The organism is Streptomyces sp. NPDC091282 (assembly GCF_044757385.1).
Taxonomy (GTDB): domain Bacteria; phylum Actinomycetota; class Actinomycetes; order Streptomycetales; family Streptomycetaceae; genus Streptomyces; species Streptomyces gramineus.
The window spans coordinates 1,377,852-1,431,797 of sequence record NZ_JBIVUX010000001.1 but is presented as its reverse complement, the minus strand read 5'-3'; the positions used below and the strand labels follow the sequence as shown (position 1 = coordinate 1,431,797).

At 70.7% G+C, this 53,946-nt stretch carries 56 protein-coding genes, 1 tRNA gene, 1 pseudogene and 1 riboswitch (2 of these 59 running past the window's edge); of the genes and pseudogenes, 31 read left to right on the top strand and 27 right to left on the bottom strand.

Annotated features, from left to right (window positions below; all coding sequences use genetic code 11):
• From ACIQOE_RS06585 to ACIQOE_RS06565, 5 genes are all read right to left on the bottom strand, one after another.
• Positions 1-581, bottom strand: the 5' portion of a protein-coding gene (locus ACIQOE_RS06585) for a glycine betaine ABC transporter substrate-binding protein (protein WP_401410127.1). Its footprint begins 301 nt before the window's first position; only the first 581 of its 882 coding nucleotides appear in the window; its start codon is at positions 579-581; its stop codon lies off the left edge, out of view.
• Between the two features lie 89 nt (positions 582-670).
• Entirely contained in the window at positions 671-1,525 is an 855-nt protein-coding gene (locus ACIQOE_RS06580) for an ABC transporter permease (protein ID WP_401409961.1), read from the bottom strand.
• Positions 1,522-2,754, bottom strand: a complete 1,233-nt coding sequence (locus tag ACIQOE_RS06575; protein WP_351322941.1) for a betaine/proline/choline family ABC transporter ATP-binding protein — start codon at positions 2,752-2,754, stop codon at positions 1,522-1,524. Before ACIQOE_RS06575 ends, ACIQOE_RS06580 begins: the two co-directional genes overlap by 4 nt.
• Complete coding sequence (locus tag ACIQOE_RS06570; protein WP_351322942.1) at positions 2,747-3,394, bottom strand: ABC transporter permease; 648 nt, start codon at positions 3,392-3,394, stop codon at positions 2,747-2,749. The genes ACIQOE_RS06575 and ACIQOE_RS06570 overlap by 8 nt, the downstream gene beginning before the upstream one ends.
• A 27-nt stretch (positions 3,395-3,421) precedes the next feature.
• Positions 3,422-3,904 (bottom strand): Lrp/AsnC family transcriptional regulator, encoded by a 483-nt coding sequence (locus ACIQOE_RS06565; RefSeq protein WP_351322943.1) that lies wholly within the window; start codon positions 3,902-3,904, stop codon positions 3,422-3,424.
• 125 nt (positions 3,905-4,029) lie between these two features.
• On the opposite strand from ACIQOE_RS06565, the gene hppD reads away from it, so the two are divergent.
• Positions 4,030-5,178: a 4-hydroxyphenylpyruvate dioxygenase gene (gene hppD / locus ACIQOE_RS06560; RefSeq protein ID WP_351322944.1), complete on the top strand. Its 1,149-nt coding sequence runs from the start codon at positions 4,030-4,032 to the stop codon at positions 5,176-5,178.
• A 37-nt stretch (positions 5,179-5,215) separates the two neighbouring features.
• Here the strand turns inward: hppD and ACIQOE_RS06555 are convergent, their stop codons facing one another.
• Positions 5,216-6,718 carry a tetratricopeptide repeat protein gene (locus ACIQOE_RS06555; RefSeq protein ID WP_401409958.1) on the bottom strand — a complete coding sequence of 501 codons (1,503 nt, stop codon included), beginning with the start codon at positions 6,716-6,718 and terminating at the stop codon, positions 5,216-5,218.
• Between the two features lie 92 nt (positions 6,719-6,810).
• On the opposite strand from ACIQOE_RS06555, the gene ACIQOE_RS06550 reads away from it, so the two are divergent.
• Positions 6,811-8,217 carry an FAD-binding oxidoreductase gene (locus ACIQOE_RS06550; protein ID WP_401409956.1) on the top strand — a complete coding sequence of 469 codons (1,407 nt, stop codon included), beginning with the start codon at positions 6,811-6,813 and terminating at the stop codon, positions 8,215-8,217.
• A gap of 17 nt (positions 8,218-8,234) precedes the next feature.
• Here ACIQOE_RS06550 and ACIQOE_RS06545 read toward each other — a convergent pair whose 3' ends face one another.
• The gene (locus tag ACIQOE_RS06545) at positions 8,235-8,648 is read right to left on the bottom strand and encodes an SsgA family sporulation/cell division regulator (RefSeq protein ID WP_401409954.1); all 414 of its coding nucleotides are present in this window, start codon (positions 8,646-8,648) and stop codon (positions 8,235-8,237) included.
• A gap of 235 nt (positions 8,649-8,883) precedes the next feature.
• On the opposite strand from ACIQOE_RS06545, the gene ACIQOE_RS06540 reads away from it, so the two are divergent.
• Both ACIQOE_RS06540 and ACIQOE_RS06535 read left to right on the top strand, forming a co-directional pair.
• Positions 8,884-10,197, top strand: coding sequence for an RDD family protein (locus ACIQOE_RS06540; protein ID WP_401409952.1), 1,314 nt, complete (start codon positions 8,884-8,886; stop codon positions 10,195-10,197).
• 68 nt (positions 10,198-10,265) lie between these two features.
• Positions 10,266-10,946 (top strand): RDD family protein, encoded by a 681-nt coding sequence (locus tag ACIQOE_RS06535; RefSeq protein WP_351322950.1) that lies wholly within the window; start codon positions 10,266-10,268, stop codon positions 10,944-10,946.
• A 92-nt stretch (positions 10,947-11,038) separates the two neighbouring features.
• On the opposite strand, the gene ACIQOE_RS06530 is transcribed toward ACIQOE_RS06535, so the two are convergent.
• Entirely contained in the window at positions 11,039-11,323 is a 285-nt protein-coding gene (locus ACIQOE_RS06530; RefSeq protein WP_351322951.1) for a hypothetical protein, read from the bottom strand.
• Positions 11,324-11,743: 420 nt separating this feature from the next.
• Between ACIQOE_RS06530 and ACIQOE_RS06525 the strand changes: the two genes are divergently transcribed.
• Together ACIQOE_RS06525 and ACIQOE_RS06520 are read left to right on the top strand one after the other, a co-directional pair.
• Complete coding sequence (locus ACIQOE_RS06525; protein ID WP_401409949.1) at positions 11,744-14,104, top strand: immune inhibitor A domain-containing protein; 2,361 nt, start codon at positions 11,744-11,746, stop codon at positions 14,102-14,104.
• A gap of 121 nt (positions 14,105-14,225) precedes the next feature.
• A complete protein-coding gene (locus tag ACIQOE_RS06520) occupies positions 14,226-14,555 on the top strand; it encodes a hypothetical protein (RefSeq protein WP_351322953.1) in 330 nt (109 codons plus the stop codon).
• A 254-nt stretch (positions 14,556-14,809) separates the two neighbouring features.
• Here ACIQOE_RS06520 and ACIQOE_RS06515 read toward each other — a convergent pair whose 3' ends face one another.
• Complete coding sequence (locus ACIQOE_RS06515) at positions 14,810-15,394, bottom strand: nicotinamidase (protein WP_351322954.1); 585 nt, start codon at positions 15,392-15,394, stop codon at positions 14,810-14,812.
• Positions 15,395-15,551: 157 nt separating this feature from the next.
• Positions 15,552-16,898, bottom strand: a complete 1,347-nt coding sequence (locus ACIQOE_RS06510; RefSeq protein ID WP_362644161.1) for a nicotinate phosphoribosyltransferase — start codon at positions 16,896-16,898, stop codon at positions 15,552-15,554.
• A gap of 7 nt (positions 16,899-16,905) precedes the next feature.
• Between ACIQOE_RS06510 and clpS the strand changes: the two genes are divergently transcribed.
• The 9 genes from clpS (at position 16,906) to ACIQOE_RS06465 (ending at position 24,716) form a co-directional block, all read left to right on the top strand.
• Entirely contained in the window at positions 16,906-17,271 is a 366-nt protein-coding gene (gene clpS / locus ACIQOE_RS06505; protein WP_351323134.1) for an ATP-dependent Clp protease adapter ClpS, read from the top strand.
• A gap of 57 nt (positions 17,272-17,328) precedes the next feature.
• A complete protein-coding gene (locus tag ACIQOE_RS06500; protein WP_399008004.1) occupies positions 17,329-17,934 on the top strand; it encodes a DUF2017 domain-containing protein in 606 nt (201 codons plus the stop codon).
• Positions 17,935-18,265: 331 nt separating this feature from the next.
• The gene (locus ACIQOE_RS06495; protein WP_351322957.1) at positions 18,266-19,705 is read left to right on the top strand and encodes an amino acid permease; all 1,440 of its coding nucleotides are present in this window, start codon (positions 18,266-18,268) and stop codon (positions 19,703-19,705) included.
• Between the two features lie 141 nt (positions 19,706-19,846).
• Positions 19,847-20,269: a M67 family metallopeptidase gene (locus ACIQOE_RS06490; RefSeq protein ID WP_351322958.1), complete on the top strand. Its 423-nt coding sequence runs from the start codon at positions 19,847-19,849 to the stop codon at positions 20,267-20,269.
• Between the two features lie 105 nt (positions 20,270-20,374).
• Entirely contained in the window at positions 20,375-20,470 is a 96-nt protein-coding gene (locus tag ACIQOE_RS06485) for a putative leader peptide (RefSeq protein ID WP_351322959.1), read from the top strand.
• An 84-nt stretch (positions 20,471-20,554) separates the two neighbouring features.
• Complete coding sequence (locus tag ACIQOE_RS06480; RefSeq protein ID WP_351322960.1) at positions 20,555-20,833, top strand: MoaD/ThiS family protein; 279 nt, start codon at positions 20,555-20,557, stop codon at positions 20,831-20,833.
• A 7-nt stretch (positions 20,834-20,840) separates the two neighbouring features.
• Positions 20,841-21,791: a cysteine synthase gene (locus ACIQOE_RS06475; RefSeq protein WP_351322961.1), complete on the top strand. Its 951-nt coding sequence runs from the start codon at positions 20,841-20,843 to the stop codon at positions 21,789-21,791.
• Positions 21,792-22,038: 247 nt separating this feature from the next.
• Positions 22,039-24,102, top strand: coding sequence for a putative Ig domain-containing protein (locus tag ACIQOE_RS06470; RefSeq protein WP_365571929.1), 2,064 nt, complete (start codon positions 22,039-22,041; stop codon positions 24,100-24,102).
• A gap of 122 nt (positions 24,103-24,224) precedes the next feature.
• Positions 24,225-24,716 carry a hypothetical protein gene (locus ACIQOE_RS06465; protein WP_362644158.1) on the top strand — a complete coding sequence of 164 codons (492 nt, stop codon included), beginning with the start codon at positions 24,225-24,227 and terminating at the stop codon, positions 24,714-24,716.
• A 20-nt stretch (positions 24,717-24,736) separates the two neighbouring features.
• On the opposite strand, the gene ACIQOE_RS06460 is transcribed toward ACIQOE_RS06465, so the two are convergent.
• The gene (locus ACIQOE_RS06460) at positions 24,737-25,195 is read right to left on the bottom strand and encodes a type II toxin-antitoxin system PemK/MazF family toxin (RefSeq protein ID WP_351322964.1); all 459 of its coding nucleotides are present in this window, start codon (positions 25,193-25,195) and stop codon (positions 24,737-24,739) included.
• 249 nt (positions 25,196-25,444) lie between these two features.
• Between ACIQOE_RS06460 and ACIQOE_RS06455 the strand changes: the two genes are divergently transcribed.
• Positions 25,445-26,197: an MBL fold metallo-hydrolase gene (locus ACIQOE_RS06455; RefSeq protein WP_351322965.1), complete on the top strand. Its 753-nt coding sequence runs from the start codon at positions 25,445-25,447 to the stop codon at positions 26,195-26,197.
• Between the two features lie 90 nt (positions 26,198-26,287).
• Here the strand turns inward: ACIQOE_RS06455 and ACIQOE_RS06450 are convergent, their stop codons facing one another.
• Together ACIQOE_RS06450 and ACIQOE_RS06445 are read right to left on the bottom strand one after the other, a co-directional pair.
• Positions 26,288-27,535: a PTS transporter subunit EIIC gene (locus tag ACIQOE_RS06450; RefSeq protein WP_351936343.1), complete on the bottom strand. Its 1,248-nt coding sequence runs from the start codon at positions 27,533-27,535 to the stop codon at positions 26,288-26,290.
• 132 nt (positions 27,536-27,667) lie between these two features.
• Positions 27,668-28,966 (bottom strand): PTS transporter subunit EIIC, encoded by a 1,299-nt coding sequence (locus tag ACIQOE_RS06445; RefSeq protein WP_351936344.1) that lies wholly within the window; start codon positions 28,964-28,966, stop codon positions 27,668-27,670.
• A gap of 189 nt (positions 28,967-29,155) precedes the next feature.
• Between ACIQOE_RS06445 and ACIQOE_RS06440 the strand changes: the two genes are divergently transcribed.
• From ACIQOE_RS06440 to rdgB, 4 genes are all read left to right on the top strand, one after another.
• Positions 29,156-29,389, top strand: coding sequence for a glucose PTS transporter subunit EIIB (locus ACIQOE_RS06440; RefSeq protein WP_234544142.1), 234 nt, complete (start codon positions 29,156-29,158; stop codon positions 29,387-29,389).
• A 77-nt stretch (positions 29,390-29,466) separates the two neighbouring features.
• Entirely contained in the window at positions 29,467-30,204 is a 738-nt protein-coding gene (rph, locus tag ACIQOE_RS06435; protein ID WP_362644157.1) for a ribonuclease PH, read from the top strand.
• A 147-nt stretch (positions 30,205-30,351) separates the two neighbouring features.
• Entirely contained in the window at positions 30,352-30,753 is a 402-nt protein-coding gene (locus tag ACIQOE_RS06430; RefSeq protein WP_399008006.1) for a hypothetical protein, read from the top strand.
• 33 nt (positions 30,754-30,786) lie between these two features.
• Positions 30,787-31,392, top strand: coding sequence for an RdgB/HAM1 family non-canonical purine NTP pyrophosphatase (gene rdgB / locus ACIQOE_RS06425; protein WP_362644155.1), 606 nt, complete (start codon positions 30,787-30,789; stop codon positions 31,390-31,392).
• Positions 31,393-31,434: 42 nt separating this feature from the next.
• Here rdgB and ACIQOE_RS06420 read toward each other — a convergent pair.
• The 3 genes from ACIQOE_RS06420 to bcp form a co-directional block, all read right to left on the bottom strand.
• Positions 31,435-31,519: transfer RNA gene (locus ACIQOE_RS06420), tRNA-Leu, on the bottom strand.
• A gap of 33 nt (positions 31,520-31,552) precedes the next feature.
• Complete coding sequence (locus ACIQOE_RS06415; RefSeq protein ID WP_401409942.1) at positions 31,553-32,575, bottom strand: HNH endonuclease; 1,023 nt, start codon at positions 32,573-32,575, stop codon at positions 31,553-31,555.
• Between the two features lie 148 nt (positions 32,576-32,723).
• Positions 32,724-33,191 carry a thioredoxin-dependent thiol peroxidase gene (bcp, locus tag ACIQOE_RS06410; RefSeq protein WP_351322972.1) on the bottom strand — a complete coding sequence of 156 codons (468 nt, stop codon included), beginning with the start codon at positions 33,189-33,191 and terminating at the stop codon, positions 32,724-32,726.
• 95 nt (positions 33,192-33,286) lie between these two features.
• Between bcp and ACIQOE_RS06405 the strand changes: the two genes are divergently transcribed.
• The 3 genes from ACIQOE_RS06405 (at position 33,287) to ACIQOE_RS06395 (ending at position 34,472) form a co-directional block, all read left to right on the top strand.
• A complete protein-coding gene (locus ACIQOE_RS06405) occupies positions 33,287-33,616 on the top strand; it encodes a DUF3618 domain-containing protein (protein ID WP_351322973.1) in 330 nt (109 codons plus the stop codon).
• Between the two features lie 72 nt (positions 33,617-33,688).
• On the top strand, positions 33,689-33,991 hold the full coding sequence (locus ACIQOE_RS06400) for a co-chaperone GroES (RefSeq protein WP_076089203.1): 303 nt from the start codon (positions 33,689-33,691) through the stop codon (positions 33,989-33,991).
• 53 nt (positions 33,992-34,044) lie between these two features.
• A riboswitch (guanidine-III (ykkC-III) riboswitch) is annotated at positions 34,045-34,118 on the top strand.
• 33 nt (positions 34,119-34,151) lie between these two features.
• Complete coding sequence (locus ACIQOE_RS06395) at positions 34,152-34,472, top strand: SMR family transporter (RefSeq protein WP_351322975.1); 321 nt, start codon at positions 34,152-34,154, stop codon at positions 34,470-34,472.
• A 31-nt stretch (positions 34,473-34,503) separates the two neighbouring features.
• Here the strand turns inward: ACIQOE_RS06395 and ACIQOE_RS06390 are convergent, their stop codons facing one another.
• Positions 34,504-36,933, bottom strand: coding sequence for a transglycosylase domain-containing protein (locus ACIQOE_RS06390; protein WP_401409939.1), 2,430 nt, complete (start codon positions 36,931-36,933; stop codon positions 34,504-34,506).
• A 254-nt stretch (positions 36,934-37,187) separates the two neighbouring features.
• On the opposite strand from ACIQOE_RS06390, the gene ACIQOE_RS06385 reads away from it, so the two are divergent.
• From ACIQOE_RS06385 to ACIQOE_RS06370, 4 genes are all read left to right on the top strand, one after another.
• A complete protein-coding gene (locus tag ACIQOE_RS06385) occupies positions 37,188-37,988 on the top strand; it encodes an ABC transporter permease (protein ID WP_401409937.1) in 801 nt (266 codons plus the stop codon).
• A 79-nt stretch (positions 37,989-38,067) separates the two neighbouring features.
• Positions 38,068-38,832 carry an ABC transporter permease gene (locus ACIQOE_RS06380; protein ID WP_365561220.1) on the top strand — a complete coding sequence of 255 codons (765 nt, stop codon included), beginning with the start codon at positions 38,068-38,070 and terminating at the stop codon, positions 38,830-38,832.
• 15 nt (positions 38,833-38,847) lie between these two features.
• The gene (locus ACIQOE_RS06375; protein WP_351322978.1) at positions 38,848-39,846 is read left to right on the top strand and encodes an ATP-binding cassette domain-containing protein; all 999 of its coding nucleotides are present in this window, start codon (positions 38,848-38,850) and stop codon (positions 39,844-39,846) included.
• A 9-nt stretch (positions 39,847-39,855) separates the two neighbouring features.
• Positions 39,856-40,569 (top strand): DUF1707 domain-containing protein, encoded by a 714-nt coding sequence (locus ACIQOE_RS06370; RefSeq protein WP_401409935.1) that lies wholly within the window; start codon positions 39,856-39,858, stop codon positions 40,567-40,569.
• Positions 40,570-40,752: 183 nt separating this feature from the next.
• On the opposite strand, the gene ACIQOE_RS06365 is transcribed toward ACIQOE_RS06370, so the two are convergent.
• Entirely contained in the window at positions 40,753-42,090 is a 1,338-nt protein-coding gene (locus ACIQOE_RS06365; RefSeq protein WP_401409933.1) for an SGNH/GDSL hydrolase family protein, read from the bottom strand.
• A 231-nt stretch (positions 42,091-42,321) separates the two neighbouring features.
• On the opposite strand from ACIQOE_RS06365, the gene ACIQOE_RS06360 reads away from it, so the two are divergent.
• Together ACIQOE_RS06360 and ACIQOE_RS06355 are read left to right on the top strand one after the other, a co-directional pair.
• Entirely contained in the window at positions 42,322-43,584 is a 1,263-nt protein-coding gene (locus ACIQOE_RS06360) for a DUF445 domain-containing protein (RefSeq protein ID WP_399008596.1), read from the top strand.
• 70 nt (positions 43,585-43,654) lie between these two features.
• Positions 43,655-45,163, top strand: a complete 1,509-nt coding sequence (locus ACIQOE_RS06355; protein WP_401409931.1) for an MFS transporter — start codon at positions 43,655-43,657, stop codon at positions 45,161-45,163.
• Here the strand turns inward: ACIQOE_RS06355 and ACIQOE_RS06350 are convergent.
• The 3 genes from ACIQOE_RS06350 to ACIQOE_RS06340 all read right to left on the bottom strand — a co-directional run bounded on the left by ACIQOE_RS06350 (position 45,149) and on the right by ACIQOE_RS06340 (position 47,861).
• Entirely contained in the window at positions 45,149-45,517 is a 369-nt protein-coding gene (locus ACIQOE_RS06350) for a cytochrome C oxidase subunit I (RefSeq protein WP_351322983.1), read from the bottom strand. The genes ACIQOE_RS06355 and ACIQOE_RS06350 overlap by 15 nt on opposite strands.
• Positions 45,514-47,208, bottom strand: a complete 1,695-nt coding sequence (gene ctaD / locus ACIQOE_RS06345; protein ID WP_351322984.1) for a cytochrome c oxidase subunit I — start codon at positions 47,206-47,208, stop codon at positions 45,514-45,516. Before ctaD ends, ACIQOE_RS06350 begins: the two co-directional genes overlap by 4 nt.
• Positions 47,209-47,408: 200 nt before the next feature.
• Positions 47,409-47,861 (bottom strand): hypothetical protein, encoded by a 453-nt coding sequence (locus ACIQOE_RS06340; RefSeq protein ID WP_401409928.1) that lies wholly within the window; start codon positions 47,859-47,861, stop codon positions 47,409-47,411.
• A gap of 144 nt (positions 47,862-48,005) precedes the next feature.
• Here ACIQOE_RS06340 and ACIQOE_RS06335 point away from each other — a divergent pair, with 144 nt between their 5' ends.
• The gene (locus ACIQOE_RS06335; RefSeq protein ID WP_351322986.1) at positions 48,006-48,965 is read left to right on the top strand and encodes a helix-turn-helix domain-containing protein; all 960 of its coding nucleotides are present in this window, start codon (positions 48,006-48,008) and stop codon (positions 48,963-48,965) included.
• A 45-nt stretch (positions 48,966-49,010) separates the two neighbouring features.
• Positions 49,011-49,754: pseudogene (locus ACIQOE_RS06330) on the top strand (IS5 family transposase).
• Here the strand turns inward: ACIQOE_RS06330 and ACIQOE_RS06325 are convergent.
• The 6 genes from ACIQOE_RS06325 to ACIQOE_RS06300 all read right to left on the bottom strand — a co-directional run.
• Positions 49,738-50,073, bottom strand: a complete 336-nt coding sequence (locus tag ACIQOE_RS06325) for an ankyrin repeat domain-containing protein (protein WP_401409926.1) — start codon at positions 50,071-50,073, stop codon at positions 49,738-49,740. The pseudogene ACIQOE_RS06330 and the gene ACIQOE_RS06325 overlap by 17 nt on opposite strands.
• A gap of 135 nt (positions 50,074-50,208) precedes the next feature.
• Positions 50,209-50,511: a hypothetical protein gene (locus ACIQOE_RS06320; RefSeq protein ID WP_351322987.1), complete on the bottom strand. Its 303-nt coding sequence runs from the start codon at positions 50,509-50,511 to the stop codon at positions 50,209-50,211.
• Positions 50,512-50,576: 65 nt separating this feature from the next.
• Positions 50,577-51,836, bottom strand: coding sequence for a hypothetical protein (locus ACIQOE_RS06315; protein ID WP_401409924.1), 1,260 nt, complete (start codon positions 51,834-51,836; stop codon positions 50,577-50,579).
• Positions 51,837-51,874: 38 nt separating this feature from the next.
• Complete coding sequence (locus ACIQOE_RS06310; RefSeq protein ID WP_401409922.1) at positions 51,875-52,381, bottom strand: SigE family RNA polymerase sigma factor; 507 nt, start codon at positions 52,379-52,381, stop codon at positions 51,875-51,877.
• Positions 52,382-52,487: 106 nt separating this feature from the next.
• Complete coding sequence (locus ACIQOE_RS06305; protein ID WP_401409920.1) at positions 52,488-53,663, bottom strand: serine hydrolase domain-containing protein; 1,176 nt, start codon at positions 53,661-53,663, stop codon at positions 52,488-52,490.
• Positions 53,664-53,785: 122 nt separating this feature from the next.
• Positions 53,786-53,946: the 3' portion of an N-acetylmuramoyl-L-alanine amidase gene (locus tag ACIQOE_RS06300; protein ID WP_401409918.1), read on the bottom strand. The gene runs 1,759 nt beyond the window's last position; only the last 161 of its 1,920 coding nucleotides appear in the window; its start codon lies beyond the right edge, outside the window; the stop codon is at positions 53,786-53,788.

Here is a 53,946-nt window from a genome sequence, read left to right as displayed (position 1 = left end):
GTGTAGATGATCCCGGTGTCCATCTGCGTGATGTTCTTCGCCGGCACGCTCATGCCGTACGCCTTCTCCATGCCGGGCAGGCCGTCGGCCCGGTTGGCGAACTCGCCCTCCACGCACAGGGTCACCGCCCCGGGGTCCGACCTCGACAGCGCCGCCACGTCCGACAGCGTCCTCGTGCCGTACTTCCGGGCGTTGGCATGGTTCATGGCCAGCGCGTAGGTGTTGTCGAGCCGGGAGGGCGGCAGCCAGGTCAGGCCGTTGCCGAGATCCGCGTCGTGCACCGCCTGCCACTGCTGCTGCGGGTCGGTGATGGGGTGGCCGTGGCCCAGGTAGGTGATCCACGCCGTGCCCGTGTACTCGTACATCCCGTCGGCCTGGCCGGACTTGACCGCCTCGCGGGCGCCGACCGAGCCCTGGATCCCGGTCCGGTCGAGGACCTGGGCGCCCGCCGCCTCGAAGGCGATGCCCATGACGGCGCCGAGGATCAGCTGCTCCGTGAACTCCTTGGAGGTGACGGTGAGATGGGCGCCCTTGAGCGGCCGGCCCGCCCCGATCGAGCCCGGCGACACGTCGTCGACCATGGGCGAGCCGCTGGTCAGACCGCAGCCGGCGGCCGGCAGCAGGGCCAGCAGCAGGGCCAGCGGCAGCGCCGTGGGCGCCCGGAGCCCGCTCACCGGCCCGCCTCCAGGCCCCGCGGCCGCAGCAGGACCTCCGCCAGCGAGGCCAGCCAGTCCACCAGCAGCGCGAGCGCCACCGTGAGGACCGAGCCGAGGACCAGGACCGGCATGCGCTGGTTGGTGATGCCGGTGGTGATCAGGACGCCCAGTCCGCCGCCCCCGCCGAAGGTGGCCAGCGTCGCCGTACCCACGTTGAGGACCAGGGCCGTACGGACGCCCGCGAGGATCAGCGGCACCGCCAGCGGCAGTTCCACCTTGCGCAGCACGCCCAGCGGGGACATGCCGATACCGCGTGCCGCCTCCAGGAGCGTCGGGTCGTTCGCCTTCAGGCCCGCGATGGTGTTGGAGAGGACCGGCAGGATCGCGTACACGATGATGCCGATCAGGGCCGCCCTCTCGCCGACGCCCAGCCAGATGACCAGCAGCGCCAGCAGGCCGATCGCCGGGGTCGCCTGGCCCGTGTTGGCGACGGCCATCGCCACCGGCGTAGCCCTGCGGAAGGCCCTGCGGGTCAGCAGGACGCCCAGCGGGATCGCGATGACCAGCACGAAGAACGTCGAGATCACCGTCAGTTGCACGTGCTGCCACAGGCACGTGGAGACCTGGCCGTGCGCGAGGGCGTTCGCGGAGATCGTGTCCAGACGGGCCTGCCGGAACCACAGCCAGGTGGCCAGCAGCAGCGCCGCCAGGAACGCGGGCAGGAACGTCAGCTTCCGCCACGTGATCCGCCTCCCCGGCGGGCCCTGCGGCGGTGGCGGGGCCTCCCGCTCCGCCTCGGCCTCGTCGCGGAAGGCGAGGTCCTCGGCCTCGTGCCCGCCCTCGGGCCGGGCGTCGGGAGACGCGCTCACGCCTTCTGCTCCCCTTCCTCGCCCTCCTGCTCGGCATGGGTCCGGTCGGCCCTGGCCTCCTGGAGTTCGTGCTGGTGCTCCATCGCTTCGAGGCGGTCGGCCTCCAGCAGTTCGTGCACCGAGTTCATCAGGGTCTCCATGTCCACGACCCCGATGAACTCGCCGCGCCGCCCGGTCACCGCGACGCGGCCCGCGTTGTCCGTCAGCACCGCCTCCAGGGCGTCCCGCAGGGTCGCGTCCCGGGTCACCGTGTCGTGCACCAGCGTCCCGGCGCGGGCCAGCGAGCCCCTGGCCCGCATCAGGTCGCCGCGCCGCAGCCACTTGTAGGGACGGCCACGCTTGTCGAGCAGCAGGATCTCGTTGGTGCCGCTGCCCCGGAGCCGGTTGAAGATCTCCTGGAGCGGGGTGTCCAGGGTGACCGTCGGATAGTCGCCCATCTCCACGTCCCGGACCCGGGTGAGGTTCAGCCGCTTCAGGGCCGCGCCCGCGCCGACGAAACCGGAGACGAAGTCGTCGGCCGGGTTGGTGAGGATCGCCTCCGGGGTGTCGAACTGGGCGATGTGCGAGCGTTCGCGCAGGACCGCGATCCGGTCGCCCAGCTTGATCGCCTCGTCGAAGTCGTGGGTGACGAAGACGATGGTCTTGTGCAGCTCGCGCTGGAGCCGGATCAGCTCGTCCTGGAGATGGTCGCGGGTGATCGGGTCGACGGCGCCGAACGGCTCGTCCATCAGCAGGACCGGCGGATCGGCGGCCAGGGCCCGCGCCACGCCCACCCGCTGCTGCTGGCCGCCGGAGAGCGCGCGCGGATAGCGGCCGTGGAACTCGCCGGGGTCCAGGCCCACCAGGTCGAGCAGTTCCTCGACGCGGGCGCGGATCCGGGCCTTCGGCCAGCCGAGCATCTTCGGGACCAGGGCGATGTTCTGCGCGACCGTCATGTGCGGGAAGAGACCGGCGGACTGGATGGCGTACCCGACCTTGCGGCGCAGCTTCACCGCGTCGATGTCGGTGACGTCCTCGCCGCCGATCCGGATCCGGCCGCCGGTCGGCTCGATCAGCCGGTTGATCATCTTCAGCGTGGTCGACTTGCCGCAGCCGGACGGGCCGACGAAGATCACCGTCTCGCCCGCCCCGATCTCCATGTTCACGCTGTCCACGGCCGGCTGGGCGCTGCCCGGATAGCGCTTGGTCAGGTGCTCCAGCTCGATCGAGGCGCCATGGGACTCAGCCACGGATCCCCCTCGGAATGGTCAGCCGTCCGAGCAGGACGTACGCCGCGTCGAACAGCAGCGCGAGGATGATGATCCCGACGGTGCCCGCGAGCACCTGGTTCAGCGCGTTCTTGCTGCCCAGGGAGGCCAGTCCGCGGAAGATCTCGTTGCCGAGGCCGGGACCCGAGGCGTACGCGGCGATCGCGGCGATGCCCATCAGCATCTGCGTGGAGACCCGGATGCCGGTCAGGATCGGCGGCCAGGCCAGCGGCAGTTCCACCCGCAGCAGCCGGGCGGCCCGCGACATGCCGATGCCCCGGGCCGCGTCCACCAGCATCGGGTCGACCCCGCGCAGGCCCACGATGGAGTTCCGCACCACCGGCAGCAGCCCGTACAGCGTCAGGGAGATCACCGTCGGCGGGACGCCGAGGCCCACCACCGGGATCAGCAGGCCGATCATGGCGAGGGACGGCACGGTGAGGATGGTCGCGGTCGCGGTGGTGGCGAGGTTGCCGGCCCACTCGCTGCGGTAGGTGACCACCCCGATCAGCACGCCGATGAGGGTCGCGGCGACCATGCACTGGAAGACGGCGCTGGCGTGCTGGTAGGCGTCCGCGAGCAGGGTCTGGTGCCGGTTGCCGAGGTACTCCCAGAAGCTCACGCGCGCTCACCCCCGACTGTGGACGGGTCAGGTCGTCCCTTCGCTGTCCGCCGCGGCCTGCTCCACCAGCGGGATGATCCGCAGCGGAACGGGGTTCTCCATGACGATCGCCGTGGAGGCCCGGACAATGCCATCAAAACCGACGACCCGGTCGATCACCCGCTGGAGATCGGCGTTGGAGCGGGCCACCAGCCGGCACAGCATGTCCCCGGTGCCGGTGGTGGTGAGCAGTTCCAGCACCTCCGGCACGGTCGTCAAGTGCGCCCGCACGTCGGGCCCTTGGCCCTGCCGGATCTGCAGCGTGGCGAACGCGGTGACCGGGTAGCCGAGGGCCGCCGGATCCACCTGCGGACCGAATCCCTGGATCACTCCATTCGACTGAAGCCGGTCCAGCCGCGCCTGCACGGTCCCGCGCGCCACCCCGAGCCGGCGGGACATCTCCAGCACGCCGATCCGCGGTTCCCTGGCCAGCAGCACCAGGATCCGCCCGTCCAGACGATCGATCGCCATACCCGCCTCCGGATGGTTGGTCATCCTGTACAGAAAGTCCGCCGATACGGCCGTACCGCTGAACATGTTGCCCACTCGAAACGAGAACTATTGCGCACCTTGTGTGCCAGGGTCACCCTTCGACCATGACGCAGACCACAGAGCACACTCCCGACGCGACCACCCGGCAGGACGACCCCTTCCCGGTCAAGGGAATGGACGCGGTCGTCTTCGCCGTCGGCAACGCCAAGCAGGCGGCGCACTACTACTCCAGCGCCTTCGGCATGCGGCTGGTCGCCTACTCCGGACCGGAGAACGGCAGCCGGGAGACCGCGAGCTACGTCCTGGAGAACGGCTCGGCGCGGTTCGTCCTCACCTCCGTCGTCCGGCCGGAGACCGAGTGGGGCACCTTCCTGTCCCGGCACGTCGCCGAGCACGGCGACGGCGTCGTCGACCTGGCCATCGAGGTCCCGGACGCGCGGGCCGCGCACGCCTACGCCGTCGAGCACGGCGCCCGGTCGCTGGCCGAGCCCTACGAGGTCAAGGACGAGCACGGCACCGTCGTCCTCGCCGCGATCGCCACCTACGGCGAGACCCGCCACACGCTCGTCGAGCGGACCGGCTACGACGGCCCGTACCTGCCGGGATACGTCGCCGCGTCCCCGATCGTCGAGCCGCCCGCCCGCCGCACCTTCCAGGCCGTCGACCACTGCGTCGGCAACGTCGAACTCGGCCGCATGAACGAGTGGGTCGGCTTCTACAACAAGGTCATGGGCTTCACGAACATGAAGGAGTTCGTGGGCGACGACATCGCCACCGAGTACAGCGCGCTGATGTCCAAGGTCGTCGCCGACGGCACCCTGAAGGTCAAGTTCCCGATCAACGAGCCCGCCGTCGCCAAGAAGAAGTCCCAGATCGACGAGTACCTGGAGTTCTACGGCGGGGCGGGCGTCCAGCACATCGCGCTCAACACCAACGACATCGTCGAGACCGTACGGACCATGAGCGCGGCCGGCGTCGAGTTCCTCGGCACCCCCGACTCCTACTACGACACCCTCGGCGAATGGGTCGGCGACACCCGCGTGCCCCTGGACACCCTGCGCGAGCTGCGGATCCTGGCCGACCGTGACGAGGACGGCTACCTGCTGCAGATCTTCACCAAGCCGATCCAGGACCGCCCGACCGTCTTCTTCGAGATCATCGAGCGGCACGGCTCCATGGGCTTCGGCAAGGGCAACTTCAAGGCCCTCTTCGAGGCGATCGAGCGCGAGCAGGAACGCCGCGGCAACCTCTGACCGCTCGACGGCCCCGGCCGGGACCGTCACCGGCCGCTCAGCGGGGCAGGTCCTCGTTGGGCGGCTGGTCGCCCAGGGTGGCCAGGGTCGCGCGGGCCACCGGGGCCTGCAGCGGCGAGAAGTACGGGTTGATGCGCAGCGCGTCCTGGAGATGACGGCGGGACGAGGCGTCCAGCTCCAGATCGCGTTCGATCATGCCCCGGTGGAAGGCGTAGGACGCGCTGCGGACCCCGCCGCCCTTGGTCGAGTCCGTCGCGATCGAGGCATAGACCAGCGCCTCCTTGTCGTCACCGGCCCGGTGCAGCGCCCACCCGAGCGCGTCGGCGACCTCGATGCCGGGCTGCCGCTCCCACTCCGCCGACAGCCGCTGCACCGCCTCCTCGACGTCCCCGTGGTCCGCCTCGTACCGCCCGAGCAGCAGTTCGTCGTCGACCCCGGCGTCCGTCTCGTGCCGCACCTGCGTCTGCAGCAGCGCGTACCGCGCCTCCGCCTGCTGCCCCATCCCCAGCGACTCGTACAGCTCGGCCAGCTCCAGCGTGACGTCCGGAGCCTGCCGGTGCGCGAGGGCTCCCTGGTACGCGGTCAGCGCCTCCTGCGTGCGGCCCAGCGCGGCCAGCGCCCGGCCCTGGCCGGCCCGCGCCTGCGCCTGGCCGGGGTCCAGGCGCACCGCCGCCGTGAAGTGCCGCAGCGCGTCGTCGCGGTCCCCGCGCTCGAAGGCCAGGTCCCCGGCCTGGGTCAGGTACGCGGCCTGTTCGGCGGGGGCCTGGGCGGCCGCCGCCGCGTCGGTGATCTGGGCGGCCGCGTCCTCCCGCCAGCCCCGGTCCCGGTACACCGCGGCGGCCCGCGCCATCACCGCCGGTTTCGCGGCCGCCCCGGGCTTCAGCGCCGTCAGCCTGTCGAGCGCCGAGCGGGCCGCCTTGTAGTCGCCGAGCCCGTCGTAGGCGTCGATCAGCGCGGGATACGTCGACCACCGCTTCGGCGCCGCCTTCAGCGCCTCCTCGCCGAACCGCCTGGCCGCCGGGAAGTCCCGGCGGGCGTTCGCCAGCGCCGCGAGGCCGGCCAGCGCGTCGGTGTTGCCCTGGGCCGCCACCTGCAAGGAGGTCTGCAGGGCGTGCTCGGCCCGCGGATAGTCGGCGGTGTCCGCCGTCCTGCGCGCCCGCTCCACGTACGCGGCCCCCAGCACCGCCCAGGCCCGCCCGTCCTTCGGCCGCGCCCGCACCAGGCTCTCGCGCGCGCCGATCAGCGAGGCGAGGTCGGGCCCCGCGGCCGGCAGGCCGTCGAGGACGGCCGTCTGCGCCGCCGCCTGGGCCGCGGCCTGCGCCTTCGCCCTGGCCCTCGCCTGCGCCCCGGCCGCCGGGGACGGAGCACCCCGGTGGTCCGGCGCGTGCGGCCACAGCATCAGCGCCGCACCGGCCGCCGCCGAGCCCGCCAGCGCGACGACCAGCAGCCGCCGCAGCACCCGGCGCCCGGGCCGCGGCGGCTGCTGGTCCGTGAACAGCGAGGTGGTGGGCCCTGACGGTCGGTTATCGAGCGCGCACATGCCCGACACTGTGCGTCAACACGGCGACCGCGCCCCGGCGGCCCAAGGAGGGCGCCCGCGGGGTTCACACCGATGGCCCCGGGTGCGACGCTGTGATCATGAGCCGTATCGAAGCGCCTCGGGACGGGACCACCGGCAACCTCACCGACCGGCTCCTCGCGGGTCTGCCGGCCGACGCGGTTCTCGTGGACCCCGACGTGACCACCTCCTACGCCCACGACATGGCGAGCTTCTGCCCGGCGGGCGCCCCGGCCGTCGTCGTGCTGCCGCGCACGGTCGAGCAGGTCCAGCACGTCCTGCGCACCGCCACCGACCTGCGGGTGCCGGTCGTCCCGCAGGGTGCCCGCACCGGCCTGTCCGGCGGCGCCAACGCCACCGAGGGCTGCATCGTGCTGTCCCTGACCAGGATGGACCGCATCCTGGAGATCTCCCCGGTCGACCGCATCGCCGTGGTCGAACCCGGCGTCGTCAACGCCGTCCTCTCCCGCGCCGTCGAGGAGCACGGCCTCTCCTACCCGCCGGACCCCTCCAGCTGGGAGATGTGCACGATCGGCGGCAACATCGGCACGGCCTCGGGCGGGCTGTGCTGCGTGAAGTACGGGGTGACCGCCGAGTACGTGCTCGGCCTGGACGTCGTCCTCGCCGACGGCCGGCTGATGTCGACCGGCCGCCGTACCGCCAAGGGCGTCGCCGGGTACGACCTGACCCGGCTGTTCGTGGGCTCCGAGGGCTCGCTCGGTGTCGTCGTACGGGCCGTCCTCGCCCTGAAGCCCAAGCCGCCGCGGCAGCTGGTGCTGGCCGCCGAGTTCGGGTCCGCTGCCGCCGCCTGCGACGCGGTGTGCAAGATCATGACGGGCGGGCACGTGCCGTCCCTCCTCGAACTGATGGACCGTACGACCGTGAAGGCGGTCAACGACCTCACCCGCATGGGCCTGCCGGAGTCCACCGAGGCCCTGCTGCTGGCCGCCTTCGACACCGCGGACCCGGCCGCCGACCTCGCCGCGCTCGGCGCGCTGTGCGAGGAGGCGGGCGCCACCCAGGTGGTCCCGGCCGACGACGCCGCCGAGTCCGAACTCCTCCTCCAGGCCCGGCGGACCTCGCTGGTCGCCCTGGAGGCCGTCAAGGGCACCACGATGATCGATGACGTGTGCGTGCCCCGCTCCCGGCTCGGCGACCTGATCGAAGGCGTCGAGCGCATCGCGGAGAAACACCGGCTGACCATCGGCGTGGTCGCCCACGCGGGCGACGGCAACACGCATCCCACGGTCTGCTTCGACGCGCAGGACCCCGACGAGTGCCGCCGCGCCCGCGAGTCCTTCGACGAGATCATGGCCCTCGGACTGGAACTCGGCGGCACCATCACCGGCGAGCACGGCGTCGGCGTCCTGAAGAAGGAGTGGCTGGCCCGGGAGATCGGACCGGTGGGCGTGGAGATGCAGCGGGCCGTGAAGGCCGCCTTCGACCCGCTGGGCCTCCTCAACCCGGGCAAGCTGTTCTAGACCGCGACCACCGGCCCTCACCGGGCGAGCAACTGGTCGAGCGCGTCGTCGATGCCCAGCCGGCCGGCCTCGGTCCCCGGCGGCACCACCCGCAGCGTCCGCTCCAGCCAGGCGGACACCTGGGCGACCGGCGCTTCGAGCAGGGCGTCCCCGTCGGGTGAACTCAGCGCCATCAGCACGACGCTGCGGCCCTCCACCTTCGTCGGCCACACCCGCACGTCCCCGTGCCCGCACGGCCGGAACACCCCCTCCACCAGCAGGTCCCGGGCGAAGGTCCAGTGGACGGGGGCGTCGGAGGTGACGTGGAAGCCGACGTGCACCGCATACGGGTCGTCGGAGCGGTAGCAGAGCCGGGCCGGGACCGGGATGCTCCGCTCGGGGGACAGGATGAGCCGCAGCTCCAGTTCGCGCTCCACCACGGTGTGCTGCATGACGTTCGTTCCTCTCGGCCGGTCGTGCGGGCGCCTGGGACGGGCCCGTACGAGGAGAGAGGAGCCGGGGCCGCGAGCATTACGCGGGTCGCGGGAAGTTTTTCCGCCGGGCCGCGGGGGCGCACGGGAATGCCCGGAAAGGGGCGGGTCCTGCGGGACTGGCGGTGGCGGGGACGCGGGTCTGATAGATGTGGAGCCTCCCACACGACCCCCGAGCAGATACGGGATGACGGACATGACCGCCCCTACCCCGGCACCCGGTGACGAACGGCCCCGCGAGGGCTACTACCCGGACCCGTCCATCCCCGGCTACGTCCGTTACTGGAACGGCGCCGCGTGGGTGCCGGGCACCAGCCGCCCGGCCCCGTCCGGCGGCGAACAGCTCGCCCCGCCGCCCGGCTCCCGCCCCTCGACCCCGGTGGTGGAGGAGACCGGCCCGCACTTCTTCGACGAGGACCCGCAGCGGGGTGGCTCCGGCTGGGCGGCCGAGGGGACTCCGTGGGGCACCGACCCGCGGGCGGCGGCGGGTCCGCCGTCCCAGCCCGACGGCCGTTCCTCCCACACGGACGGTTCGGCGACGATCCCGCCGGCCGACCAGGGGGACGTCGACTCCGGCGGCACGTTCATCTTCCGCAGGCCGACCCTGGGCCCCGCGTCCGCTCCACAGGCCGACCGGCCGCCCCTGGACGACGGCACGCGGACCTTCCGTCCGATCCGCACCGACGGCGCCCCGGGCACGGGCGCCGCGTCCGGCGCGGGCGCATCCGGCGCGCAGGGCCCGGCGGGCGCTCCCGCGAGCGCCCGCCCCGGCTTCGGCGCCGGAAAGGCCGCCGCCGAACGGGCCGCCGCGGCCCCGTCGCCCGCCGCGCCCCAGGCCGTCGCCCCGCCCGTACCCCCGCAGTCCGCCGGCTCCCGGCCCGGGTCCGGCGCGCCCATGACCTCCGGGCCCGGCGGCGGCCAGTCCTCCTGGGCGCAGCAGGTGCACCGGCTCGCGGGCGACCAGCAGGCCGCGCCCTGGAAGCCGCCGGTGGAGGACGTCTTCCAGGCGGCCGCCCGGCGGCAGGCCGCGGCCCGTCCCGCCGGGCTCGGCAAGCGGTTCGCCGCCCGGCTCGTCGACAGCCTGATCGTCGGCGTGCTGACCGCCGTTGCCGCCGTGCCGCTGGGCAGCCGCGCGGCCGACCACGTCCAGGAGAAGATCGACGCGGCCAAGCTCTCCGGCCGCACCGAGACCGTCTGGCTGCTCGACGGCACCACCGGCCTCTACCTCGGCGTCGTCCTCGCCGTCCTGGTCGCCGCCGGCGTCCTGTACGAGGTGTGGCCCACCGCCAAATGGGGCCGCACCCTCGGCAAGAAGCTGTTCGGCCTGGAGGTGCGGGACATCGAGGGCCACGAGCCCCCGGCGTTCGGTACCGCCCTGCGCCGCTGGCTGGTGTACACGGTGCCGGGTCTGCTCGGCATCGGGATCGTCGGCGTCGCCTGGTGCCTGTTCGACCGGCCCTGGCACCAGTGCTGGCACGACAAGGCGGCGCACACCTTCGTCGCCGGCTGACGGGGCGTCGTACCCCGTACGGCCTCGCGCCGGATGCGGCCGGGGCGGCTTCGCGGTCCACTCGGGCCATGAGCACCGAACCGCCCCCGGGCTCCGGACAGCCGCCGGAGGACGACCCGTTCAGGAAACAGCCCCCGTCCGGGCCGCCGGACGAGGGCCAGGGGCCGGGCTCGCCGTACGACACCCCGTACGGCGGCGCGCAGCCCCCGCCGCCCTCCTACGGCGGCGGCCCCTACGGAGCCGGCGGCGGCCCGTACGACTCGGGGGCCGGCGGCCGTCCGGCCGATCCGCTCGCCGGGATGCCGCCGCTCGCCGACAGCGGCCGGCGCACGCTGGCCCGGATCATCGACATGATCCTGGTGCTCATCGTGGTCTGGCTGCTCACCTGGGCGTTCGGGGTGCGCGAGTACGAGGTGAACGGCGACAAGATGGAGGTCGGCAAGTCCTTCGCGCAGTCGCTGGTCGCCGCCGTCCTGTTCGTCGGCTACGACACCCTGATGACCGCCAGGTCGGGCCGCACCCTCGGCAAGAAGTGGCTCGGCATGCGGGTCGCCGACCTGTCCGACGGGTCCACGCCCTCGGCCCAGACCTCGCTGGTGCGGGCGCTCGTGCTGTGGCTGCCGTTCGCCTTCTGCTGCGCCTGCGTGTGGACGGTCATCTGCGGCGGCTGGAGCTTCTTCGACAAGCCGTACAAGCAGGGGCTGCACGACAAGGCCGCCAAGACGGTCGTGGTCAGCACCCGGAACTGACCTCGCGGCGCGCACAAGCAGCCGGCGGGTCCGTCAGTCTCACGGACCCGCCGGCTTTCTCGTGCGCGCGGTGCTTGTCGGGGGTACGGGCGTCAGGGCTCCCGGACGGAGTCGGCCGCGGCGGCGGCCACGGTCTCCCGGTGGCGGGGGACCCGCACCTCGGGGGAGGCGAGCGGAGCGGGTTCGGGCTCGGCGGCCGCGCGCGGCCGGGGGAGCGGGACCGTCATGGCGACCAGCAGTCCCAGACCGAGCGCCGCGAGCGCGATGACCGCGATCCCGATGCCCGAACTCGTCTGTGACAGCAGCAGCATGGCGAGCGTCGAGCAGATCACGGTGCACGAACCGTAGACGAGCTGTGCCGGGGTCGGACGAGGCATGGCAATCGTGTCCTCGGAAGATGTGGGGTGAGACGGGGAGCCGGCCTTGCTTTCCACCGGCTTCCGGGCGTTCCACCGTTCGACTCTATTCGCGTGCATGCCCGACTGGAACGTCCGGTAAGCGTGACCTAACCCACGGTACCGGTGCACAGGGGGCGCACGGTCGCATGGCATACGGCGCCCGGCGGCATATGCGCGCCGGGTGAGCGAGGTCCGCGGGGGCCTCCTCTATCACGGTGTCCGTAAAGCGAACTTCCTCTCCGCATAGTGCAGTTGAACTGTCCAAGTCAAGGTCTGTCTTTTCTCGTAAACCAGTAGTCAAATGACGTCACTTGAATCGACGCGTTGAACGTGCGCGCACGGATCCTTCCATGTATCCGGACCCCCCTTCCGTGCGCGCGGCGCAGGGGAGGACCTCAAGTGACCAACAGATCCTGGACGTTGAGAGCGCTCGCCATCGGGGTGACCCTCGCGACGGCGTCCGCGGGCTTCACCACCTTCGCCGTGGCCCAGGCCGCGACGAAACCGGCGACCCACACCGTCGACCGGAAGGACCCGTCGACGAAGCAGGACGAGCACGACCTGGACGGGCCCCTGAGCAAGACCCAGGAGGCCCAGCGGCAGGAAGCCCTCGACCAGGTCATATCCGGCAAGGCCCAGGTCAAGGACCGGGACGGCTCCAAGGTCGTCCAGCTCAAGGGCAAGAAGGGCGACAGCAAGTACGTCGAGCTCGGCCGGGAGAAGACCGACAAGATCTTCACGATCCTGGTGGAGTTCGGCGACCAGACCGACCCCCGCTACGGCGGCACCGTCGGCCCGCTGCACAACCAGATAGCCAAGCCGGACCGCACCAAGGACAACTCCACGGCCTGGCAGAAGGACTACAACCAGGCCCACTTCCAGGACCTGTACTTCGGCACCGGCAAGAAGACCGAGTCGCTCAAGAAGTACTACGAGAAGCAGTCCTCGGGCCGCTACTCGGTCCAGGGCGAGGTCACCGACTGGGTCAAGGTCCCCTACAACGAGGCCCGTTACGGCAACAACGCCTGCGGCTCCACCACCTGCTCCAGCGTCTGGAACCTGGTCCGCGACGGCCTGAACTCCTGGGTCGCCGGCCAGAAGGCGGCCGGTGAGTCCGACGCGGCGATCAAGGCCGACCTCGCCCAGTACGACCAGTGGGACCGCTACGACTACGACGGCGACGGCAACTTCAACGAGCCCGACGGCTACGTCGACCACTTCCAGATCGTGCACGCCGGCGAGGACGAGTCCGCGGGCGGCGGCGCCCAGGGCACGGACGCCATCTGGGCGCACCGCTGGTACGCCTTCGGCACCGACGCCGGCGCGACCGGCCCCGCGAACAACAAGCTCGGCGGCACCCAGGTCGGCGACACCGGCGTCTGGGTCGGCGACTACACCATGCAGCCGGAGAACGGCGGACTCGGCGTCTACGCGCACGAGTACGGCCACGACCTCGGCCTGCCGGACGAGTACGACACCGACGGCGGCGAGAACTCCACCGGGTTCTGGACCCTGATGTCCTCCGGTTCCTGGCTCGGCACCGGCAAGGAAGCCATCGGCGACCTGCCCGGCGACATGAACGCCTGGGACAAGCTCCAGCTCGGCTGGCTCAACTACGACGTGGCCAAGGCCGGCAAGAAGTCCAGCCACAAGCTGGGCGTGGCCGAGTACAACACCAAGGACAAGCAGGCCCTCGTGGTCTCGCTGCCCGACAAGGCGGTCACCACCACCGTCGTCGCCCCGGCCCAGGGCGCGACCCAGTGGTGGAGCGGCAGCGGCGACAACCTCAAGAACACGCTGACCCGTGACGTCGACCTGACCGGCAAGTCCTCGGCGACGCTGAGCCTGGACGGCTGGTACGACATCGAGGCGGGCTACGACTACCTCTACGCCGAGGTGTCCACCGACGGCGGCGCCAACTGGACCGCCCTGGACGGCACGGCCGACGGCCAGGCCATCCCGCGCGACGGCAGCGACAAGCCGGCGCTCACCGGTTCGGTCGACGCGTACACCAAGCTGTCGTACCCGCTGAACGCCTACGCGGGCCAGAAGATCCAGCTGCGCTTCCGCTACCAGACCGACGGCGGGGTCGCCCTCAAGGGCTTCGCGGCCGACGAGATCACGGTGACCGCGGACGGTTCGGCGCTCTTCTCCGACAACGCGGAGTCCGCGGACCCGGCGTGGACCGCGGCCGGCTTCTCCCGCATCGGCGAGTCCTTCACCAAGGACTACGCGCAGTACTACATCGCGGAGAACCGCCAGTACGTGTCGTACGACACGACCCTGAAGACCGGTCCGTACAACTTCGGCTTCTCGACGACCCGTCCGGACTGGGTGGAGCACTACCCGTACCAGAACGGCCTGTTGATCTGGAAGTGGGACACCTCCCAGGCGGACAACAACACGCACCTGGGCGACGGCGGCCACCCCGGCACCGGTCTGATCCTCCCGATCGACTCCCACCCGACGACGCTGAAGTGGTCCAACGGCACGCTGATGCGCAACCGCGTGCAGGCCTACGACTCGCCGTTCAGCCTCTACGCGAGCGACGGGATCACGCTGCACAACGCGGACGTGGCGACCAAGATCAGGCAGTCCTCCGGGGTGTCGGTCTTCAACGACCACAAGAGCGACTACTACGACGCCTCGAACCCGACCGGTGGTGTCAAGATCACTGACACCAACACGAAGATCAACATCGTCACGGAGGCCAAGGACGGCTCCACGATGTCCCTCCAGGTCGGCCCTGCGGTGAAGTAACACGCATCTTCGCAGGTCAGAGACGTATCGGCGGCGACCCCCTGGCGGGTCGCCGCCGATCGTGTTTAGGTGCGTCCTGTGGCTTTCTTATTGACACCTACTCGTACGGGGGTATGACCGCATGGCCGCAGGAGGGTTCTGCAAGCTGCCGAACGGCAGCGTGGTGGTGGCACTGAACCTGCCCAGCCCCGCCCCCGCCGGGGGCGCCTCGGGCGTCCGGGTACTGGTCCTCGCCCAGAACCGCGCCCGCGCCCTGACCAGGCTCAGGAACCTCGGCATGCGAGCGGTCTACCTGCGGGGCAACGCGGCCCCGCCGACCCCCGACGAGATCACGGCCGTCCTGCACCACCCCGACGGCCTCATATGGCGAACCGCCCCTGACAACGGTGTCACCGCCACCGAACTGTGGCACCCGATCAGAGCCCTCCTCCGAAGATCAGCAGCGGCCTGACCCCCGGAAAGCGAGCCGAACTGCCGATCGCCGGGTCCACGCCCGCCCTGAGGGGCGCGGGGAACTGCGCGATCAGCCCCCACCGGCCCGCAGCCGGGGAGCGGCCTGCTGTGGCGCCGGAAAGAGGCCGAGACCGCTGATCGCCGGGGCAGCGCCCGACCTCAGGGGCGCGGGGAACTGCGCGACCGGCCCCCACCGTCCCGCAGACGCACACCGCCCGGTCACCGCATCCCCCCGGAGGGCAGACGCGGCGGTCACACCACCGGCTTGCCCGTCAGCTCCACACCCGCCGCGCGCAGCTCCTCCAGCGCCCGCTCCGTCGTCTCCTCCGAGACCCCCGCCGTCAGATCCAGCAGCACCTGGGTGCGAAAGCCCCTGCGGACCGCGTCCAGCGCGGTGGCCCGCACGCAGTGGTCCGTGGCGATCCCGACGACGTCCACCTCGGTGATCTCCCGGGCGCTCAGCCAGTCGCCCAGCGGGACCCCGTTCTCGTCGGCGCCCTCGAAGCCGCTGTAGGCCCCGGCGTACGTGCCCTTGCTGAACACCGCGTCCACCGCGCCGGAGGCGACCGCCGGGGCGAAGTTCGGATGGAAGCCGACGCCCTCGGTGCCGGCCACGCAGTGCGCCGGCCAGCTGTGCACGTAGTCGGGGTTGTCCGCGAAGTGGCCGCCCGGCGCGATGTGGTTGTCGCGGGTCGCCACCACGTGGCGGTAGCCCGCCGGCGCCTGTCCGATCAGCTCCGTGATGGCGGCGGCCACATCGGCGCCGCCCGAGACCGCGAGGCTGCCCCCCTCGCAGAAGTCGTTCTGCACATCGACGACGATCAAGGCGCGGCGCATGGTCGGTGTCCTTCGCGTTCGGTATCGGGTCTGTCGAGGGGGGAGACGCAGAGAAACAGGGTGCGGGCCCGGCCTGAACCTCCGAGCGTAGAGACTTACGGAGGCTTAGGGGAGGGGGCTTCGCGGGGCGCGTACGGCGCGTACGCGGGCACCCGCTCTAGCTACCCGAGCGCCCCTGGACGTACTCCGTCGGAAGGACCGCTTCTCCGCGGGAGAGCTGGGTCGCGGACAGCGGCAGGCTCACCTTGGCCGCCGCGTGGCGCGCGCGGGAGGCGTCCAGCGGTTCGCGGGCGACGACCTCGCCGGACTTCACCAGCTCGACCAGCAGCTGCTGGTCGACCAGCTCGGCCGGCACCTCACCGGTGCCGACGACCTCGGCCTCCGCGACCCCCTCGGCGTCCGTCCGCCGCGCCGCCCACTTGCGGCCGCCGACGGACGTCTTGCCGCCGGTGGACTTCTTCGCGACCGGCAGCAGCGGTGCCTTCGGATCGGCGGACTCGGCGCGGGCGACCAGCTTGTAGACCATGGAGCAGGTGGGGTGCCCGGAGCCGGTGACCAGCTGGGTGCCGACGCCGTACGCGTCCACGGGGGCCGCGGCCAGCGAGGCGATGGCGTACTCGTCGAGGTCGGAGGTGACGACGATCTTCGTGTCCCGGGCGCCCAGCTCGTCCAGCTGCTGGCGGACCCGGTGGGCGACCAGCAGCAGGTCGCCGGAGTCGATGCGGACGGCGCCCAGCTCGGGTCCTGCCACCTCGACGGCCGTGCGGACCGCCTCGGCGACGTCGTAGGTGTCGACCAGCAGGGTGGTTCCCCGGCCGAGCGAGTCGACCTGGGCCCGGAAGGCGTCCCGCTCGCGGTCGTGGAGCAGGGTGAAGGCGTGGGCGGAGGTGCCGACGGTGGGGATGCCGTAGCGGAAGCCGGCGGCGAGGTCGGAGGTGGTGGCGAAACCGCCGACGTAGGCGGCGCGGGAGGCGGCGACCGCGGCCAGCTCGTGGGTGCGGCGGGCACCCATCTCGATCAGCGGCCGGTCGCCGGCGGCCGAGGCCATCCGGGAGGCGGCCGCCGCGATCGCCGAGTCGTGGTTGAGGATCGAGAGGATCACCGTCTCCAGCAGCACGCACTCGGCGAAGGAGCCCTCCACCCGCATGACCGGCGAGCCCGGGAAGTAGACCTCGCCCTCCGGGTAGCCCCAGATGTCACCGCTGAAGCGGTAGCCGGCGAGCCAGCGCAGGGTGGGCTCGTCGACGATCTCCCGGTCGGCCAGGAAGCCGAGGACGTCCGGGTCGAACCGGAAGTTCTCCACGGCGTCCAGGACGCGTCCGGTGCCCGCCACGACGCCGTACCTGCGCCCCTCCGGGAGCCGCCGGGTGAAGACCTCGAAAACGCTGCGCCGCTCGGCCGTTCCGGCCTTGAGGGCGGCCTGCAGCATCGTCAGCTCGTACTGGTCCGTGAAGAGTGCCGTCGAGGGAACATCCACCGGCAGCCCAAGGTCCGCTGTGTTCATGGCAAGCATGCTACCCCCATTTCGTCAGTGTGACGATTTGTGGGCCGCGTGGCAGCATGGGCCTGTGACGTCACCCGCTCCCGTAGAGATCGAACGCACCGAGTCGGCGGAGGAGGTCTTCGCCGTACCCGAGCCCGACGTCCCCTGGGTGACGATCGTGCACAACGACCCCGTCAACCTCATGAGCTACGTGACGTACGTCTTCCAGACGTACTTCGGCTATCCCAAGGACAAGGCCACCAAGCTCATGCTGGACGTCCACCACAAGGGCCGGGCGGTCGTGTCCAGCGGCTCCCGCGAGGAGATGGAGCGCGACGTGCAGGCGATGCACGGCTACGGCCTGTGGGCCACCCTCCAGCAGGACCGGAAGTAGTCACCCCCCTCCTCGACTCGACTCCTCGACCAGGACCGGAAGCAGCGAACCCCCTTCATGCCAGGAATCTTCGAACCGCTCCCCGGCGGCGGCGCGGCCGTCGCGCTCGACGACGTCGAGATCTCGATCATCCGGTCGCTGGCCGTCCAGCTCCTGGAGCTCATCGGCCCCGGCCCCGCCGAGGACGCGCCCGACGACCCGCTCGCCGAGCTGTTCGCCGAGGGACCGAGCGAGGCGCCCACCGACCCGGTGCTGCGCCGGCTCTTCCCGGACGCCTACTCCGACCCGGAGCGGCTGCCCGGCTCCACGCGGGAGGCCGAGGAGCGCACGGCGCACTCGGCCGAGTTCCGCCGCTACACCGAGAACGACCTGCGGGCCGGCAAGCGGGAGAGCGCGCTCGCGGTCATCCGCTCCCTGGACGCGCTGGCTCCGGTGGGGGAGGGCGGCGCGGTCCTCGAACTGGCGCCGCAGGAGTCCCGGCAGTGGCTCGGCGCCCTGAACGACCTGCGCCTGGCCATCGGCGCCCGCCTCGACATCACCGACGAGGACGACACCGATCTGCTGTACCAGCTTCCCGACGAGGACGCGCGCAAGCCGATGGTGATGGCCTACCTGTGGCTCGGCGGCCTCCAGGAGACCCTGGTCGCCACCCTTATGTCGTAATCCGTCCCGCTTTCGCGTTCGCTCAGAGGACGCTCAAATCCGGATAACGATCCAGTCACCGTTGTGGCCCGGTATGGCCGTTTCGGCCCGACTTTGTCCGGTTCTTCCTGTGGTGTGCGCCACAACGCCTGCCGGTCGCTCCCTGTGATCAGTGTGGCGGCCGTGATAAATCTTCACGACCGCCCGGCGGCACCACCCACGTGCCCGTCCGGGTGCGCCACCGAGCCGACCATCGTCGGCCAGGCACCACTCCAGCAATCCGGGGGGATCGAAACCCGATCCGCGGCCGACCAGAGGCCCGGGTCGGCATGGAGAAAGGCGCACACCACACATGACCTCCGCTCAGGTCGACACGTCGGAGCAGTCCTCCGAAGCCTCGGAAGAGGGGTACGAGCGCGGACTCGGCAGCCGCCAGGTCCAGATGATCGCCATCGGCGGCGCCATCGGCGTCGGCCTCTTCCTCGGCGCCGGGGCGAACATCGCCAAGGCCGGTCCCAGCCTCATCCTGATGTACGCCCTCGCGGGCGGCATCATCTTCTTCATCATGCGGGCGCTCGGCGAACTGCTCCTGTACCGCCCGGTCTCCGGGTCCTTCGCCGAGTACTCACGGGAGTTCCTCGGCCCGTTCTTCGGCTACTTCACCGGCTGGACGTACTGGCTGATGTGGGTCGTCACCGGCATGGCCGAACTGACGGCCGCCGCGATCTACGTCAACTACTGGTTCCCGTCCGTCCCCCAGTGGGTGACCGCGCTGGTCTTCCTGGTGATCCTCTTCGGGGTCAACCTGATCTCCGTGAAGGTCTTCGGAGAACTGGAGTTCTGGTTCTCCATGGTCAAGGTCACCGCCCTCATCGGCATGATCGTGATCGGTCTCGGCGTCCTCACCTTCGGCTTCAGCGCCGCCGGTGACACCGCGTCGGTGGCGAACCTCTACCAGTTCGACGGCTTCTTCCCCAAGGGCGTCGGCTCCTCCCTGATGACCCTCCAGGGCGTCATGTTCGCCTACCTCGCGGTCGAGCTGGTCGGCGTCACCGCCGGCGAGTCCGAGAACCCGGAGAAGACCCTCCCCAAGGCGATCAACACCCTCCCCTGGCGCATCGCCCTCTTCTACGTCGGCGCGCTCACGGTCATCCTGTGCGTCGTCAAGTGGACCGAGTTCGCACCGGGCGTCTCCCCGTTCGTCGCGGCCTTCGCGAAGATCGGCATCCCGGCCGGCGCCGGCATCGTCAACTTCGTCGTCCTGACCGCCGCGCTGTCCTCCTGCAACTCCGGCATGTACTCCACCGGCCGGATGCTGCGGAACCTCGCGGACAGCGGCGAGGCCCCGGCCGCGTTCCGGAAGCTGTCCGCGTCGAAGACCCCGGCGTTCGGCATCACCGTCTCCGTGCTCTTCATGGGCATCGGCGTGATCCTCAACTACATCGTCCCGGAGAAGGCGTTCGGATACGTCACCTCGGTGGCCACCGCGGCCGGCATCTGGACCTGGCTGATGATCCTGATCAGCCACGTCCTGTACCGCCGCGCGGTCGACGCGGGCAGGCTGCCCGCCTCCCCGTTCCCGGCGCCGGGCGGCGCGGTGTGCAGCTGGATCGCCATCGTCTTCCTGCTCTTCGTGACCGGCCTGATCGCCTACGACGGAGACTCCCGGGTCTGCCTGTACGTGATGGCCGGCTGGGCCGCCGCGCTCGGCGCCGGCTGGCTGGTCCTGAAGAACCGCCATCCGGAGGTCACCGAGCGGCGCGAGGGGACGCCGCTGGAGAAGGTGAGCTGACCCCCTCGCCACCCCCTCAGGACGTCCCGCCGCGGGGAGCTCTCGTGGCGCCCCCCGCGGCAGCCGCTCAGGACGTCCGGCATATGGGCCGCCCCGTACCAGCCTTCGGTACGGGGCGGCCCTCTGCTTATCCTGGCGGACATGCTGACCATCACCCAGGAACTCGTCGACCGGATCGTCGCCCACGCGCGCAAGGACCATCCCGACGAGGCGTGCGGCGTCGTGGCGGGAGCGGCCGGCTCGGACCGCCCCGAGCGGTTCGTCCCGATGCTGAACGCGGCGATGTCGCCGACGTTCTACGAGTTCGACTCCGGCGACCTGCTCAGGCTCTACCGCGAGATGGACGACCGCGACGAGGAGCCGGTGGTCATCTACCACTCCCACACCGCGACCGAGGCCTATCCCTCCCGCACGGACATCAGCTACGCGAACGAGCCCGGCGCGCACTACGTCCTGGTCTCGACCGCCGACACCGACGGCGGCGGCGACTTCCAGTTCCGGTCCTTCCGCATCGTCGACGGCGAGGTCACGGAGGAGGAGATCACCACGGTGGACGCCTACTGACCACGCGCTGCGCCCTCGACGGGCCATCTCATCCTGCGGTCGAAAACTGTCCGTACTCCGAGATCACACTCCAGAACCCGCACCGGGAATCGATACGATGACCCCATGGTTCTGAACGACGTGAGCGACAAGGCGCGGAGCACCCTGCTCGTGGCGCGGCTGCACGTCGACCTGTGCAGGCTGAACAGCGCCATCTGTTGACCTTCCCTGCCGCCGTACGGCCGTGAGCCGCGGCGTGCCGCCGCGCGCCCACCCACCCAGACTTTCCGACAGGAGCCCTGAGCCATGGCCATCGAGGTCCGCATCCCGACCATCCTCCGCCAGTACACCGACGGTCAGAAGGCGGTGGACGGCAGCGGTGGCACCCTCGCCGAGCTGTTCGCCGACCTCGAGAGCAGGCACCCGGGCATCCAGGCCCGCATCGTGGACGACGGCAAGCTGCGCCGCTTCGTCAACGTGTACCTCAACGACGAGGACGTGCGGTTCGTCGACGGCATCGAGACCAAGCTGACCGACGGCGACACCATCACGATCCTGCCGGCGGTCGCCGGCGGCATGGCCTGAGATCGGCATGCGCTACGACTCCCCGCTGGCCGCGGTCGGCAACACCCCCCTGGTGCGCCTGCCGCGGCTCTCGCCCTCCGCCGACGTGCGGATCTGGGCCAAGCTGGAGGACCGCAACCCGACCGGCTCGGTCAAGGACCGCCCCGCTCTGCACATGATCGAGCAGGCGGAGAAGGACGGCCGGCTCACCCCGGGCTGCACCATCCTGGAGCCGACCTCGGGCAACACCGGTATCTCGCTGGCGATGGCGGCCAAGCTCAAGGGCTACCGCATGGTGTGCGTGATGCCCGAGAACACCTCGCAGGAGCGCCGGGACCTGCTGGGCATGTGGGGCGCGGAGATCATCTCCAGCCCGGCGGCCGGCGGGTCCAACACCGCCGTGCGGGTGGCCAAGGAGATCGCCGCCGAGCACCCGGACTGGGTGATGCTCTACCAGTACGGCAACCCGGACAACGCGGGGGCGCACTACGCGACGACCGGTCCGGAGATCCTCGCCGACCTCCCCTCCGTCACGCACTTCGTCGCCGGGCTCGGCACCACCGGCACCCTCATGGGCGTCGGCCGCTACCTGCGCGAGCAGAAGCCGGACGTGCGGATCGTCGCCGCCGAACCCCGCTACGACGACCTCGTGTACGGGCTCCGCAACCTCGACGAGGGGTTCGTGCCCGAGCTGTACGACGCCTCGGTGCTCACCACCCGCTACTCGGTGGGCTCGGCCGACGCCGTGACCCGGACCCGGGAACTCCTCCAGCAGGAGGGCATCTTCGCGGGCGTCTCCACCGGCGCCGCGCTGCACGCCGCGATCGGCGTCGGGAAGAAGGCCGTGCAGGCCGGCGAGAGCGCGGACATCGTGTTCGTCGTCGCCGACGGCGGCTGGAAGTACCTGTCGACCGGCGTCTACACGGCCGCCACGACCGAGGAAGCCATCGAGACCCTTCAGGGTCAGCTCTGGGCATAGCCCTCATCATGCACGCGCCAACCCCCTCCTATGAGGGGGCTAAGCGCTGTCCATGCCGTAGCAAAGATCTTCGTCCGGGGGGACCGGCCCTCACCGAACCCGGCTAGCTTCTCCTCGTCCTGTTCATGCCATGCATGTCGGCATCCCAGGGTGTTCGAAGTGTCATGCTCATGACTGCGCGCACTCTGCCGCCGCTACGCGCGTCACGGGCCTGCCTTGTAACCCCACCGATGGAGGCAGTACCCCCATGCGTGAATCACGACGGAGCCTGCGAAGACTCCTGGCCGTCGCCTTCCCCGCCCTCGCCCTCGCCGTCTCCGGATTCGCCGCGGCACCCACCGCCGGAGCCGTCCAGCCCGCGACCGCGGCACCCCACGCCACCACCAAGGCCACCCAGAACGCCAAGGCCCTGACCGACCCCGCCCGCCAGGCCGTCCACGGCACCGGCAAGGCCGGCCAGAAGGTGCCCACCGAGCACCTGTGCGCCACCGCCACCAAGGCCGGCCAGGTCTCCTGCTTCGCACAGCGCCGGACCGACATCAAGCAGCAGCTGGCCTCCGCGCTCGCCGCCGCCCCCTCCGGCCTGAGCCCCTCGAACCTGCACAGCGCCTACAACCTGCCCTCGACGGGCGGTTCCGGCCTGACCGTCGCCGTGGTCGACGCCTACAACGACCCCAACGCCGAGTCGGACCTGGCCACTTACCGCTCGCAGTTCGGCCTGTCGGCCTGCACCAAGGCCAACGGCTGCTTCAAGCAGGTCAGTCAGACCGGTTCGACCACCTCGCTGCCCACGAACGACTCCGGCTGGGCCGGCGAGGAAGCGCTCGACATCGACATGGTCAGCGCGGTCTGCCCGAACTGCAGCATCATCCTCGTCGAGGCGACGTCGCCCACCGACGCCAACCTCGGCACCGCCGAGAACGAGGCCGTCACCCTCGGCGCCAAGTTCGTCTCCAACAGCTGGGGCGGCTCCGAGTCCTCCTCCCAGACCAGCGAGGACACCTCGTACTTCAAGCACCCGGGCGTGGCGATCACCGTCTCCGCCGGTGACGAGGACTACGGCGCCGAGTTCCCGGCGACCTCCCAGTACGTGACCGCCGTCGGCGGCACCGCGCTGTCCACCTCGTCCAACTCCCGCGGCTGGACCGAGTCGGTGTGGAAGACCAGCTCCTCCGAGGGCACCGGCTCCGGCTGCTCCGCCTACGACGCCAAGCCGAGCTGGCAGACCGACACCGGCTGCTCCAAGCGCATGGAGTCCGACGTCTCCGCGGTCGCCGACCCGGCCACCGGCGTGGCGGTCTACGACACCTACGGCGGATCCGGCTGGGCCGTCTACGGCGGCACCAGCGCCTCCTCGCCGATCATCGCCGGCGTCTACGCCCTCGCCGGCACCCCGGGCGCGAGCGACTACCCGGCGAAGTACCCCTACTCCCACACCGGCAACCTGTACGACGTCACCAGCGGCAACAACGGCTCCTGCTCGACGTCGTACTTCTGCACCGCCGGCACCGGCTACGACGGCCCGACCGGCTGGGGCACCCCGAACGGCACCACCGCCTTCACCGCCGGCACCAGCACCGGCAACACGGTGACCGTCACCAACCCGGGCAGCCAGTCGACCGTCACCGGCAGCTCGGTCAGCCTCCAGATCTCGGCGACCGACAGCGCGGGCGCCGCCCTCACCTACAGCGCGACCGGCCTGCCCACCGGCCTGTCGATCAGCAGCTCCGGCCTGATCTCCGGCACCGCGTCCACCGCGGGCACCTACCAGGTCACCGTGACGGCCAAGGACTCCACCGGCGCCACCGGTTCGACGTCGTTCGGCTGGACCGTCAGCACCAGCGGCGGCGGCGGCACCTGCACCTCGGCCCAGCTGCTCGGCAACCCGGGCTTCGAGTCGGGCAACACCACCTGGAGCGCCTCCAGCGGGGTCATCACCAACGACACCGGCGAGGCGGCGCACGCCGGCTCCTACAAGGCCTGGCTCGACGGCTACGGCTCCACCCACACCGACACGCTCTCCCAGTCGGTGACGATCCCGTCCGGCTGCAAGGCCACCTTCACCTTCTACCTGCACGTCGACACCGCCGAGACCAGCACCAGCACCCAGTACGACAAGCTGACGGTCACCGCCGGTTCGACGACCCTGGCCACCTACTCCAACCTCAACAAGGCCACCGGGTACGCCCAGAAGTCCTTCGACCTGTCGTCCTACGCGGGCTCGACCGTCACCCTGAAGTTCAGCGGTGTGGAGGACTCCTCCCTGCAGACCAGCTTCGTCGTCGACGACACCGCCGTCACGACCGGCTGATCCGTCCGTGACATGACCGGATCCCGCACCCGGAAGCCGTCCGGGTGCGGGATCCGTATGTCCGGGGCATACGTCACATCGGCATCAAGGGTTCCGTTCCCCGACGGAAAGGCGGACACCCCATGCGCCGTACGACGGTCCACCGCACCTCGCTCGCCGCGGCCACCCTCCTCCTGCTGGCGGGCTGCGGCTCGCAGAGCGGCGACACCGGCCAGGGCAGCGGCAAGGTCTCCGCCCCGCCGCCGTCCTCCGGCCCGGCCACGGGCCCCGGCGCGAGCGGCTCCCCGGGCGGCTGCGCGCCCCGCACCTCCGAACTCACCGCCGCCGACAACCGCGGCACGGTCTGCGTGACGGTCGGCGGACAGCTCCGGCTCACCCTCGACGGCACCCGGCAGCGCCCCTGGAAGGCCGTCACGGTCAGCGGCGACGGGCTGCGGGCCACCAACGGCGGGATCGTGCTCCAGCCCGGCGACGCCACCGCCGCCTACGACGCCGTGGCACCCGGCACCGTCACCCTCACCTCGTCCCGGCCGCTGTGCGCCGAGCCCGCCACGCCCGGCGGGGTCTCCTGCAAGGGCATCCAGGAGTGGCAGGTCACCGTGCGGGTGCGGTGACCCTCAGGGCGCGGTGGCGCTCAGGGCGCCAGGTGCCGGACCTGGTCCCAGAGCACCGGGTCCACCACGCCCACCCGGCGCCGGAACTCGCCCACCGACACCTCGCGCAGCTCGTCCGTCTCCAGGAAGCTCGGCCGGCCCCGGGCGTCCCCGACCGAACCCGGCGGCAGCGGGATCACACCGGCCCGCTCGTCGTGGTACTTGCTGGTGATCTTCGCGACGGTCGCCCGGCTGCCGCGCACCGCGAGCACCAGACAGGGCCGGTCCTTGGCGCCCGGACCGTCCTCGTAGGGCACGTTGGCCCACCAGATGTCCCCGGGCCGGGGCCGCCCGGTCTGCGCGCGCGGGGGACGCGGATGCCCCGGCGGCCGGGTCCGGTGCCCGCGCGGACGATGACCCCGGCCCCACCCGTCGACGAGTGTGGCGACCAGCGCCAGCAGGACGACTGCCGCGAGCGCGAGCCACCATGACGTGTCCATACGACGACGTTACCGGCGCGGGATATCCGACGCGCGCCCTTGCGCGATCCTTGTGCGCCCCTAGTCCAGCCGAACCGGTGACAGCACAGGTGAGTTCGCCCACAACGGCCCCTGGCAGAGGAGCGACCGGCCCTTTTGCGCCTTACGCTCGACAAACCGCACGACCCGCTCACCCCCCGCTCACCTCTCTGTTCTCCGACTCCAGTTCCCGGTCGTTCCGGGTGTTCCGCCAACGGAGGTTTCTGCTTCATGAAGCTCACCGTCGTCGGCTGCTCGGGGTCGTTCCCGTCCGCGGAATCGGCCTGCTCGAGCTACCTCGTAGAGGCCGACGGCTACCGGCTGCTCCTCGACATGGGCAACGGCGCCCTGGGCGAGCTGCAGCGCCACTGCGGTCTCTACGACCTCGACGCGATCTTCCTGAGCCATCTGCACGCCGACCACTGCATCGACATGTGCGCCTACTTCGTGGCGCGCTACTACCGCCACGACGGCGGCCCGTGCCCGCCGATCCCGGTCTACGGACCCGAGGGCACCGAGCACCGTCTCACCACGGCCTACGCCGACACCCCGAGCGCCTCCTCGATGAGCGAGGTCTTCGACTTCCACACGGTCAAGCCGTCCACGTTCGACCTCGGCCCCTTCACGGTCCACACCGAACGGGTCCGCCATCCCGTGGAGGCCTACGGCGTCCGCGTCGAACACGCCGGGAAGTCGCTGACGTACTCGGGCGACACGGGCGTCACGGAGGCGCTCGAGACGCTGGCCCGTGACACCGACCTGTTCCTGTGCGAGGCGGCCTTCACGCACGGCAAGGAGAACATCCCGGACCTGCACCTCAACGGCCGCGAGGCCGGCGAGACCGCGGCCCGCGCCGGCGCCAGGCGCCTGGTCCTCACCCACATCCCCCCGTGGACCGACCCGGCGGTGAACCTCGCCGACGCGCGCGAGGTCTTCGACGGTCCGGTGGACCTGGCGGCGCCCCGCGTCGTCTACGAGATCTGACCCGCCGCACCACGGGGTTCAGGCCTGTCGGTACGGCAAAGGCCCCCGCAGCCGCCGGGCTGCGGGGGCCTCGTCATGGCCGGGCCGGACTCACGCCTTCGTGAGGTCCTCGACCTCCTCCTCGGGCTCGCGGCCCGGGGTGGGAAGGTTGAACCGGATGATCGCGAACCGGAAGACGAAGTAGTAGATCGCTCCGAAGACCAGACCGATCGGGATGATCAGCCACGGCTTGGTCGCCAGGTTCCAGTTGAGCGCGTAGTCGATGACACCCGCGGAGAAGGTGAAGCCCGCGTGGACCCCGAGCGCCCAGGTGATCGCCATGGACAGGGCGGTCAGCACCGCGTGGATCGCGTACAGCAGCGGCGCGATGAACATGAAGGTGAACTCGATGGGCTCGGTCACACCGGTCACGAACGAGGTCAGCGCCATCGACAGCATCATGCCCATCACGGCGGCACGGCGCTCCGGGCGGGCGGTGTGCGCGATGGCCAGGGCGGCGGCCGGCAGGCCGAACATCATGATGGGGAAGAAGCCGGACATGAACTGACCGGCCGTCGGGTCACCGGCGAAGAAGCGGGTGAGGTCACCGTGGACGATCTGGCCCGAGGCGTTCTTGAAGTCACCGATCTGGAACCAGGAGACGGTGTTCACGAACTGGTGCATGCCGACCGGGATCAGCGCACGGTTGATCAGACCGAACAGACCGGCACCGAAGGCGCCGAGACCGGTGATCCACTCGCCGAAGTCGGAGATGCCGTCACCGATGGGCTTCCAGATCAGGCCGAAGAAGACACCCATGATCGTGCCGACGAAGGCCATGATGATCGGGACGAGCCGGCGGCCGTTGAAGAAGCCGAGCCAGTCGACCAGCTTGGTCCGATGGAAGCGCTGCCAGATCACCGCACCGAGGAGACCCATGATCAGGCCGCCCAGCACACCGGGGTTGTTGTAGGTCGCGGCTATGTCCGCACCCGCCTGGACCTTCGCCTCGGTGACGGGGAACGCCTTGAGGACGTTGCTGTAGACCAGGAAGCCGACCAGGGCGGCCAGAGCGGTGGAGCCGTCGGACTTCTTGGCGAAGCCGATCGCGACACCGATGCAGAACAGCATCGGGAGGTTGTCGAAGATCGCGCCACCGGCCGTCGCGAACACCGCGGTGACCTTGTCGGGCAGGTGCAGCTTGTCGTGGATGTCCTGCTGACCGAAGCGGAGCAGCAGACCCGCGGCCGGCAGCACGGCGATCGGGAGCTGAAGACTGCGGCCGACCTTCTGCAGGCCCTGGAACAGACCGGAACCCCACTTCTTTGTGGGAGCCGCCGTCGTGGTGGCGGTTGTCATACTTCCTCCATCGGTGGTGGTCTACACCACTCAGTGGTGTAGACCTGTTGTACACGATGGGGGCGTTATAAGGAACCCGTCAATTCCGCAACAGAAGAATCACGCTTTGTACGCCGTCCGGTGACCCCGCGGCTAAGCCTTGGTGACGTCCTCCACCTCGTCCTCCGGCTCCCGGCCCGGCGTCTTCAGATCGAACCGCGTGATGGCGAACCGGAAGACCGCGTAGTAGACCACCGCGAAGCACAGCCCGATCGGGACGATCGCCCACGGCCTGGTCGCCAGGTTCCAGTTGATGACGTAGTCGATCAGCCCCGCCGAGAAGCTGAACCCGTCGTGCACCCCCAGCCCCCACGTCACCGCCATCGACACCCCGGTCAGCACCGCGTGCACCGCGTACAGCAGCGGCGCGATGAACAGGAACGAGTACTCCAGCGGCTCCGTGATCCCGGTGACGAACGACGTCAGCGCCACCGACAGCATCAGACCGCCGATCTCCTTGCGCCGGTGCGGCTTCGCGCAGTGCGTGATCGCGAGCGCGGCCGCGGGCAACGCGAACATCATGATCGGGAAGAACCCCGACGTGAACTGACCCGCGTCCGGATCACCCGCCAGGAACATGTTGATGTCACCGTGCACCGTCAGACCGTCCGGCGTCGTGTAACTGCCGAACTGGAACCAGATGGGCACGTTCAGGAACTGGTGCAGCCCGATGACGAGCAACGCCCGGTTCGCGACCCCGAACACTCCCGCACCCCAGGCACCCGCCTCCCGCAGCCAGTGGCTGAAACTCTCCAGCCCGGCACCGACCGGCGGCCACACCCACAGACACACCACCGCGAAGACGATCGCGACGAACGACATGATGATCGGCACCAGCCGCCGCCCGTTGAAGAAACCCAGCCAGTCCACCAGCCTCGTACGGTGGAAACGGGCCCAGAAATACGCGGTCAGTAGCCCCATCGCGATCCCGCCGAAGACACCCGGGTTCTGGAACGTGAACGTCGACACCGACCCGTCGCCCACCTGGCAGCCGATCCCCGGCAGCACCCTCGACCCGCCCGGACAGTCCTCCGGGAACTGATGCAGCACCCCGTAATAGACGAGAAAGCCCGCCACCGCGGCCAGCGCCGTCGACCCGTCCGCCTTCTTCGCCATCCCGATCGCGACGCCCACGCAGAACAGCAACGGCAGCCCGACCGACCCGTCGAGCAGCGCACCGCCCGCGCCCTGCATCACCTTGGAGACGTCCGTCCAGCCGAGCCCGCGGTCCCCGAAGACGTCCGGCTGCCCCAGCCGGTTCAGGATCCCCGCCGCCGGCAGCACCGCGATCGGCAGCTGCAGACTCCGCCCCATCTTCTGCAGCCCCTGGAAAAGAGCGTTCCACCGCTCCCGTCCGGGACTGACCGTGCTGTCGGCGCTCTCGGCACTCATGGGCGCGTCCTCCGGGCCGCTCGGCTCCACCGCAGGGGTTTGGCGACCGCCCGTCCGCTGGTGTAGACCAGTTGGCGACGGTTCCGCCGCAGTGCTCGCCATCATTCGGCAGGCGCGGCACGGCCGCTCGAAAAGTTGGGCCAACTGTGGGTTACTGCGACAAAGCGGTTCGAATCAGGGAGAAGGAACATGGCCAGCAAGGCTGAGAAGATCGTCGCCGGCCTCGGCGGAATCGAGAACATCGACGAGATCGAAGGCTGCATCACCCGGCTGCGCACCGAGGTCCACGACGCCTCGAAGGTCGACGACGCCGCCCTGAAGGCCGCCGGAGCCCACGGCGTCGTCAAGATGGGAACCGCCATCCAGGTCGTCATCGGCACCGACGCCGACCCCATCGCCGCGGAGATCGAAGACATGATGTGAGCCTCCCCGGCTCACCCGAAGGGGCTCCTCCCTCCTGGGAGCGAGCCCCTTGTGCCGCTCCCGATAGGCTCATGGCCATGTCTCGACACGACGGCCGCACCCCCGAACAACTCCGCCCGGTCACCATCGAACGCGGCTGGAGCAAGCACGCCGAGGGCTCCGTCCTCGTCTCCTTCGGCGACACCAAGGTCTTCTGCACCGCCTCGGTCACCGAGGGCGTCCCCCGCTGGCGCAAGGGCAGCGGCGAAGGCTGGGTCACCGCCGAATACTCCATGCTGCCCCGCGCCACCAACACCCGCGGCGACCGCGAATCCGTCCGCGGCAAGATCGGCGGCCGCACCCACGAGATCTCCCGCCTCATCGGCCGCTCCCTGCGCGCGGTCATCGACTACAAGGCCCTCGGCGAGAACACCATCGTCCTGGACTGCGACGTCCTCCAGGCCGACGGCGGCACCCGCACCGCCGCGATCACCGGCGCCTACGTGGCCCTCGCCGACGCCGTCACCTGGGCCAAGGAACGCAAACTCGTCAAGGCCGGCCGCCAGCCCCTGACCGGCACCGTCTCGGCCGTCTCCGTCGGCATCGTCGGCAAGGTCCCGCTCCTCGACCTCTGCTACGAGGAGGACGTCCGCGCCGAGACCGACATGAACGTCGTCTGCACCGGCGACGGCCGTTTCGTCGAGGTCCAGGGCACCGCCGAGGCCGAACCCTTCGCCCGCGACGAGCTCAACGCCCTCCTTGACCTCGCCGTCGCCGGCTGCACCGACCTCGCCGCCATCCAGCGCGCGGCCCTCGAAGCGAACCTGCCCCACTAGGACGGGCACCGCCAAGTAAAGGGAAACAAAAATCCCGAGGTACGCGGCGGCAACCCGGGCGGCCGACCCCGCGTCCCCATAGGTACGGGCGCACGGCATGAACAACCGTGCGCCCGGCCAGTCAGTCAACGGGAGGGGAACACCGTCATGGCCGCCAGCCGACGCCGAGGCCGCCGCATCACCGCCATCGCCGCCGTGACCGCGACCGCCGCACTCACCCTCGGCCTCACCGGCTGCGACGCCGTCGACAAGGCCCTGGACTGCGTCCAGACCGCCGACTCCATCGCCGACAGCGTCACCGACCTCCAGCAGGCCGTGGAGAACGCCGCCGACGACCCCACCAAAACGGACGCCTCCCTCGACTCGATCCAGAGCAACCTGGGGAAGATCGGCGACAGGACCGACGACGCCGACGTCAACAAGGCCGTCGACGACCTCGACAAGGCCGTGGACAACGTCCGCACCGCCCTGAAGAACGGCGACTCCACCCCCGACGTCACCCCGGTCACCGACGCGGCCGGCGAACTCACCAAGGTCTGCACGCCGTAACCGCCGGTCCCCGCCCTTGGGATACTGCCTGGCATGACGACCCGCCTGATCCTCGCCACCCGCAACGCCGGAAAAGTCACCGAGCTGCACGCCATCCTCGCCGAGGCGGGACTGCCCCACGAACTCGTGGGCGCCGACGCCTACCCCGACATCCCCGACGTCAAGGAGACGGGCGTCACCTTCGCCGAGAACGCGCTCCTCAAGGCCCACGCCCTGGCCCGGGCGACGGGCCTCCCGGCGGTCGCCGACGACTCCGGCCTCTGCGTCGACGTCCTGAACGGCGCCCCCGGCATCTTCTCCGCCCGCTGGGCCGGCCGCCACGGCGACGACAAGGCCAACCTGGACCTCCTGCTGGCCCAGCTCTCCGACATCGCCGAGGAGCACCGGGGAGCCCACTTCGCCTGCGCGGCGGCCCTGGCCCTGCCCGACGGCACGGAACGCGTCGTCGAGGGCCGGCTGGAGGGCGTCCTCCGCCACACCCCGTCCGGCACGAACGGCTTCGGCTACGACCCGATCCTCCAGCCGGAGGGCGAGACACGAACCTGCGCGGAACTGACCCCGTCCGAGAAGAACGCGATCAGCCACCGGGGCAAGGCGTTCCGGGGGCTGGTACCGGTGGTGCGGGAGCTGTTGGGCTGAGAGGCAGTCGAGGGACGCCCACCGGGCGCCCCTCGGCGCATGTACGGCCGGTGGGACTCGAACCCACACGGGCTTTCGCCCACTGCGCCCTAAACGCAGCATGTCTGACCAATTCCATCACGGCCGCCCCAAAACGGTCATCATGCTCGACCGGCGGCACTCAGTGTACGGGGCTTCCGGGACGCTCGGCGAGTGGGACTCTGCTCTTCTGGCGACACCACGTGTCCGTGGACGCATGGCAATTGGGGCACAGATAGCGAAGGTTCTCCCGGCGATTGTCCCGCCAGTCGCCATTGACATGGTCGATCTGCAGGGTGATCTGATGCCCACGCCACTCGCCGAGGTTGCCGCACTCTACACACGCGTACGGCACTCCGAGCTCGGCCAGGGCTTGGTGAAGACGAGATCTGTTCGTCCGTCCGGCCTGCTGGGGCAGGATCACCAGCACTCGATGGGCCGTCGCTGAAGGGGCCGGCCGCTCGGGCCGACCCCAGGATCGGCGCGTGAAGTGGCCGGTTTCGAGGCGAAGGCGGGAAGCCGTGCGCCGTACGCGTCGGTGGTTGGTGTCGTTGACATCCATTCCGAGTCCACGCATGACCTCTGCGTAGCTTGTGCTGGTCAGCACCAGTTCGCGCAGCTTGTCCTCGGGAATAACTGCACGTCGATGTGGGAAGTGGCTGGTGTCGATGAGCTGGTCCGCCAGCATGCGGCGCAGTGTCCCCCGTGACCGGCTGTCGTCGGGAACTCCCAGAACGCGAGCTACGCCGCGCACGCTGGTAGCCGTCGCTGCGGCCGCTCGGAGTTCTTTTGAAGTGAAGGGTAGATCCAGTTCGGGGCGATCCATGCCGGGGAAGTGGCTGATGTCGATGCCTGCGGCGTCAAGGCGACGTCGGATGTGCGAGAGGGTCCCCGTGGCTGGTGTGGCACCCAGTTTGAGCGCAACTTCCCGCAGGGAGAACGAGGATGCGGCGGCCTCCGCGATAGCGGTGTCGGGGTACTTGCGCCATGGGCTGTGCTTGGTGAAGTGGCTCGTATCGAGTTCGTGACGCGTCACATGCTCCTGCAGCACCCGCCTTTGACCGCCACTCGGATTGAGGCCCAATCGCCGCATCAGCTCGGCCCAGTTGCGTGCTTCGGCAACTTCCAGCGCCAGCCGCTCCCTGGTGTACGTACCGGCCCCCATCGGACCCCCTCCGTTCCGGCCGCGCGTTCGCAGCTCGTACGGAGTAACGAACCGGTTATCGGACAGTCACGCCCACGGGGGCCGGGGAAGAGGGAACGGCCCGCGCCGGGGGGATCCGGTGCGGGCCGTCGGTGGCAGGTCTAGGGGGTCAGATGCCCAGGTCCTTGATGATCTTGGCGACGTGGCCGGTGGCGCGGACGTTGTAGAGGGCCCGTTCCACCTTGCCCTCCTCGTCCACGACGACCGTGGAGCGGATGACGCCCAGGTACGTCTTGCCGTAGTTCATCTTCTCGCCGTACGCGCCGTACGCGTCCAGGACCTTCTTGTCGGGGTCGGCGACCAGGGTGACCTTGAGGTTCTCCTTGTCGCGGAACTTGCCGAGTTTCTCCGGCTGGTCGGGGGAGACCCCGATGACGTCGTAGCCCGCGCCGGCCAGCAGGTCGAGGTTGTCGGTGAAGTCGCACGCCTGCTTCGTGCAGCCGGGCGTCAGCGCCGCCGGGTAGAAGTAGACGATGACCTTGCGGCCCTTGTGGGCGGAAAGGGACACCTCGTTGCCGTCGGCGTCGGGGAGGGTGAAGTCGGGGGCCACGTCCCCGGGCTGGAGTCGCTCGCTCATCGGTCCAGCGTAACGGGGGGTCCTGACAGTGCGGCGGCGACGAGAACTGACAGACTGTCCAGAACATGCAGCACGGCAGACTTCGGAGGCCTACGGTGGCGGAGACGTCGGACACCAGAACCCCGGCGCAGATCGAGGCGGACATCAGGCGACGCCGCGATGTGCTGGCCGAGACGCTGGACGAGATCGGGGTGCGGGTGCACCCGAAGACCATCGTCGGCGATGCGAAGGCCAAGGTCGCGGCCAACGTCGATCACACGCTCGGGCGGGCCTACGTCCAGGTCAACCGGGCCGTGAGCGAGGTGCGTGCCCAGTTCGTGGACGAGGAGGGCGCGCCGCGCCTGGAGCGCGTCGTGCCGGTCGCGCTGGTCGTTGTGGGCGTGGCCGGGCTGCTCGTGTTCGGCGGCCGACGGCGCAGGGGCTGAGCGGAAGCAGGTAGGTTCAGAGGCGTGAGCGCCAACAGGAACGACACCCATCACGACAAGCTGCCCATCCGGATGCTGCACGACCGGGTCCTGGTCAAGCAGGACACCGGTGAGGGCGAGCGCCGGTCCGGCGGCGGGATCCTGATCCCGGCCACGGCGGCCGTCGGGCGCCGGCTGGCCTGGGCCGAGGTGGTCGCGGTGGGACAGAACGTGCGCACGGTGGAACCCGGCGACCGGGTGCTGTACGACCCCGAGGACCGTGCCGAGGTCGAGGTGCGCGGGGTGGCCTACGTGCTGATGCGTGAGCGCGATCTGCACGCGGTGGCCGCCGACCGGTTCGAGGGCTCGGAGGATTCGACCGGCCTGTATCTCTGATTCGGTGGCCGGAAGGGGCCTGGTGACTGCGGTCACCAGGCCCCTTTGTCGTTTCTTTGCTACCTTCGAAGGAGCCAGCCCGACGAGACGCGCCGTACCGGGACCGTAGCGGAAAAGACGACGCACCCCCGTTCAGCGAAACATCTCGGAGGTGCCTGTCATGGCCTGGGTCCTGCTCGTCGTCGCCGGTCTGCTCGAAGTCGGCTGGTCGGTCGGCATGAAGTACACCGACGGTTTCACCCGGCTCGTCCCCAGTCTGTTCACCGGCGCCGGCATCGTCGCCAGCATGCTGCTGCTCTCGTACGCCGCCCGGACCCTGCCCATCGGTACCGCGTACGGCGTGTGGGTGGGGATCGGGGCGGCCGGGGCGGCGGTGTTCGGGATGCTGGTGCTGGGGGAGCCGGCCACCGCCGCGCGGATCTTCTTCGTGTGCCTGCTGCTGGTCGCCGTGGTGGGGCTCAAGGCGACCAGCGGTCACTGACCGGTACCGCGGTCATGGCGTCGGGCCGGACCTAGGGGATGCCGAAGCCGCCGCCGCCTCCGTCGTCGCCGGCCGTCGTCCCGGCCGGGCCGCCGTTGTCGCCGGTTCCGCTGGTCGTGCCGGTACTGGAGCCGTCGGTGGTGCCGGTGGACGTGCCGGCGTCGGTGCCCGAGGTGGTCGTACCGGCGTCCGTGCCGGAGGTCGTCGTGCCGGACGTGGTGGAGCCGTCGGTGGTGGAGCCGTCCGTGGTGGAGCCGTCCGTGGTGCCCGCGGTGGTGGAGCCGTCCGTGGTGCCGCCGTTGTCCTGGCCGCCGTTCGTGGTCCCGCCGTTGTCCTGGTCGCCGCCGGTGGTGCCGCCGTTGTCCTGGCCGCCGGTGCCCGGGGTCTCCGGGCTCTGGGTGGCCGGGGCGACGGTCTCGGCGCCGGACTGGAGGTCGAGGTCGAAGGCGGAGGCCACGACGCCCTTGAGGGCGGCCTTGGTGTACTGCGCCCAGATCTCGGTCGGGGCCCCGCCGCCGTTGATGCGGTCCAGGCCGAGCGCGCCGTACAGCGGCTTGTGGGCGGCGGTGACCGGGTCCTGGCCCATCACGGACACGACGGTGGCGAGGTCGGGGGTGTAGCCCGCGAACCAGGCGGCGGTGTCCTCCTCGGCGGTTCCGGTCTTGCCGGCCGCCGGGCGGCCGGCGCCCTGGGCGGCGGTGGCGGTGCCGTTGTCGACCACGCTCTGCAGGATGGAGGTGGTGGTGTCGGCGGCCTGCCGGCTGACGGCCTGCCTGCTCCTGCTCTTCGGCAGCGTGATCTCCTGCGTGCCGTCCTTGGTGACCTTCTCGACCATCGAGTACGTGCCGTGCTTGCCGTGGTTGGCGAGCGTGGCGTAGGCCTCGGCCATGTCCAGGACGCTGGCGGTGGCGGTGCCCAGCGCGATGGACGGGTACGGCTGGAGGTCCTTGGTGTCGGAGGGGATGCCCAGGTCGACGGCGGTCTGCTTGACCTTGGACGGGCCGACGTCGACGGCCATCTGCGCGTACACGGCGTTCACGGACAGGTCGGTGGCCTTGCGGACGGTGATCTGGCCGTAGGACTTCTCGTCCTCGTTCTCCGGTGCGTAGCTGCCGCCGGGCCAGCCCTGCACGGGCCGCTTGTTGGTGCCGTCGTAGTAGGTGTTCGGGGTGATGGTCTGGCCGGACTGGGTGGTGGAGTCGTTGTCGACGGCGGAGGCGAACACGAAGGGCTTGAAGGTGGAGCCGACCTGGAAGTCACCGCGGGTGGCGCCGTTGGTGTACTGCTTCACGTAGTCGATGCCGCCGTACATGGCGACGACCTTGCCGGTCTTCGGGTCGACCGAGGCGCCGCCGGCGCGCACGTAGGTGTCGGCCTTGCGGTTCTTCTTGTCGAGCTGGGAGATCAGCTTGTCGTCGACCGCCTTCACGAAGGCGTTCTGCTTGTCCTTCTCGATGGTGGTGGTGATGCGGTAGCCGCCGGCCTCCAGGGCGTCGGCGTCGACGATCTTGTTCTTGATCAGGTAGCTCTTGACGGCCTCGACGAGGTAGCCGCGCTGGCCGGACATGCCGGTGGAGGCGGTCTGCTCCTTGGGCATCGGGAACTTCATGCCGGCCCGGTCGGAGGCGCTGAGCCAGCCCTTCTTGACCATGCCGTCCAGGACGTAGTTCCAGCGCGCGACGGCGGCCGTCTTGTTCTCGGGGTGGGCGACGACGTCGTACTCGCTGGGCGCGTTGACGAGGGCCGCGAGGTAGGCGGCGCGTGCCGGGTCGAGGTCGGTGGCGTCCTTGCCGTAGTAGGCCTGGGCGGCGGCCTGGATGCCGTAGGCGTTGCGGCCGAAGTAGCTGGTGTTGAGGTAGCCCTCCAGGATCTCGTCCTTGGACTCGCTGCGGTCCAGCTTGATCGAGATGAAGAACTCCTTCACCTTTCGGGTGACGGTCTGTTCCTGCGCGAGGTAGTAGTTCTTCACGTACTGCTGGGTGATCGTGGAGCCGGACTGGGTGCCCTTGCCGGTCGCGGTGTTCCAGGCGGCCCGCAGCATCGCCTTGGGGTCGACGGCGGACTCGGTGTAGAAGTCGCGGTCCTCGGCGGCGAGCACGGCGTGCTGGGCGTCCTTGGAGACCTGGGCGAGGGTCACGTTCTCCCGGTTGACCTCGCCGTCCCGGGCCAGCTGGGAGCCGTCGGCGTACAGGTACACGTTGGACTGCTTGGTGGCGAACGCGTTGGCCGCCGGGATCTTCACCATCGAGTAGCCGAGGAAGAACAGTCCGATCAGCAGGAGTATGCCGATCACGAAGGTGCCGAGCAGCATGCGCCAGGTGGGGAGGATCCGCCGCCATCCGGTCCGCTTGGGCCGCTTCATCTTCTTCTCGCCCCCCTTCGTCTCCTGGACCGCCGTCGACGGTGCTGTCGGGCCTTCGCCGCTCTGGTTCGGCTGCTGCGGCTGCGGCTCGTCACTCATGGTGTGCGCGGACTCCTGTGGTGCGGTGCGTCGTACGTCCCGGCGGGCGGTACGTCTTCGGCGCAAACGGCGCCTTCGTTACGGGAGGCTACTCATGCCTCCTTTGATGAAGACTGTCCCATCCGCCGATCAGTTCCCTTACCACGGCACGCGTCGGGTGACCTCGCGCACTCCCGGAAAAGGGAAGGCGCGGCGGCCGGGTCTGCGCATAGGCTTCGGCGCTTCGGTGCCGACGGGCCGGGGAGGGATGGGGTGTGGGCGCGGGACGGTTGTACGCCGCCGTCGCGGCGGGAGGTTTCCGGCGATATGCGACGTACCGGGCGGCGACCGCCGCCGGGGTGTTCACGAACACCGCCTTCGGGATCATTCTCGTGTACACGTATCTGGCGCTGTGGGACGAGAAACCGCATCTCGGAGGCTACGACCAGGCGCAGGCGGTCACCTACGTGTGGCTCGGGCAGTGCCTGTACGCGACCCTCGCCATCCAGGGCGGCGGCGTGGAGAAGGACCTGATGGAACGGATCCGTACGGGTGAGATCGCGATCGATCTGTACCGTCCGGCCGATCTGCAACTGTGGTGGCTGGCGACGGACCTGGGCCGGTCGCTGTTCCAGTTGCTGGGCCGCGGGGTGATCCCGTTCGCCTTCGGCGCCCTGTTCTTCCCGATGGCGCTGCCCGCCGACCCGGCGACCTGGGCGGCCTTCGCCGTCTCCCTGCTGCTGGCCATGGTCGTCAGCTTCGGCATCCGGCACCTGGCGGCGCTGAGCGTGTTCTGGCTGCTGGACGGCATGGGTGTCAACCAGGTCCTGATGGTCCTGGGGATCTTCTGCTCGGGCATGACCCTGCCGCTGAACGTCTTCCCCGGAGCCCTCGGCGACGTCGTGCGGATCCTGCCGTGGGCGGCGCAGCTTCAGGTGCCGGCGGACGTCCTGCTGGGCGAGACGGTGCCGTGGAGCGCGTACGCCTTCCAGGCGGCGTGGGCGGTGGCGCTGCTGACGGCGGGGCGGCTGCTGCAGACGGCGGCGACCCGGCGGGTGGTGGTGCAGGGTGGCTGAGCGGGTGCCGGAGAGCGTCGTGGGGCCGCGGGCGTCACGGCCGGCGGAGGGCGTGCGGGCGTACCGGCTGATCGCCGCGATGTGGATCCGGTCGTCGCTGACCTACCGCACGTCCTTCGTCCTCACGATGCTCGGCAACCTGACGGTGACCGGCCTGGACTTCGCGACGATCCTGCTGATGTTCACGCAGGTCGACCGGCTGGGCGGCTGGTCCATGCCCGAGGTGGCCCTGCTGTACGGCCTGTCGACGACCGCGTTCGGCCTCGCCGACCTGGTCTTCGGCTCGATGGACGTGCTGGGCGCCCGGATCCGCGACGGTTCCTTCGACATCCTGCTGGTGCGGCCGGCTCCGGTGCTCGCGCAGCTCGGCGCGGACCGTTTCGCGCTGCGCCGGCTGGGCCGGGTGGTCCAGGGCGCTCTGGTGCTGGGGTACGCGCTGGCCGCGGTGCCCGTCGAGTGGACGGCGGCCAAGGTGCTGCTGGTGCCGGTGACCGTGATCAGCGGCGCGGTGATCTTCTGCGCGCTGTTCCTGGTGGGGGCGACGTTCCAGTTCGTGGCGCAGGACGCGGCGGAGGTGGAGAACGCGTTCACCTACGGCGGGACGACGCTGCTCCAGTACCCGCCGACGGTGTTCGGGCGGGACTTCGTGCGAGGGGTGACCTTCCTGCTGCCGCTGGCCTTCGTCAACTGGATCCCGGCCGCTCATCTGTTGGGGCGGCCGTATCCGCTGCGGCTGCCGGAGTGGACGGTGTGGTCTCCGCCGCTGGTGGCGGTGGTGTGCTGTGCGCTTTCGGGCCTGGCGTGGCGGGCGGGGCTCAGGTCGTATCGGAGCACGGGGAGTTGAACGGAGCACGGGGAGTTGACGGTGTTCATTGAGGTGGACGGGGTCGAGAAGGTCTTCGACGTCCGGCGCAGGACCGGTTTCCTGAAACGGGAGCGGCGGCAGGTACGGGCGGTGGACGCGCTCTCCTTCACGGTGGCGCGCGGTGAGATGGTCGGCTACATCGGTCCGAACGGCGCCGGGAAGTCGACGACGATCAAGATGCTGACGGGGATCCTGACGCCGAGCGGCGGCCGGCTGCGGGTGGCGGGCATCGATCCGTCGCGCGAGCGCACGAAGCTGGCCCACCGCATCGGCGTGGTCTTCGGCCAGCGCACCACCCTGTGGTGGGACCTGCCGCTCATCGACTCCTACCGGCTGATGCACCGCATGTACCGCATCCCCGACGCGCGGTACCGGCAGAACCTGGACCGGCTGGTCGAACTCCTGTCCCTGGAGAGCCTGCTGGACGTTCCGGTACGGCAGCTCTCGCTGGGCCAGCGGATGCGCGGCGACATCGTGGCGGCGCTGCTGCACGATCCGGAGGTGCTGTACCTGGACGAGCCGACGATCGGCCTGGACGTCATCTCCAAGGCCAAGGTCCGTGAGTTCCTGCGCGAGTTGAACACCGAGCGCGGCACCACGGTCCTGCTGACCACGCACGACCTCCAGGACATCGAGCAGTTGTGCTCGCGGGTGATGGTCATCGACCACGGGCGCCTGGTGTACGACGGTCCGCTCGCCGGCCTGCACGAGGCGGGGGAGAGCGAACGGACCCTGGTGGTCGACCTGGAGCGGGAGTTGCCGCCGGTGGTGGCGGGCGGTTCGGCGCGGGTGGTGAAGGTGGAGGGACCGCGGCAGTGGCTGGCGTTCCCGGCGTCGGAGTCGGCGGCGCCGCTGGTGGCGCGGATCGCGGCGGAGTACCCGCTGGCCGACCTGTCGGTGCGGGAACCGGACATCGAGACGGTGATCGCGAAGATGCTGCGCGGTCCGCTGGGGGAGCCCGACGGCGTAGTGCCGGGCGACCGGAACTCGTAGTCTGCACTCATGACCGACGAAGCCCCTCAGCTGCGCGCCTCCGACGCCGACCGCGAACGGGTCGCCGAGATCCTCAGGGACGCCCTCGCGGAGGGCCGGCTGGACATGGAGGAGTTCGAGGAGCGGCTGGAGGCGACGTACAAGGCCCGTACGTACGGCGACCTGACGCCGATCACCAGGGACCTTCCGGCTGGGGCGGCACCGGCGGTCTCGCTGTACAAGGCGCCGGTGGACCGGGGCGGTTGGGGCGGCCGGATCGTGGGCGGCGAGGGCTCGTCGACGTGGGCGGTGGCCGTGATGTCCGGCTTCCAGCGCAAGGGCCGCTGGACGGCGCCCCGGCGCTTCACCTGCGTGGCGTTCTGGGGCGGCGGCGAGATCGACCTGCGCGAGGCGAACTTCGCGGACCACGAGATCGAGATCAACTGCGTCGCGATCATGGGCGGGGTGAACGTCATCGTGCCGCCGGGCGTCGAGGTCGTGATGCGCGGCATCGGTGTCATGGGCGGCTTCGACCACCGCGAGGAGGGCACCGTGCCGGACCCGGCCGCGCCGCGGGTGATCGTGACGGGCTTCGCCTTCTGGGGCGGCGTCCAGGTGGAGCACAAGGTCACCAGGGCGGAACGCCGACGCCTCAAGGAGGAACGCCGCCAGGAACAACTGGACCGCAGATCCTCCCGCCGCGAACTGAACGAGTCCCGCCGCGACCGCCGCGACGATCACTGACCTGGGCCCCGCCCCACCGAGCCCCGCTTGTTCCCACCCTCACCCCACCCCACCCAGGGGCGCGGGGAACTGCGCGCCAAGCCCCCACGGCCCCGCAGATCCCCACGGCCAGCAGGAACCCCCTGCCCCGCAGGAACCCCCTGCCTCGCAGGACCCCAGCCCCGGCAGCCCCCTCCGGCGAGGTCAGAGCGTCACCGACCCCCCACCCCTCAGATCCGCCAGCGCGAACACCTCCGCCATCCTCGCGAAACCCCCGTCGTTCGGGTGGAGATGGTCCCCGGAGTCGTAGTACGGCCGGAGCCGGTCCGGCGCGTACGGATCCCGCAGCGCCTTGTCGAAGTCGGTCACCGCGTCGAACACCCGCCGCGACCGGATCCGCGCGTTGATCTCCTGGCGAACCGTTTCCTTGGCCGGTGACCAGCCCAGATGCCCCTGGAACGGCATCAGCGTCGCCCCCACCACCTTGATCCCGCGCGCATGCGCCGCACGGACCAGCGTGCGCAGCCCGGCGACGACCGCGTCCGGGTCGGCCAGCCGGCGGTTGCGCAGGATGTCGTTGATCCCGAGGTCGATGACGACGACCTTGACGTTCGGACGGGACAGGACGTCACGGCTGAAGCGCCCGACCCCGCTCTCGTTCTCCGCCGGCCGCCCCAGCCCGTCCGCGAGGACCTGGTTGCCGCTGATCCCCTCGTTGACCACGCTGTAGCGCGGCACGTCGGATCCGGCCGCGAGGGCCTGCCGCAGCCGCGCCGCGAGCACGTCCGGCCACCGCCGGTTCGCTCCCGTCGTCGAGGTGATCCCGTCGGTCAGCGAGTCCCCGAACACCACGACCGTGCCGGCGGAGTCGTCGCTGAGCACGTCCAGCGCGGTGAGGTAGCGCCAGTACGGCGTCTGCCCGGTGTACGCGTCCGCGCCCGCGTCCTGCGTGTGGTCGCCGTCGGCGACGTACGACGTCTGACGGGCCCGCGGGTGGTAGGTGACCGGCCCGGACGGCGTCGGCGAGTACGTCGTGACCAGCACGTCGTCGCCCCGCTCCACCCGGATCGGCACCACGTCGCTGACCACCTGCCCGCCCGCCGGGACCACGACGGACGCCGAGCCGCCGAAGGTGAGCCGCCGCAGCGTCCCGGCGTCGGCGGCCGCCGTGCCGTGACCGGCCGCGAGGGCGATCGAGGCGCCGGAGAAGGTGAGCGCCGACTGCCCGTACAGGTTGGAGAGCGTGATCCGGGCACTCGTACCGGAGGCGGTCGGGTGCACCACGTTGCGCACCGAGCGGCCCGCCAGCCCCTCGGTCTCGGTGCCGGGTTCGCCGCCCACCGGGGACGCCGACCAGGCGCCGACCCAGGTGCCGGCCGAGACGGGTGCCGCCGAGACACCGTGACGGCGGCCGCCGTCCGGGACGGCGGCGCGCGGGGAGGTACCGCCGGCGGCTACACCGGCGTAGAGGGCGGCGGACAGGGCCACGATCAGCGCGGCGACCGCACTGAGCAGGGCGTAACCGTGGTGACGCCGGGGCATGCGTGTTCAGTTCTCCTCGAACGACGGGCAGGGCGCCGTCGCGCGGACCTGCCGGAGTTTTCCGAAGAGAGAGACGGTGGGAACTCCTGTTCCGTTCCAGGAGTAGGTCAGGAAGAGACAATATGTGCGGGATCACCACGAGGGTGGACCGGCTGCGAACGGGTGGAGCAGATGGCGGAACGTACGGAAGCGCCGGACGGCGGGACGGAGAGCGCCCCGTCCTACAAGTCCATGAACGCCTTCACACCCGCCGACGAGGAGCGCCGGCGCGGGGTGCGGCGCATGAAGGCGACGGCGACCGGCCTGCTGCTGTTCGTCGCCGTGGTGTACGTGCTGGCCAAGTGGGCGTCCGGCGCGGGCGCCGGTTCCTGGGCGGACTACGTGGCCGCGGCGGCCGAGGCGGGCATGGTCGGCGCGCTCGCCGACTGGTTCGCGGTGACCGCCCTGTTCCGGCACCCGCTCGGCCTGCCGATCCCGCACACCGCGATCATCCCGACCAAGAAGGACCAGCTGGGCGTCTCGCTGGGCGAGTTCGTCGGCGAGAACTTCCTCTCCCGGGACGTCGTGCGCCAGCGGCTGCGCGCCGTCGGCATCGCGAGCCGGCTCGGCGCGTGGCTGGCGGAGCCGAAGAACGCCGACCGGGTCACCGCGGAACTGGCGACCGCGCTGCGCGGCGCCCTGACCGTGCTGCGCGACTCCGACGTGCAGGCGGTGGTCGGCGAGGCGATCACCCGGCGGGCCGACGCCCAGGAGATCGCCCCGGGCATCGGCAAGATGCTGGACCGGGTCGTCGCCGACGGCGGTCACCGGCGGGTCGTGGACCTGGTGGTCGGCCGGGCGCACGACTGGCTGGAGCTGCACGCGGACTCGGTGATGGACGCCGTGCAGGGCGGCGCGCCCGGCTGGACCCCCCGGTTCGTGGACCGCAAGGTCGGCGAGCGGGTCTACAAGGAGCTGCTGCGCTTCTGCACCGAGATGCGGGACATGCCCTCGCACCCGGCGCGCGGCGCCCTCGACCGCTTCCTGGCCGACTTCGCGAACGACCTGCAGTCCGACACCGAGACCCGGGCCCGGGTCGAGCGGCTCAAGGGCGAGGTGCTGGGCCGCGGCGAGGTGCAGGACCTGATCGCCTCGGCCTGGACGGCCGTACGGTCCATGATCGTCTCGGCGGCCGAGGACGAACGCAGCGAGCTGCGGCTGCGCGTGCGCGCCTCGCTGATCTCCCTGGGGGCCCGGATGGCGGGCGAGGCCAAGGTCCAGGACAAGGTCGACAGCTGGGTCGAGGGCGCGGCCGTGCACGTGGTGTCGACCTACCGCAAGGAGATCACCTCCCTGATCACCGACACGGTGGCGGGCTGGGACGCCGAGCACACCACCCGGAAGATCGAGGCGCACATCGGGCGTGATCTGCAGTTCATCCGGATCAATGGCACGGTGGTGGGGTCGCTGGCCGGAGTGCTGATCTTCACGGTGTCGCGGGCGCTGGGCGCGTAGGCGCTTCGAGGGCCGGGGGCGGGGCACCCGAGCCAGGATGTCGGTTCCCTTCCCGGTCGAGGAGGCGCGGATGGCTACGGGTGCGGACGTGGGCGTGCACGGGGCGGACGGCTCCGGCCGGACGATCACCACCCGGATCCCGGCCCGCCTGGACCGGCTGCCCTGGTCCCGCTGGCACTGGACGATCGTGGTCGGCCTGGGCACCGTGTGGATCCTGGACGGCCTGGAGGTCACGGTCGTCGGCAACATCGCGAGCCGCCTGTCCGAGCCGGGCAGCGGACTCGATATCTCCTCCTCCCAGGTGACCGGCCTGGCGGCCGCGCTGTACGTGGCGGGCGCCTGTGTCGGAGCGCTCTTCTGGGGCCGGCTGACGGACCGCCACGGCCGCAAGAAACTCTTCATGATCACCCTGGTGGTCTATCTGGCCGCCACCGCTCTGACGTCGCTCTCCTTCGCCCCCTGGTGGTTCTTCACCTTCCGCTTCCTGACCGGCTTCGGCATCGGCGGCGAGTACGCGGCCATCAACTCCGCCATCGACGAACTGATCCCCGCCTCCTACCGCGGCCGCGTGGACCTGGCCATCAACGGCAGCTTCTGGGTGGGCGCGGTCGGCGGCTCGCTGCTCTCGATCGTCGCGCTGAACACGGACTTCCTGGCCAAGGACGTCGGCTGGCGGCTGACGTTCGCGCTGGGCGTGGTGCTGGGCCTGGTCATCCTGCTGGTACGGCGCAACGTCCCGGAGAGCCCGCGCTGGCTGCTCATCCACGGCAGGGAACAGGAGGCGGAGGAGATCGTCTCCTCGATCGAGCGCCGGGTGGAGGCCGAGAAGGGCGAGCGGCTGCCGGAACCGGAGAAGGAACTGGTCATCCATCAGCGTTCCGGCGTCACCTTCGGCGAGATCGCCCGCACCGTCTTCCACGACTACCGGCGCCGGGCCGTCCTCGGTTTCTCCCTCTTCATCGGCCAGGCGTTCCTCTACAACGCGATCACCTTCGGCTTCGGCACGATCCTCACCACGTTCTTCGACGTGCCGACGGGCGACACCGGCTACTACTTCGTGGTCATCGCGGTCGGCAACTTCCTGGGCCCGCTGCTGCTCGGCAAGCTCTTCGACACGGTGGGCCGGCGGGTGATGATCTCGTCGACGTACCTGCTGTCGGGGCTGCTGCTGTTCGGCACGGCCTGGCTGTTCGACCGGGGCGTGCTGACGGCGGGGACGCTGACGGCGTGCTGGTGCGCGGTGCTGTTCTTCGCCTCGGCGGGAGCCTCCAGCGCGTATCTGACGGTGTCCGAGATCTTCCCGATGGAGACCAGGGCGATGTCGATCGCCTTCTTCTACGCGCTCGGCACGGCGGCCGGCGGCATCAGCGGCCCGCTCCTGTTCGCCGACCTGACGGGCACCGGGAAGGTCTCCGACACGGTGCTCGCCTTCGAGATCGGCGCGGGCCTGATGTGCGCGGCGGGGCTGGTGGCGGCGTTCTGCGCGGTGAACGCGGAGCGGCGGTCGCTGGAGGACATCGCCACCCCGCTGACGGCGGCGCCGGCGGGTGGCGCGAAGGGGCTCTCAGCGCCCCAGTGACACCGCCGCCGTCAGGAAGGCGGCGCCCCCGCACACGGCCAGCGTCCAGCCCGCGCAGCGGGCCCGCAGCGCGCGGTAGCGCCGCTCGTACTCGCCCCGCAGGGACACCGCGCGGGCGGCGACGCGTTCCAGGTCCTGCCGGGCCCGCCGCAGGCTGTCGTCGACGTAGTGGCGTTCGATCTCGTCGCGCTGGGACGTGGTCAGCCAGTCCATGCGGCGGGTGAACTCCCGCGCCCGCTGTTCGGCCTCGGCGATCCGGGCCCGCCACAGCAGGTATCCCTCCACCTGGTTGCCGAGGTCCTGGCCGGCTTCCCGGCGCGGTCCGCCGCCCACGCGATGCCCCGCGTCCGTCATGAGTGGACGCCGTGGGCCTCGGCCTCGACCGCGGCGATGTCCGGGTGGTGCAGGTCGAACGCCGGGGATTCGCTGCGGATCCGCGGCAGGGTCACGAAGTTGTGCCGCGGCGGCGGGCAGGAGGTCGCCCACTCCAGCGAACGGCCGTAGCCCCACGGGTCGTCGACGCCGACCGGCTTGCCGTACCTGGCGGTCCGCCACACGTTGTAGAGGAACGGCAGGACCGACAGGCCGAGCAGGAAGGAGCCGATCGAGGACACCGTGTTGAGGGCGGTGAACCCGTCGACCGCCAGGTAGTCGGCGTACCGGCGCGGCATGCCCTCCGCGCCCAGCCAGTGCTGGACCAGGAACGTGCCGTGGAAGCCGATGAACAGCGTCCAGAAGGTGATCTTGCCGAGCCGTTCGTCGAGCATCTTGCCGGTGAACTTGGGCCACCAGAAGTGGAAGCCGGAGAACATCGCGAAGACGACCGTGCCGAAGACCACGTAGTGGAAGTGGGCCACCACGAAGTACGAGTCGGAGACGTGGAAGTCCAGCGGCGGCGAGGCCAGGATGACACCGGTCAGACCGCCGAACAGGAACGTCACGAGGAAGCCCGTGGCCCACAGCATCGGCGTCTCGAACGACACCGAGCCCTTCCACATGGTGCCGATCCAGTTGAAGAACTTCACGCCGGTCGGCACCGCGATCAGGAACGTCATGAAGGAGAAGAACGGCAGCAGCACGCCTCCCGTGACGTACATGTGGTGCGCCCACACCGTCACCGACAGGCCCGCGATCGCGATGGTCGCCGCGACCAGGCCCATGTAGCCGAAGACCGGCTTGCGGGAGAAGACCGGGAGCACCTCGGTCACGATGCCGAAGAACGGCAGCGCGATGATGTACACCTCTGGATGGCCGAAGAACCAGAACAGGTGCTGCCACAGCAGCGCCCCGCCGTTCGCGGCGTCGAAGACGTGCGCCCCGAACTTGCGGTCCGCCTCCAGCGCGAACAGCGCGGCGGCGAGGACCGGGAAGGCGAAGAGGACCAGGACGGCGGTCAGCAGCACGTTCCACACGAAGATCGGCATGCGGAACATCGTCATGCCGGGTGCGCGCATGCAGATGATCGTGGTGATGAAGTTGACCGCGCCGAGGATGGTGCCGAAGCCGGAGAAGGCCAGGCCCATGATCCACATGTCGGCGCCGATGCCCGGCGAGCGGACCACGTCCGACAGCGGCGAGTACGCGAACCAGCCGAAGTCCGCGGCACCCTGCGGCGTGATGAAGCCGGCGACCGCGATGGTCGAGCCGAACAGGTACAGCCAGTAGGCGAACATGTTCAGCCGCGGGAAGGCGACGTCGGGCGCGCCGATCTGCAGCGGCATGATCCAGTTGGTGAAGCCCGCGAACAGCGGCGTCGCGAACATCAGCAGCATCACCGTGCCGTGCATGGTGAACGCCTGGTTGTACTGCTCGTTCGAGATGATCTGCAGACCCGGCCGGGCGAGCTCGGCGCGCATGATCAGCGCCATCACGCCACCGATCAGGAAGAACGCGAACGACGTGGCCAGATAGAGCGTGCCGATCGTCTTGTGGTCGGTGGTCGTCAGCCACTTCACCACGACATTGCCGGGCTGCCGGCCTCGCAGCGGCACCTCGCTGTCGTAATGGGGGACGGCGGAGGGCTCGGGGTCGTTGACAACGGTCACCGGTGTGTGTCTCCAGACGCTCGCGGTTCGCCCGCACCATGGCGTGATCCTCGGGCCATCCTGGCGGCTCCGGGCGGCGAGAGAAGCCCTGAGCCGCCCGCATGCGGCCGAACGGGTGGTCAGGCCCCACGGGTGGAGCAAACCCGCCACCCTCCCGGGGCCCGGCGGCCGGTGTGCCGGAAGCCCGGAGACGGACCGGATCAGGCGCCGGTCGTCGACCCCGGCCGTACGATCATCAGGACCGTCACGGCCGCCCAGAGCAGGTTGAACATCCCGGTGAACATGGCGAGTCGGGCGGTGGCCTCCCGGGGCCCGCCGCCGCTCTCCAGCAGGGCGCTCTGCCGGGGCAGCACCAGGACGGCGAGGACGGCCGCGGCGAGCGCGGTGAGCGCTATGGAGATGATCAGCCAGGCGCTGCCCAGCACGTGCATGCTGCTCGCCGTGGCGAACCCGAACACCGGGACGACGACGCCGACGACGGCGTACACCCGGCAGATCCGGTACAGCAGCCGGAGGGTCTCCTGGGCCCGGACGTCGTCCGGTGCCTCGAAGGACCGGCGGGCGGCGGGCGGGAACATGCTGGCGGCGACGGTGACGGGACCGATCGCGACGATCGCCGCGAGGACATGGACGGCGAGAAGGAACTTGGTCACGGCGACGACCGTAGGCGGCCGGAGGATCATGGAGAAGCGGCAATACTGCCACCGGTCCACGGATTCTCGCCAGCACTCGTGTCGCCGTCCCTGGAGACGGGGACCGGGATGGGCGGAATTCCGTCGAGCGGCTAGGTTCCTGCCATGCACACCGTCGCGGTACTCGTCCTGGACCAGGTCATCCCCTCCGACTTCGCGATCCCGATCGACACCTTCGGCTGGGCCCGGCTGCCCGACGGCCGGGACGCCTACCGGGTCCGGGTGTGCGGGCGGGCGGGCGAGGTGACCGCGGCCGGCGGCGCGTTCACGGTGCGGGCGCCGTACGGGCTGGACGCGCTGGCCGAGGCGGACACGATCATCGTGCCGGGTGTCGCGGATCCCGCGTACGCCCTCCCGGACGAGGTCGCCGACGCCCTGCGCGCGGCCGCGGCGAACGGCACGCGGATCGCGTCGGTCTGCGTGGGCGCGTTCGTCCTCGCGGCCACCGGCCTCCTCGACGGCCTGCGCGCCACCACCCACTGGGCCGCGGCCGACGCCCTGGCCGCGCTGCACCCGGACATCGACGTCGACCCGAACGTCCTCTACGTCGACAACGGCCGGCTGCTGACCTCCGCGGGCGCGGCCGCGGCCCTGGACATGTGCCTGCACATGGTCCGCACCGACTACGGCTCGGCGGTCGCCGCGCACACCGCCCGGATGTCCGTCATGCCGCTGGAACGGGAGGGCGGCCAGGCCCAGTTCATCGTCCACGACCAGCCGCCGGCCCCGGCCGGCACCACCCTGGAGCCGCTGCTGGCCTGGCTGGAGGACCACTGCGACCGCGACCTGACCCTGGAGGAGGTCGCGGCCCGTGCCGGCATGAGCACCCGCACCCTCAACCGCCGCTTCCGCGACCAGACCGGCACGACGCCGCTGCAGTGGCTGCACCGGGCGCGGGTGCGCCGGGCGCAGCACCTGCTGGAGACCACCGCGCACCCCGTGGAACGCATCGCGGCCCAGTCCGGCTTCGGCTCCCCGACCGCGTTCCGGGAACGCTTCCGCAGAGTCGTCGGCACCAGCCCCCAGGCCTACCGCCGGGCGTTCCGCGGCGCCGAGGCGTCCTAGGCCGTGTGTCGAAAGTGGATCTTGAGCCGTGGATGATCACGGTTCATGGGCCGGGGTGATCTCACCGATGAGCAGTGGGCAGTGCTGGAGCCGTTGCTGCCGACCTGTTCCGCCAGTGGCAGCGCAACGGCACCTGGCACCGCATCCTCACGCGGCTCCAGTCATTGGCCGACACGAAGGGTGCGATCACATGGGACCTGAGCGTCGACTTCACGGTGTGCCGCGCGCACCAGCATGCGGCCGGGGCCCGAAAGGAGGGCGACCTTCAGAAGGAACCGCCGGGCGGCATCTTTACCGAGCCCCGTGATCACGGACTGGGGAGGTCGCGTGGCGGGTTCACGACCAAGCTCCATTTGGCCGTCGAGCAGGGGCAGAAGCCCATGGCGATCGTGGTGACGGCCGGGCAGTGCGGTGACTCGCCGCAGTTCGAGCCCGTGCTGAAGAAGGTCCGCGTACCCCGCATCGGGCCGGGTCGACCGCGCGTCCGCCCCGATCGGGTGCGGGCCGACAAGGCGTACGCCTCCCGCAAGAATCGCGCCAATCTGCGCCGACGCGGGATCCGCTGCACCATCCCGGACCAGGCCGACCAGGCGCGCAACCGGCAGAAGCTCGGCTGCCGAGGCGGCCGGCCGCCGCATTTCGACCTGGTCGACCACCGCCAGCGCCATGCGGTCGAGTGCGGCATCAACCGTCTCAAACGGCACCGGGCTGTGGCCACCAGGTACGACAAGCTTGCTGTTTGCTACGAGGCCCACCGTGTTGGTCGCAGTCCTCAACGAGTGGCTATGAACCGTTTGAGTAGCGCTTGCGCCATGAAGTGGTCGTAGCGTTCGGCTAGCTGGAGAGGCGTTTCTCCGTCATCCGCAGGCAGCAGAGGGTCTGCACCATAGGCGAGGAGAATGGCCGTCGCCGCGGTGTTCCACGGGTGCCCCGTCTGCAGGTGGCCGTCACCCTCCACGTCGAGAGCGTGGGTGAGCAGCGTGAATCCCCAGCACCTTTCGTTCGGATCTGTTCCAGACGCGAGATGAAAGGTGAGCAGTTCATAGTCACTGCCCTCCACCGCTCTGTGGGCAGGCGTCCAATTTGATTCGTTGGGCATGTCGGTCACCCGATGAAGCTTACGAAGCGTCAGACAGGCACGGGCCTGAGCATGCACTTTCGCAGCAGGCCCTAGCCCACGCCCCGCCGGGTCCGCGTCCCGGGCCGCGCCCCGCTGGTCCGGCCGCGCCCGGCCGGGTCCGGCTCAGCCGCGCCGGTCGGCGACCGCCCAGGACGCCAGGGCCACCGCACCGGCCACGCCGAACACGGACGGCCAGGCGCCGACCTTCTTCGCCAGCGGATGCGAACCGGCGAACGCGGCGACGTACGCCACGGTCAGCGCCCCGGCGGCTTTCCCGCCCGCCCGCTGCCGCCACTGCTGCGCCGCCGCGGCCCCCGCGACGGCCAGCACGGCGCCGCCCAGCGGCCGCTTCTTCGTCCACCGGGCCACGCCGTACCCTCCGACGAGCCCACCCGCGGCGATCACCGAACCGGGAACCCTGGCCATGCCTGACTCCTTCTGTCACCATCTGCCTGATTTCCCGAGGCTAACCCGGAGGCCGAGCGACCCGGTCACCGCCTCCACCGAGGACTGAGCGCGATGCCACGGAGCTGCTTCAGGGTCAGCGCCGGCGCGGTACGGGTCGCCGCGGTCCCCTGGGACCCGGAGTTGAACGCACTGATCACCACCCGGAACCCGTCGGTGCGCAGGGTGTCGACGGTCCACATGACGACCCCGTCGCCGCCCTTCTCCCCGGGCGCCTTCCGCTCGGCGACCAGGGTCCCGTCCGGAAGGGTCTCGGACCCGGCGCCGAACAACTGCCCGGCGACGTCGGACATGTCCGGCTGCACGTTGATCTGGACGAGGCTCCTGCCCCGGCCGTCGTCCACCACGAGATAGGTGAACTGGGAGTCGTCGTCCGCCCCGTGCGCCACGACCTTCAGCCCCGCGGGCAGCAGCGCGGCGAGGGTGTGCCGCAGCGCCGTGCCGTCGTCCTGCGCGACGGGCGGCTCCTGGGTCTGCCGGAGGTCATTCGGGACGGCGTCGACCACGCCCCGCCACTCCCGCGCCGCCGCGAGCGTCCTCAACTGGTCGGCGGACAGCGGCGGTCGGTCCCGGCTGACCGGCGCGCCCTTCTCCGCGGCGGCGTTCCACTCGCTCACGGAGACGTGATGACCGTCGGGTGTGACGAGGGCGGCGGTCCACAGCTTGGTGTCCAACCGCCGGTCGGGATACTCGTACCCCTTGACGACGGTCACGACGGAGGAGTCCGGCAGCCGGCTGGTCACACAACTGTCGTACGGCGCGTAGACCTTGTCGGGGCAGCGGACCGCCTGCTGGGCGTCGTACCCGCCCGGTGCCACCCGGTCCACCGTGACACTGACGGCGGCGGCACCGTGCCCGTCGTCGTACACGACCTGCGCGTACGGCGCCACCAGCGGCTCGTTCGGGTCCACCCCCCGCCCCTCCGCCTTGCTGAACCTGCCCTCGGGCAGCAGCGCTTCGAGGGTGCTGATCATCCGGTCCGCGGTGACCGGCGCGGGGGAGGAGGCGCCGGACGGCTTCGGCGTGCCGGTCACGGAGGCAGGCAGCCGGTCGGAGGACCCGCCGTCCGCCACCACCAGGGCGCCGCCCACCCCCACCAGCGCGACGCCCGCCACGCTCCCCAGCACCGCGGCCCGGCGCCCCCGCCGCAGCCGCCGGCCCCGTGCCGTACCGGCGGCGACGAGAGCGCTCCGGTCGGCGTCGAAGGCGGCGCCGGTCTCGTGCAGGGCGTCGGAGAGCCGCCGTTCGAAGTCCGGTCGCTCCGTGTTCTGTCGGTCGCTGGGCATGGCGGACCACCGTCTCCACAAGGTCGATGCACTGGATGTCAGGGGCGGGCGTACTCGGCGAGGTCCTCGCCCAGCAGGTCCCGCAGCCGGGCGAGGGCGCGGACGCACCGGGTGCGGACGGCGGCCGAACTCACGTGGAGGGCGTCCGCGGTCTCGTGTATCGAACGGTCCTCCCAGTACCGCAGGACGACGACGGCCCGGTCCTTGGCGGGCAGCCGCGCGAGCGCGTCGAGGAGGGTCAGGCGCAGCGAGGGATCGGCGCCGGCCGCGGCCAGGTCCGGGAACGAGTCGCTGGCCCGCTCGCTGCTGCTGAACCGCCGCCGGTGCGCGAGGAACGTCCGGGTCAGCACGGTCTGCGCGTACCCGGCGGGGTTCTCCACCCGCGAGACCCGGCTCCACCGCAGGTAGATCCGGCCGAGGGTCTCCTGCACCAGGTCCTCGGCCAGATGCGTGTCCCCCGCGGTGAGCAGGCAGGCGGACCGGTACAGGTGCCCGGTCCGCGCCACGGCGAACGCGGCGAAGTCCTCCCTCACCGCCTGACCCATCCGCGAACCTCCCCCGCCTGCGGTGCCCTGCCGTTACACCTCACTGATGCGGTGGGCCCGGGAAAATGTTTCAGGGAATTCCCGGGGGATCGCCGCGAGGTGCCCGCTACCGGCCCAGCGCCTCCCGTACCGCCTCGACGAGGGCGCCGGCGCGCGGGTCCTCGGCCCCTTCGACGATGCTGTTCATGACGTACCCGAAGGCGATGCCGTGTCCGGGATCGGCGAAGGCCAGCGAGCCGCCCCGCCCGGGATGGCCGAACGCGCGCGGACCGGTCAGCGGGGACGTCTCGACGGGCAGCATGTACCCCGACGCGAACCGGGTCGGGATCATGAGGACCCGGTCCGCCCCGGCGGCCTGCTCGGCGGTCGCCGAGGCGAGCGTCTCCGGCGTGAACAGCCGGACCCCGTCGACCTCTCCGATCAGCGCCGCGTACATCCGCGCCAGCGCCCGCGCGGTACCGATCCCGTTGGACGCGGGCAGCTCCGCGGCCTGCACCGCGGGGGAGTCGAAGTCGATCTCGGCGGGCTCGGTGACGGCGAACGCCCGGTTGTTCAGCGACCCCGGATCCTGCAGCGCGGCCACGAACTCCCGCGCCTCGGGCGGAACGGCCGCCAGCGGTACGGTGCTCAGGTCGTACTCCGGCTTCGGGTACACCATCCGGCTGACCCGGCCGCGCTCCGCGTCCGGCAGGCCGATGAAGAAGTCCAGCCCGAGCGGCCCCGCCACCTCCTCGGCGAAGAACCGTCCCGGGGTGCGCCCGCCGACCCGCCGGATCACCTCGCCGACCAGCCACCCGAAGGTCCGCCCGTGATAGCCGTGCGCGGTCCCCGGCTCCCACGCGGGCCGCTGCGCGGCGAGCGCGTCGGTCATCGGCCGCCACCGCAGCGCCTCGTCCAGCGGCACCGGCGGCTCGACCGTGACCACCCCGGCCCGGTGCGACAGCAGCCACCGCACCGGGATCTCCGCCTTGCCGTGCGCGCCGAACTCCGGCCAGTAGGCGGCCACCGGAGCGTCCAGGTCCAACTCGCCGCGCTGGGCCAGCAGATGGGCGGCGGTGGCGGTCGCCCCCTTGGTGGCCGAGTACACCAGCTGAAGGGTGTCCCGCTCCCAGGGCCGCCCCGTCTCCGGATCGGCGACCCCGCCCCACAGGTCCACCACCGGCCGCCCGTCCCGGTACACGCACAGGGCGGCCCCGACGTCCCCGCGCTCCTCGAAACCGGCGCGGAACGCCTCCCGTACACCCTCGAACCCGACCGCGACTTCCCCGTTGACCGTCGTCATGCCCTCATCCTGGCACCGCGGTCACGCGTGTACATGCCCGGTACGGCAAAGCGGTGCCCGGGAGACCGCGGCCTCCCGGGCACCGCTTCACTTGCGGCGTACGGCGTACGGCCCGCGGAGCGTCAGCCGTCCGTCGCCGTGACGTCCGAGGCGTACACGAGACCCACCCGGTGGTTGTACTGGATGGTGTACATCGCCTTGGCGCCGGTGACGACCTTGCCGCTGGACGGGAAGAAGTCGTCGGTGAGGGACGGCGCCACGGTCGCCACGTAGGCCTGGCCGG

What these genes read in the sequence shown, in the direction of transcription:
- ACIQOE_RS06510 (WP_362644161.1), bottom strand. Translation starts at nt 16,898, where the DNA reads ATGAACACAGCGGACCTTGGGCTGCCGGTGGATGTTCCCTCGACGGCA.
- rph (WP_362644157.1), top strand. Translation starts at nt 29,467, where the DNA reads ATGTCTCGACACGACGGCCGCACCCCCGAACAACTCCGCCCGGTCACC.
- ACIQOE_RS06450 (WP_351936343.1), bottom strand. Translation starts at nt 27,535, where the DNA reads ATGACAACCGCCACCACGACGGCGGCTCCCACAAAGAAGTGGGGTTCC.
- ACIQOE_RS06470 (WP_365571929.1), top strand. Translation starts at nt 22,039, where the DNA reads ATGCGTGAATCACGACGGAGCCTGCGAAGACTCCTGGCCGTCGCCTTC.
- ACIQOE_RS06475 (WP_351322961.1), top strand. Translation starts at nt 20,841, where the DNA reads ATGCGCTACGACTCCCCGCTGGCCGCGGTCGGCAACACCCCCCTGGTG.
- bcp (WP_351322972.1), bottom strand. Translation starts at nt 33,191, where the DNA reads ATGAGCGAGCGACTCCAGCCCGGGGACGTGGCCCCCGACTTCACCCTC.
- hppD (WP_351322944.1), top strand. Translation starts at nt 4,030, where the DNA reads ATGACGCAGACCACAGAGCACACTCCCGACGCGACCACCCGGCAGGAC.
- ACIQOE_RS06395 (WP_351322975.1), top strand. Translation starts at nt 34,152, where the DNA reads ATGGCCTGGGTCCTGCTCGTCGTCGCCGGTCTGCTCGAAGTCGGCTGG.
- ACIQOE_RS06380 (WP_365561220.1), top strand. Translation starts at nt 38,068, where the DNA reads ATGTGGATCCGGTCGTCGCTGACCTACCGCACGTCCTTCGTCCTCACG.
- ACIQOE_RS06460 (WP_351322964.1), bottom strand. Translation starts at nt 25,195, where the DNA reads ATGGACACGTCATGGTGGCTCGCGCTCGCGGCAGTCGTCCTGCTGGCG.
- ACIQOE_RS06490 (WP_351322958.1), top strand. Translation starts at nt 19,847, where the DNA reads ATGCTGACCATCACCCAGGAACTCGTCGACCGGATCGTCGCCCACGCG.
- ACIQOE_RS06455 (WP_351322965.1), top strand. Translation starts at nt 25,445, where the DNA reads ATGAAGCTCACCGTCGTCGGCTGCTCGGGGTCGTTCCCGTCCGCGGAA.
- ACIQOE_RS06315 (WP_401409924.1), bottom strand. Translation starts at nt 51,836, where the DNA reads ATGCCCAGCGACCGACAGAACACGGAGCGACCGGACTTCGAACGGCGG.
- ACIQOE_RS06515 (WP_351322954.1), bottom strand. Translation starts at nt 15,394, where the DNA reads ATGCGCCGCGCCTTGATCGTCGTCGATGTGCAGAACGACTTCTGCGAG.
- ACIQOE_RS06320 (WP_351322987.1), bottom strand. Translation starts at nt 50,511, where the DNA reads ATGGCCAGGGTTCCCGGTTCGGTGATCGCCGCGGGTGGGCTCGTCGGA.
- ACIQOE_RS06310 (WP_401409922.1), bottom strand. Translation starts at nt 52,381, where the DNA reads ATGGGTCAGGCGGTGAGGGAGGACTTCGCCGCGTTCGCCGTGGCGCGG.
- ACIQOE_RS06360 (WP_399008596.1), top strand. Translation starts at nt 42,322, where the DNA reads ATGAACGCCTTCACACCCGCCGACGAGGAGCGCCGGCGCGGGGTGCGG.
- ACIQOE_RS06355 (WP_401409931.1), top strand. Translation starts at nt 43,655, where the DNA reads ATGGCTACGGGTGCGGACGTGGGCGTGCACGGGGCGGACGGCTCCGGC.
- ACIQOE_RS06500 (WP_399008004.1), top strand. Translation starts at nt 17,329, where the DNA reads ATGCCAGGAATCTTCGAACCGCTCCCCGGCGGCGGCGCGGCCGTCGCG.
- ACIQOE_RS06365 (WP_401409933.1), bottom strand. Translation starts at nt 42,090, where the DNA reads ATGCCCCGGCGTCACCACGGTTACGCCCTGCTCAGTGCGGTCGCCGCG.
- ACIQOE_RS06390 (WP_401409939.1), bottom strand. Translation starts at nt 36,933, where the DNA reads ATGAGTGACGAGCCGCAGCCGCAGCAGCCGAACCAGAGCGGCGAAGGC.
- ACIQOE_RS06530 (WP_351322951.1), bottom strand. Translation starts at nt 11,323, where the DNA reads ATGCCTCGTCCGACCCCGGCACAGCTCGTCTACGGTTCGTGCACCGTG.
- ACIQOE_RS06400 (WP_076089203.1), top strand. Translation starts at nt 33,689, where the DNA reads ATGCTGCACGACCGGGTCCTGGTCAAGCAGGACACCGGTGAGGGCGAG.
- clpS (WP_351323134.1), top strand. Translation starts at nt 16,906, where the DNA reads ATGCTACCCCCATTTCGTCAGTGTGACGATTTGTGGGCCGCGTGGCAG.
- ACIQOE_RS06370 (WP_401409935.1), top strand. Translation starts at nt 39,856, where the DNA reads ATGACCGACGAAGCCCCTCAGCTGCGCGCCTCCGACGCCGACCGCGAA.
- ACIQOE_RS06430 (WP_399008006.1), top strand. Translation starts at nt 30,352, where the DNA reads ATGGCCGCCAGCCGACGCCGAGGCCGCCGCATCACCGCCATCGCCGCC.
- ACIQOE_RS06440 (WP_234544142.1), top strand. Translation starts at nt 29,156, where the DNA reads ATGGCCAGCAAGGCTGAGAAGATCGTCGCCGGCCTCGGCGGAATCGAG.
- ACIQOE_RS06485 (WP_351322959.1), top strand. Translation starts at nt 20,375, where the DNA reads ATGGTTCTGAACGACGTGAGCGACAAGGCGCGGAGCACCCTGCTCGTG.
- ACIQOE_RS06535 (WP_351322950.1), top strand. Translation starts at nt 10,266, where the DNA reads ATGAGCACCGAACCGCCCCCGGGCTCCGGACAGCCGCCGGAGGACGAC.
- ACIQOE_RS06565 (WP_351322943.1), bottom strand. Translation starts at nt 3,904, where the DNA reads ATGGCGATCGATCGTCTGGACGGGCGGATCCTGGTGCTGCTGGCCAGG.
- ACIQOE_RS06495 (WP_351322957.1), top strand. Translation starts at nt 18,266, where the DNA reads ATGACCTCCGCTCAGGTCGACACGTCGGAGCAGTCCTCCGAAGCCTCG.
- ACIQOE_RS06520 (WP_351322953.1), top strand. Translation starts at nt 14,226, where the DNA reads ATGGCCGCAGGAGGGTTCTGCAAGCTGCCGAACGGCAGCGTGGTGGTG.
- ACIQOE_RS06480 (WP_351322960.1), top strand. Translation starts at nt 20,555, where the DNA reads ATGGCCATCGAGGTCCGCATCCCGACCATCCTCCGCCAGTACACCGAC.
- ACIQOE_RS06545 (WP_401409954.1), bottom strand. Translation starts at nt 8,648, where the DNA reads ATGCAGCACACCGTGGTGGAGCGCGAACTGGAGCTGCGGCTCATCCTG.
- ACIQOE_RS06335 (WP_351322986.1), top strand. Translation starts at nt 48,006, where the DNA reads ATGCACACCGTCGCGGTACTCGTCCTGGACCAGGTCATCCCCTCCGAC.
- ACIQOE_RS06445 (WP_351936344.1), bottom strand. Translation starts at nt 28,966, where the DNA reads ATGAGTGCCGAGAGCGCCGACAGCACGGTCAGTCCCGGACGGGAGCGG.
- ACIQOE_RS06305 (WP_401409920.1), bottom strand. Translation starts at nt 53,663, where the DNA reads ATGACGACGGTCAACGGGGAAGTCGCGGTCGGGTTCGAGGGTGTACGG.
- ACIQOE_RS06555 (WP_401409958.1), bottom strand. Translation starts at nt 6,718, where the DNA reads ATGTGCGCGCTCGATAACCGACCGTCAGGGCCCACCACCTCGCTGTTC.
- ACIQOE_RS06350 (WP_351322983.1), bottom strand. Translation starts at nt 45,517, where the DNA reads ATGACGGACGCGGGGCATCGCGTGGGCGGCGGACCGCGCCGGGAAGCC.
- rdgB (WP_362644155.1), top strand. Translation starts at nt 30,787, where the DNA reads ATGACGACCCGCCTGATCCTCGCCACCCGCAACGCCGGAAAAGTCACC.
- ACIQOE_RS06415 (WP_401409942.1), bottom strand. Translation starts at nt 32,575, where the DNA reads ATGGGGGCCGGTACGTACACCAGGGAGCGGCTGGCGCTGGAAGTTGCC.
- ACIQOE_RS06540 (WP_401409952.1), top strand. Translation starts at nt 8,884, where the DNA reads ATGACCGCCCCTACCCCGGCACCCGGTGACGAACGGCCCCGCGAGGGC.
- ACIQOE_RS06465 (WP_362644158.1), top strand. Translation starts at nt 24,225, where the DNA reads ATGCGCCGTACGACGGTCCACCGCACCTCGCTCGCCGCGGCCACCCTC.